The sequence below is a fragment of the Sphingomonas degradans genome (assembly GCF_053502645.1).
Genome location: NZ_CP177172.1, coordinates 4,015,001 through 4,072,671, shown reverse-complemented (window position 1 = coordinate 4,072,671; position 57,671 = coordinate 4,015,001). Strand labels below are relative to the sequence as shown.

Below are 57,671 nucleotides of genomic sequence, written 5' to 3'. Positions count from 1 at the left end.
GGTGATCTTGACCGGATAGGGGGCAAAGGTGGGCGAGCGATCGTCGAGATATTTGGCGTGGACGCGGATATAGCCATTGGCGAACTGGCGCGTGACGTTGAAGCGGACCTGTCCGCCCTTGTACCCGGTAAAGCCGATGTCGCGCGGGCCTTCGCCCGAATGATAATAGCCGCCGACATGGAACCGCCAGCCGCCGCCCAGGCTGTTGCCGTAATCGAAGTCGACGCGCTTGTCGCCGTAATCAAGGCCCGTGCTGACCTGCACCGCGCCGCCCGGCGTGTCGCCGGTCTTGGACAACAGGTTGATGACGCCGCCGGGTGCGTTGGACGAGAAGGTCGAGCCCGATCCGCCGCGGATCGATTCGATCTGGGCGACATTGAAATCGGCGCGCATGAAGACGTCGGCGGCGACGTTGAAGATGTCGCCGAATTCGAGCACGGGGAGCCCGTCTTCCTGCATCTGCATATATTTGGAGCCACCGGCAGCCAGCGGCAGGCCGCGCACGGTGTAATTGGCGTTGCCGTCGCCGATCCCGGATTCGACGCGCAGGCCCGGCATGGTGCGCAGGATGTCGCCCAGCGGGCGCGGCCCCAGCTTCTCGAACTCGCTCGCGCGATAGGCGCTGGTCGAGGTGGCGCTGTCCAGCCGGTCGCGCCCCTTGGCGACGCCGGTGGAAAATACTTCCTTTTCGGGGGCTGCTTTATGGGGGGCGGGCTTTTCGGGCGCCGGCTTCGCGGTCGCGTGCGGCGGGCTTTCTGCCGATTGCGCCCATGCCGGGTGGCTGACGACACTCGCGGTGAACGCGAGCAAAAGATGACGAGCCTTCACAAAGCCTACTCCAATACGCCCTCTCCCTCAATTCGGGATTATAGAAGGCCACGGAGCGGGGCGTTCCCTCAAGAAGTCAGAATCTGCTGCGGTACGTGTTTCGCCGTATCGCGGGCATGTTTCAGGAACGGGCCCTTCGGCGGGGGATATACTGGAGAAGATTGGCGGCTGTTCATCCCGGTGCCTATGTTATATTGCGGTGCGGCAAATTGCGCCCGGCAAAGCGGGCATTTGCCGCCGGGGCTGCGAAGGAGTAGCCAGCGAGCGATGAATGTCGCGCTTGCCCTCGCCCTTGCCGCACTTGCGATGACGCTGATCGTCGGCGTGCGCTATCTGCTCGCCTCGGCGGCGTTCGCGCTCGCCACGCGCGTGCGGCATCCCGGCCTGTATGCGGGGCTCGACAAGCAGATCGGGCGCGAAATCTGGTGGAGCCTCGTCTCCGCCGCGATCTATGGCGTGCCCGCAGGGCTGGTGGCGTGGAGTTGGCAGCATCTGGGGTGGACGCGGATCTACGCGGACGTCCACGCCTGGCCGCTCTGGTATCTGCCGGTGTCGGTGCTGCTCTATCTCTTTGCGCACGACACCTGGTTCTATTGGACGCACCGGCTGATGCACCGCCCGCGCTGGTTCCGCGTCGCGCATGCGGTCCATCACGCCAGCCGCCCGCCCACGGCATGGGCGGCGATGAGCTTTCATCCGATCGAGGCGATCAGCGGCGCTGTGGTAATTCCGCTACTGGTCTTCGTGATTCCCATTCATGTCGGCGCACTTGGGCTGGTCCTCACCGTCATGACGGTTATGGGAGTGACCAATCACATGGGTTGGGAAATGTTCCCCGACTTCGTCACGCGGGGGCGATTGGGGGCATGGCTCATCACGGCGAGCCATCACCAGCGCCACCACGATTTCTATGGATGCAATTATGGCCTCTATTTCCGCGTCTGGGATCGGCTTTGCGGCACGGACAAGGGGCTCGGCGACTTTACGCGCAGCCGCCGCGCTGGGGTGCCTGACGGCGCTGGGCGGGTTCACGCCCGTAGGCAGCCTTGAGGTAGAGATCGTCCGGCTGCGGTCGGACAAGGGGATGCTGCGGCTGTGCCTGACGGCAACGCCGGGCAATTTCCCGACGTGCAAGGATGGCGCCGACGGCATCACCCGCAGCGTGCCCGCCCGTGCGGGACACATCACGCTCGATGGGCTGCCGCTCGGCAGCTATGCGATCGCGATCATCCATGACGAGAATGGCAACGGCAAGCTCGATACGGTGATGGGCATCCCGCGCGAAGGCTTCGGCTTTTCGCGCAATCCGGCGATCGGCTTCGGCCCCCCGCGCTTCTCCGCCGCGCAGTTCGGGCTGAGCACTGGTGCCGAAAGGCAACAGGTCAGGATTCGCTACCTGCTGTGAGGGAACCGGGGGCCGCAGGCTGAGTTTCGCACCTGCAACATTCCCCGGAGACTTCCCATGGCCTCGCGCCCCGTATTGCTTCTCGCCGCGCTGGTCGCGGCATCCCCTGCGCTCGCGCAGGAAACGACCCAGGCTCCTGCCGACACCACCATCGATACCAGCGGCGATTTCGCCATGGTCGGTGCAGGCGCCGCGATCATGCCGGATTATGAAGGGTCGAACGACTATCGCTTCTCGCCGATCCCCGCCGCCGTGGGTCGGGTGGGCGGCTTCAACTTCCAGGTGCTGGGCAACCGCGCCAGCGTCGACCTGATCGACGACGGCAACGGCCCCGGGTGGGATATCCAGGCCGGCCCGGTCGGCGTGGTCAACTTCAACCGCACCCGGATGAAGAGCATCGAGGACACGCGCATCAAGGCGCTGGGCAAGATCGACACGGCCTATGAGGCCGGCGCCTATTTCGGCATCGGCCGCGTCGGCGTGATCACCAGCGAATATGACCGCCTGTCGGTATCGGTCAGCTATCGCCACGATGTCGGCAGCGTGCATGACGCGGGCATCCTTCAGCCCTCGATCACCTATATGACGCCGCTCAGCCGCAAGGCGATGGTAACGGTGTTCGGCTCGGCCGAGCGCGTCGAACAGGGCTATGCCCGCACCTATTTCGGCGTCACGCCCCAGGGCTCGGCGGCGAGCGGCCTCGCAGTCTATGACCCGCGCGGCGGCTGGAAGAGCTGGACCGCTGGCGTGGGCGGCGCGCTGTCGCTGACCGGTGACTTGACCGGCGGGCTCCAGCTTGTCGGTGGCGCCACCTATAGCCGCCTGCTCGGCGACTTCGCCGACTCGCCGATCGTCAGCGATGCCGGCGCCAAGGGCCAGTGGATCGGCGTCGCCGGGCTCGCGCTCTCCTTCTGACGCAACGTGGCGGCAAGGGGGTTCCTTGCCGCCGCCAAGCTGCTACAACACCGTCATCCCCGGGGGAGCGCCGATCCGCGCTTGAGAGGGGGGCAGGAGCCCCCGACCCGCTGAACCTGATCCGGTTGACACCGGCGTAGGGAGGGAGCGGTTCTTACCCAAGGTCCGTCTCTCCCCGTCACAAGGAGTAGACGAGCATGGCCGACATTCCCGCAAAGCCTGTCCTGAGCGTCGCCGCAGGCGGCGTCGAAGGGACCGAAATCGGTGTCACCACCGGCCCGATCCGCGGCTCGCGCAAGATCTATGTCGGCGAGCGCCGCGTCGCGATGCGCGAAATCCATCTCGAGCCCGGCAGCGGCGAGCCGCCGGTGCGCGTCTATGACACGTCGGGCCCCTATACCGATCCCGACGCCCGCATCGACATTCAGGCGGGCCTTGCCCCGATCCGCCGCGACTGGATTCTGGCGCGCGGCGATGTCGAGCAGGTCACGCCGCGCGAGGTCCGCCCCGAGGATAACGGCCAGCTCGGCCCCGACCGCAGCGGCGGCGTCGAGCCCTTCCCGACGACCGGCAAGCTGCCGCTGCGCGCCAAGCCGGGGATGAACGTCAGCCAGATGCACTATGCCCGGCGCGGCATCATCACGCCCGAGATGGAATATGTCGCCGAGCGCGAGAATCTGGGCCGGGCGCGACTGGCCGAATATGTCCGCGACGGCGAGAGCTTCGGCGCGTCGATCCCGGACTATGTCACCCCCGAATTCGTCCGCGACGAAGTGGCGCGCGGCCGCGCGATCATCCCGTCGAACATCAACCACCCCGAATCCGAACCGATGGCGATCGGCCGCAATTTCCTGGTCAAGATCAACGCCAATATCGGCAACAGCGCGGTCGCATCGAACGTCGCGGCGGAAGTCGACAAGCTCGTCTGGTCGATCCGCTGGGGCGCGGACACGGTGATGGACCTGTCGACGGGGCGCAACATCCACGACACCCGCGAATGGATCCTGCGCAACAGCCCCGTGCCGATCGGCACCGTCCCCATCTATCAGGCGCTGGAAAAGGTCGGCGGCGTCGCCGAGGAGCTGACCTGGGAAATCTTCCGCGACACGCTGATCGAACAGGCCGAACAGGGCGTGGACTACTTCACGATCCATGCCGGCGTGCGGCTCGGCTATATCCCGATGGCGGCGCGGCGCGTCACCGGCATCGTCTCGCGCGGCGGCTCGATCATGGCGAAATGGTGCCTGGCGCACCACAAGGAGAGCTTCCTCTACGAGCGCTTCGACGAGATCACCGAGATCATGAAGGCGTATGACATCGCCTATTCGCTCGGCGACGGCCTGCGCCCCGGCAGCATCGCCGACGCCAATGACGAGGCCCAGTTCAGCGAGCTGTACACGCTCGGCGAACTCACCCACCGCGCGTGGAAGAGCGACGTCCAGGTCATGATCGAGGGCCCCGGCCATGTGCCGATGCACAAGATCAAGGAAAACATGGAAAAGCAGCTGGAGGTGTGCGGCGAAGCGCCCTTCTACACGCTCGGGCCGCTCACCACCGATATCGCGCCCGGCTATGACCATATCACCAGCGGCATCGGCGCGGCGCAGATCGGCTGGTACGGCACGGCGATGCTCTGTTACGTCACCCCCAAGGAGCATCTGGGCCTGCCCGACCGCGACGATGTGAAGGTCGGCGTAGTCACCTACAAACTCGCCGCCCACGCCGCCGACCTCGCCAAGGGGCACCCGGCAGCCCAGGTCCGCGACAACGCGCTGTCAAAGGCACGCTTCGAGTTCCGCTGGCGCGACCAGTTCAACCTGTCTTTGGACCCGGACACCGCCGAGCAGTATCACGACCAGACCCTGCCTGCGGAGGGCGCCAAGACCGCGCATTTCTGTTCGATGTGCGGCCCGAAATTCTGCTCGATGCAGATTTCGCAGGAAGTGCGGGCGTTTGCGGCAAAGCAGAACCAGGGCGTCGAGGGCTTCATCGCCACCGGGCCGACGGGCGCGGAATCCGCAGCGGCTAGCAAGGCGGCGGCGCTGAAGGGGATGGAAGAGATGAGCCGCGTGTTCAAGGAAACCGGCAGCGAACTGTATATGGGGAGCGGGGGACGGGAGCGGGATTGAATTTGGGGACCACTGCCTCGCTCTATGCTAAGGGCGGGGCAGTGTTCTTTGGGCGCTAGACGCGGCGGTCAGGCACACCATGCATTTAATCGAAATCTCCCCGGCGGGCTCTTTCTAGGCGCCATTCCGCCGCTTGGACGTCGTGCTTTAGCCTAGGCTGTGTTGACAAAGTGGATTCCCAAACGGCCTGATCTCTGATTCAAGGCTGCTTTTTGCGGGGAGCAGCAATGGCGCGGGGCGATCTCACGGACGAAGAATGGGCGGTGCTCGAAGGCCTGCTGCCATCCGAGCGCGGCCGAAAGGCGCGCCCTGCCCATGACAACCGGCGATTTCTGAACGGCATGCTGCATGTGCTGCGGGTCGGCTGCCCCTGGCGCGACATGCACGAGCGCTACGGCAAGTGGAACTCGGTCTATGTGCGGTTCCGGCGTTGGGCGGAACAAGGCGTCTGGGATGCGATGCTGGCCACGCTGGTCGATTTCGGGCTGACCGACGACTGGCAGCACATGATCGACAGCACCACGGTTCGCGGCCATGTTTCGGCAGCGGGCGCTAAAGGGGGACTCATAAGGAGGCTTTTGGTCGATCACGCGGCGGCTTTACGTGCAAAGTCCACGCCCGCTGTGACAATCAGGGACGCCCTCTCGGCTTCGTCCTGACCGGCGGCGAAGCGTCGGATTACGGCACTGTCGATGACCTCATGGCGCTGCCGGTCAACAAGCCCAAGGCGCTGCTGGCCGACAAAGGCTATGACGGCGATGCGGTCCGGGAGAACCTGTTGATCCGCGGCATCCTGCCGATCATCCCGCCAAAGGCCAACCGGCGCGAACCCATCGCTTGCGACTTCCGTCGATACCGGGACCGGAACCGCATCGAGCGCATGTTCGGGCACCTCAAGCATCAACGCCGCATTGCCACCCGCTACGACAAGACCGCGCTGTCCTTCGCCAGTTTCCTCAATCTCGCCGCCATCCGCAGATGGTTGCCCAACTTTGTCAACAGGGCCTAGGGTGATCCTTGTGCCGCACCACGATGGACTCAAAGCTGAGGTCAAGCCTGTCGGCCTTAGCAAGAGCTTTTAGGCCTTGCTGAATTTTGGAGTCTCTTACCAACCTTGAAAGTAACTCGACGGGATCGTAACGCACCATCATAGCGCGTGTAGCCGTTGCCGGTCGACCGATCAGTCGCTCATATTCATTTACGGCTTCCGAGATCTCCTCGCCGATTTGCCAATCTCCCAACTCTTTCTCCTTCATGCTCGACGCGCGGCGCTATGCCCAATCTTCAAGCCGGCTGAATGCCGCGTGGGTGTTCGCGATAGGTTACGGCACCCGCAGGGGCGCGTTATTCCCCCTCCTCCAACGCCCAAACCGGCGCATCCAGCGCCGCCGCCAGCTTGCGCCGCGTCTCGCGCGAGCCATAGCCGCCGCCGGATTCGATCCGCCCGACCCACGCCTGGCTCAGCCCTGCCTGCTTCGCCAGCGCCGCCTGGCTCAGCCCGCGATACCGCCGCCATGCGCCCAGCGGCGACAGGCCGTCGATCACCATCAGGTGCACGACCTCGCCGGGCACCGTCTCTTCGCCCGCATCGATCCGCGCCTTGATCGCCTGCGCATCGGCTAGATCCTCGCCCTCCTCGGCCAGCGCGCGCAGCCGCTCGTAATCCTGCGCGGTCAGCACCACCATCTCGGTGCCGTCGGGTGCGGTGAAGCGCTGGGGCTGGTAGGTCATGGCTCGCTTCCTTCAGTCATAGGCCGATCCACGCGGCGCCACCCGGAGGATCTGGAGCACGACGCCGTCGTGATAGACCACCCGCCAGTCGCCTATCCGCAGCCGCATCAAACCCTCGCCGCCTTTCAGCGCGGTTACATTGTTCGCCAGCGCTTCGGGTTCCGCCGCGAGTTGCTCGATCTTGGCGACGATCCGCGCCGCCGTCCGGCGATCCAGCCGCGACAGGACCTTCAGCGCGTCCCGGCTATAAGCGATCGCCTTGGGCATGCGCGCGTTCTAATATGATTCGCTTTTAAAATCGATAACAAATCCGCATGGCGGAGCCGGGCGACCGAGGTTCCCGGAGCTGCATAGCCGACCCGCCCTCCGACACGGGCACCGGTGCACAAGGGCTAAAGATGCCGCACCGGGTCCATCGCCTTGTGCAGCACGCGCGCAATCAACACGTTTTCCGCCCGCACAAAATAGAAGATCCGATGTTCGCCCGCCGGAAGGCTGCGCAGGTCCGGCGAGAGGTCGGGTCGGGCAATGCCCAGTTCGGGGAAATCCGAAAGCCGGTCGAACGCGGCATGGATCATCCGCAGATAGGCTTCGGCAACGGCCCGACCATGCTGCGCGATGCCATAGTCGAGGATTCCGTCGAGGTCGGAATCGGCGCCACGACTGAGCGTGACGGGGATCAATCCACGCCGTCCCGCTTCCGGCGATCGGCGATGATGTCCTCGATCGTGCGCTCGCTAACCCCCGACGCCAGCCCCGCGTCGATCGCAGCCTTCAGCGCGGCCAGCTTCTCGGCATGTTCTGCATCCCGCCGGATCAAATCGCGCACATAGTCGCTGGTGCTGCTGTAGCGCCCCTCGGCGACGCGCTGCTCGGCCCAGCTCTTGAGCTTGTCGGGGATCGAGATGTTCATCTGTGCCATGCGGCTCTTATACGATTTTGCGCTAAAATCGCCAAGCGCCCGCCGCGCGGATCAATAGTGATAGCGGCACTGCGCGACTTCCAGCGCCCGCCCGTCGCCCTTGCCGCTGACCCGGTACACCAGCCGCTCGTCCCACCCGATCCGCCGCGACCACCAGCCGCCCAGGTTCCCGCCCAGCGGCTCTGGCTTGCCGATCCCGAGAAACGGGTCGCGCGTGCATTCCTTCAGGATCGCGTTGAGCCGCGCCAGCCCCTTGGGGTCTTCCGCCTGCCAGGCGAGATAGTCTTCCCACGCGCTCGGCCAGAAGACGAGCTTCACGGCTCGATCAGTTCGTGTTCTTCACCTTCGCCGGCTTCCAGCCCGGCGATCGCCTCCAGCAGCCGTTTGGCATTGGCGGGCGAGCGCAGCAGGTACAGCGTCTCTTCGATCGACTCCCACTCGCTGGCCGAGATCATCACCACGCCTTCGCCCTTCTGGCGCGTGATCGCGACCGGCGCCTTGTCGTCGACGGCGCGGTCCATCACGGCCTTGAGATTGGCGCGGGCATCGGAGAAGCTGAGCGAGTACATGGCCTATATGTACAATATTCGGTACAAGCATCAAGCCGCCCATCACAAGGACCCCGCCATGGACCCCGAACCCCATCCCCTCGCCACGCCCCAGGCCGCCCGCGCCGCGATTCGCTTCGGCGAGCGTGTCGTGATGGAGGCGGAGGTGCGAGTCACGCCGCTCGGGCTGCTTGCGCTGGGCGGGCTGGCCGCGGCGGTGCTGTTGTCGGTTCCGCCGATCGTACGGGCGGCGCGGACGCGGGGACTTCCAATGTAGGATCTGGTCTGCTTCATAGGCGGAATGGAACAAACAAAGAACGCCGACTCGCCCGCCCGCCGCGCGCACTGGACGCCTGCGCGCCAGCGTATCTTCCTCGTCGCGCTGCTGGAGAGCGGCAGCGTCGCGCAGGCCGCGCGCGCGGCGGGGATGTCGCGGTCCAGCGCGCATCGGCTGCGGCTACGGCTGGCGGGCACCCCGTTCGATCGCGCCTGGGACCAGGTGCTGGCCAGCCACGCCCGCCGCATGGCCGATCCCTTCGCGCGCGACGCACCGCCGCCCGCTGCGCCGCCCGGCCCTCCCGGCGGCGCGACGGTGGCGCGCTAGTGGCGCGTCCGGGGCGCGCGGGTGGCGCGGCGGTGTCGCGTCGGTGTCGCCTCGCCGGCGCCTGCCCGGCGCGTCGCGGGCGCTTCGGGCGAAACCGGCTTCCGCAGCCTAAACTTCGACAACGAATGCCCCCGCCGCCCTCAATAGGCGCCGGGCACTTCGCGCTGCACCGGGCTGGGCCGCGCCGGGGTGAGCAGCCGCGTTTCGGGCGTGCCCAGCGCCACGCGCTCGGCGCTCGCGGTCGCCAGGCTGGCGCTGATCGGGGTACAGCTGCGGCCCGCCAGATAGTCCATCGCCGCGCGGGTCGATGCCTCCGCCGGATCGCCCAGCGGGTGGGCGATGTCGTCCACCGCGCGGCAACTCGCCTCCATCGTGCTCGCCAGGCCGTTGTAATAATTGCCCTGCCGCGCGCTGTTCTGCACCGCCAGCGCGATCACGCGCAGCCGGTCGTCGCACTGGGTGCGGTCCAGCGCGATCTGTCCCACCGGCTTGCCATAGGTGTTGGTGCCGATCAGCCCGGCATTGGTGTGGAGATAGGGGACGAAGGCGTTGATCACCATCTCGCTCGCCGACGCCGTGCCGCCGGTGCCGATGAACGCGATCCGGGTCGGCGCCACCGATTCGGCCTGGGGCCGGAAATAGCGCACGCTGTTTTCCGCCGATTTTTCGGGGCGGAAGGTGACGTAATCGAACACGTCCGACGCCGCGCGATTGGCCCCCATCAGGTCGCCCATCAGCTCGGCGATCGAAATCAGCCCGCCGCCATTGTAGCGCAGGTCGACGATCAGCTTGGTCACCCCCGCCGCGCGAAACTGGGCAAAGGCGGTGCGAAGCGCCGGGTCGGCGGTCTCGATGAAGGTGCGCAGGTTGAGATAGCCGATCTTGGTGCCGCCATCGTCCAGGATGCGCGCGCCGTACCGGCTCGACACCGGCGGCAGCGCGTAATCGGCCTTGGCGACGGTCAGGTCGCGGGTGCCGCTCGCATCGGCGATGCGCAGCACGCGGGTGGTGCCCACGGTCGACGGGCCGAGCGCGTTGTTGACGCCGTCGGGCCCCTCCGTCGCCAGGATCGCGGAGACAGTGCGCAGACTGCCCGCGCTGGTGCCGATCGCGACGATCTCTGCCCCCCGGTCGATGCCCGCGGTCAGCGCGGGGCCGCCTTCGAACGATTCGGCGATGAAGATGCGGCGGTTGACCGAATCATAGCCCAGCCGAAAGCCGAACCCGGCGCTGGAGCCCGATGCGTAATAGGCATTTTCTTCGGCGATCGACGTCAGATAGGTGAAGTACCGGTCCTTGTTCTGCGCCCGCGCGTTGGCGGTGAGCGCGTCGATATAGTCGTCGACACTGGTATAGGCGGCGGGGTTCAACCCGGTGGGCAGCGTCTCGGGAAACAGATACCATTCGCGCAGCTGCGCCGCCGCCCAGTCCTGTCGCTCGCGCAGGGTACAGCCATTGGCGGCGGATGTCGGCGTGGGGGTGGGGGTCACCGTGCCGGTCCCGCCCGGCACCGATACGCTGCCCCCGCCGCCGCCGCCGCCCCCACAGGATGCGAGCAACGACACGGCACTGACCAGACCCAGCAGACGCGACGGCTTCATCTTGGCTACCCCCTTGTCGGCCAAGGCTAGAACGCGATCGCGCCCCTGTCAGCCGCCAATGTTGCTGGGGCGTAAGCTACGGTGACCCTGTGCTTTTTCGGGAACAACCCACGGTGCCCGCCCATTATCCCCGTATCCGATAACAAACAGGAGACGATGCCATGGCCTATGAAGCCGCCACCCAGACCCGCGCTGCCCAGGAAGGCCGCGCGCTGATTTCGTCCGAACGTGTCGACGGCACTTCGGTCTATGACCGCGAGGGCGAAAAGCTCGGCGCGATCCACCACCTGATGATCGACAAGCGCAGCGGCAAGGTCGAATATGCGGTGATGAGCTTTGGCGGCCTGTTCGGGCTGGGCGAGGATTATTACCCGCTGCCATGGCACGTCCTGTCCTATGACAGCGAGCGCGGCGGCTATGCCGTCAATCTCGACAAGGACGTGCTGAACATCGATGCCCCGCATTATGGCGCGGAGCGCGAGCCCGGCTGGGACGACGACTTCGCCACGCAGCTGGATACGCATTACGAGCGCGTCCGGCTCTGATGCCCTGAAGGCGCGCTCCCGACGGGCGCGCGCCGTCAGGCTGGAAGCAGCGCGCCTAGCGAGGCGCGCCGGTCCACGCGCTTCCACGCCTGTTCGTGGAAGAAGAAGGCGACGGCGTTGATGCACGGCTCGATCAGCGCGATCCCGCCCGCCAGGCTCAGCGAGCCGGTAAAGGCGTACGCGACCGTGAAGCCCACAGTGAGGTGGATCGACAGATAGGTCAGCGTCTTGGCGAGATCGCGGGGCATAGGGAGTCTCCACTGGGTGTGGAGCCGATATATTGCGAATGGTTCGCAACTACCAACGCAGTGCCACGCCCTGTGTGATCGAGCCGCTCGATCAATCAGCGCTTGCGGACGAACTCCGCGCGCAGCACGAGCCCCTTTATCCCATCATATTTGCAGTCGATTTCCTGCTCATCGCCGGTCAACCGAATCGACTTGATCAGCGTGCCGCGCTTCAGCGTCTGGCCCGCACCCTTGACGGTCAGATCCTTGATCAGCGTCACCTGGTCGCCATCGGCGAGAAGGTTGCCCACCGAATCGCGGACCTCGACCGTGTCGGCGCTCTCCGCCTTGGCCTTTGCGTCGGCGGCGCTGATCCACTCGCCGGTTGCTTCGTCATAGACGAATGCATCGTCGTCATCGGCCATGTATTCAATTCTCCGTTGGAATGGGCGGCAATGCCCAGTCGATGGGCATTCGCCCGTGGCTCGTCAGGAAGCTATTCGCCTGCGAGAAATGGCGGCATCCGAAAAAGCCCGAATGCGCCGAAAGCGGGGAGGGGTGCGGCGCCTTCAGCACCAGATGGCGGCCGCCGCGATCGACTGAGTCGACGAACGCGGCCTTTTTCTGGGCATGGCTGCCCCAGAGCAGGAACACCACCGGCTCCGGGCTGGCGTTCACCAGCCGGATGACGGCATCGGTGAACTGCTCCCACCCGCGCTTCTGGTGCGACGCGGCCATGCCCTGTTCGACGGTGAGCACCGCGTTGAGCAGCAATACGCCCTGCCGTGCCCAATGTTCGAGGAAGCCGTGGGGCGCGCGCGGGATGCCGAGGTCCGCCTCCATCTCCTTGTAGATATTCACAAGGCTGGGCGGGGTCCGCACGCCCGGCTGGACCGAGAAGCACAGCCCGTGCGCCTGCCCTTCGCCATGATAGGGGTCCTGCCCCAGGATGACGACGCGAACCTGGTCGAGCGGGGTGAGGTCCAGCGCGCGGAACCAGTTGGCGGAGGGCGGGAAGATGCGCTTGCCCGCCGCTTTTTCCGCGACCAGGAACGCGCGCAGCGCCGCCATATACGGGCTCGCAAATTCCGTGCGCAGCGGCGCCAGCCAGCTTGGGTGCAGTTTCGGTTCGCCCATGCCGCGCGCTGTCCGCAATGCGGCGGGCCCTGTCAACCAAGCGCGCCCCGCGATATGCTGTGCCAATGCACGTCACCCACGATCCCGCCGCCGTCCCTGCCGACACGATCGGCTTCGACCAGTTCCTGGCGGTCGACATCCGCGTCGGCACGGTGGTGGAGGCCGCGCCCTATCCCGAGGCGCGCAAGCCTTCGTACAAACTGCTGATCGATTTCGGCCCGGTGATCGGCCGCAAGCGCTCGTCGGCGCAGATCACCGAACATTATACGCCAGAGGCACTGGTCGGCACCCAGGTCGCCGCCGTCGTCAACTTCCCGCCGCGCCAGATCGGCAAGTTCCTGTCCGAAGTGCTGACGCTGGGCTTCCCGGATGCCGAGGGCAAGGTGGTGCTGGTGCGGCCGAGCGTGGCGGTGCCCGATGGCGGGCGGTTGTTTTAGCAATCCCGTCACCCCGGGCTTGACCCGGGGCCCCGCTTCTTCCGGTCTCAGCCAATCGTGTTCGGGGCTCCGAAAGTCGCACCCGATGGGTCGTCACCATGGTTAGCTGGGCCCCGGGTCAAGCCCGGGGTGACGAGAGGGGGGGGGGACGTTCAGCCCCGTACCGCCGTCACCAGATAGTTCAGCGTCTCGTCCGTGCCCGTCACGAACCCCCGCGCGGGTGAGAAGCCCAGCCCGGCGCGGTTGACTACCCGCATCCCCGCCGCCTCAAGCAAGCCGATCAGTTCGTCGGGCTTCAGGAACTGGCTCCAGTCGTGCGTGCCCCTGGGGATCGCGCCGGTGCCTTCGCCCAGCGTAATCATCGCCAGCCGCGACAGCGCGGTGCGATTGGGGGTGGACAGGATCAGCAGCCCGCCCGGCGCGACCACCCCGGCCAGCGTCGCGACGAAGGCGGCGGGATCGGTGACATGCTCGACGACTTCCATCGACGTCACCAGATCGAATTGGCGCCCGGCCAGCTGCTCGACCTCGCCGGCGATATACTCGATCGCGAGCCCCCCGGCCTCGGCATGGGCGCGCGCCGCGCCGATATTCTCGGGCGCCGCATCCACGCCGGTCACCTGCGCGCCCATCCGTGCCAGCGGTTCGGCCAGCAGCCCGGCGCCGCACCCGGCGTCCAGCGCGGTGCGCCCGGCAAGGGGGGCGAATCCGCTCGCATCGCCGCCCCACTGCGCGTCCACCGCTTCGCGGATATAGCCCAGCCGCGCAGGATTCAGCCTGTGCAACATGGCCGAGGAGCCCTTTGGATTCCACCAATCGGCCGCCAGACGACCGAAATGTTCAGCTTCGCGGGGGTCAATCGTTGCTTTGGTTGCGTTTGCCATGCCGCCCTCCTATCAGCCTCGCCCATCTCTCCCAAGGGCAGGAAACAAGCAACCAGCCATGGCGCGCATCGTAATGAAGTTTGGCGGCACCTCGATGGCCGGCATCGAGCGTATCCGCAACGTCGCCGCCCGCGTGAAGCGCGAGTGGGAAGCCGGCAACCAGATTGCCGTCGTCGTCTCCGCCATGGCGGGGGAGACCGACCGGCTGGTCGGCTTCTGCCGCGAGGCATCGTCGCTGTACGACACCCGCGAATATGACGTCGTCGTATCGGCGGGCGAGCAGGTCACCAGCGGGCTGCTCGCGATCGCGCTCCAGGCGATCGGCGTGCCCGCGCGCTCGTGGCTCGGCTGGCAACTGCCGATCCACACCAGCAGCGCACATGCCTCCGCCCGGATCGATTCGATCGACACGGTCGCGCTCGACGCCAGCCTGGCCAAGGGCGAAGTCGCCGTCATCCCGGGCTTCCAGGGCGTGGCCGAGGGCGACCGCGTCACCACGCTGGGCCGGGGCGGATCGGACACGTCGGCAGTGGCGATGGCGGCGGCGATGCAGGCCGATCGCTGCGACATCTACACCGATGTCGACGGCGTCTATACCACCGATCCGCGCATCGTGCCGCGCGCGCGCAAGCTCAAGCGGGTCACCTATGAGGAAATGCTCGAGCTCGCCAGCGTCGGGGCCAAGGTGCTCCAGACCCGCTCGGTAGGGCTCGCCATGAAGGAAGGCGTCCGCGTCCAGGTGCTGTCTTCGTTCGTCGACGCCGATGGCGCGAGCGAACCCGGCACGCTGATCGTGGGCGAAGAGGAGATCGACGATATGGAACGCCAGCTCATCACCGGCATCGCGCACGACAAGAACGAAGCCAAGATCACGCTTACCGAAGTCCCCGATCGTCCGGGCGCGGTCGCATCGATCTTCACCCCGCTGGCCGATGCCTCGATCAACGTGGACATGATCGTCCAGAACATCGCGCATTCGGCGGGGTCCACCGACGTGACCTTCACCGTGCCGACCGCCGAACTCGCCCGCGCGCTCGACGTGCTGGAGCGGCAGAAGGACGAGATCGGTTATGTGAAGCTGGTCCACGACACGCGCGTGTCGAAGATCTCGATCGTCGGCGTGGGGATGCGCAGCCATGCGGGCGTCGCGGCCACCATGTTCAAGACGCTGGGCGATCGCGGGATCAATATCCAGGCGATCACCACGTCGGAAATCAAGGTGTCGGTGCTGATCGAGGAGGATTACACCGAACTGGCGGTGCGCGTGCTGCACACCGCCTATGGCCTCGACAGCGAAGACGCGGCGTAAGGGGAGGGGGCGTGCCGCGCCGCCGGTCCGCCCTTTCCTGACATTTTTCGGTCGCGTTGGCGCCGTATCCATGGTGTTGGTCGCGGATCGTGAGGGCGTCTCCCCTCGTCCGCCGTCGTTCGAGGTTCAGACCTAAGCCCCATGGAAGCGCCGCCGCGGACCCTGCTGCCCGAATGGCTGCGCACGGTGCTGGGGCGTCGCGGCGCGGCGTTCGTGCTGGCGCTGATCGTAGAGCTGCTGCTGGCGCTGTTGCTGCTGTTTTTCCTGTCGCCAAAGCTGACCGGCACCGACAAGGGCAAGACCCCGGCGATCTTCGGCTTCGACGTGTCCGGCGAGAAGGCGGCGGACAAGGCAGAGGCTGCCAAGGCGAAGCCCAAGCCCAAGAGCGACGCCAAGGCCGAAGTGAAGCCGGTGACGCCCCCGCCGCCTCCGCCCGAAACGCCCCCGCCGCCGCCGCCGGTGAGCACCCCCAATTCGACGCTGCCGTTCATCCGCATGACCCGGCGCGACTATGCCGCGTCCGACATCGCCAAGGCCCCGGCCAGCGCGCCGTCTTCGTCCGATTCCTCGGCCGACGTGGCGGAGGCGGGCGGCGGCGGTTCGATGCCGGGCGACAGCGAACAGGTGGGCACCGCGCCCAATGGCGAGCCTCTCTACGCCGCGGAATGGTATCGCCGGCCGACCGATGCGCAGCTCAGTCCGTATCTCTCGCCGCGTGCGCGCGGACCCGGCTGGGGGCTGATCGCGTGCCGGACGATCGCGCGCTATCAGGTCACCGATTGCCAGGAGCTGGGCGAGGGGCCGCGCGGATCGGGCTATGCCGGATCGGTGCGCCAGGCGGCGTTCCAGTTCCTCGTCCGCCCGCCGCGCAAGGGCGGCAAGCCGATGATCGGCAGCTGGGTCTCGATCCGCATCGATTATACCCAGCGGCCCAAATAGCCGCCCGTGCGCAAGCGGGCTTGCAGGGGCGCTGCCCGCGCGGCTAGGCCGGTGCCATGACAACGAACACGATCGGCGCCGAGCGCCTTGCCCGGCGCATGGCGCGCGGATGCGAATTTCTGGGCAGCGAGGTCGCGATCCTGTGCGGCGCGATGTCGTGGGTGAGCGAGCGTAACCTGGTTTCCGCCATGTCGAACGCGGGCGGCTTCGGCCTGATCGCATGCGGCGCGATGACGCCCGAGCTGCTCGACGCTGAAATCACCGCGACCAAGGCGCTGACCGACAAGCCCTTTGGCGTGAACCTCATCACCATGCACCCGAAGCTGATGGAGCTGATCGAGGTGTGCACCCGCCACGGCGTCACGCATGTCGTGCTGGCCGGCGGGCTGCCGCCTGCGGGCAGCATCGACGCGATCAAGGCGGGTGGGGCCAAGCTGATCTGCTTTGCTCCGGCGCTCAGCCTGGCGAAGAAGCTGATCCGCTCCGGCGTCGACGCGCTGGTGGTCGAGGGGATGGAGGCCGGCGGCCATATCGGCCCGGTATCGACCAGCGTGCTGGCGCAGGAAATCCTGCCTGAAGTCTCCGAACAGGTGCCCGTGTTCGTCGCGGGCGGCATCGGCCGGGGCGAGGCGATTGCCGGCTATCTCGATATGGGCGCGGCCGGCGTTCAGCTCGGCACGCGCTTCGTCTGCGCGACCGAGAGCATCGCGCACCCCAATTTCAAGAAAGCGTTCCTGCGCGCCTCGGCCCGCGATGCGATCGCCAGCGTCCAGATCGACCCGCGCCTGCCGGTGATCCCGGTGCGCGCGCTCAAGAATGCGGGGGCCGAGCTGTTCACTGCCAAGCAGCGCGAAGTCGCCCAGCTGCTCGACGAGGGCAAGGTCGAGATGATGGAGGCCCAGCTTCAGATCGAGCATTATTGGGCAGGCGCGCTGCGCCGCGCGGTGATCGACGGCGATGTCGAGCATGGCTCGGTGATGGCCGGCCAGTCGGTCGGCATGGTGACCAGGGAAGAGCCGGTCGCCGTAATCCTCGCGACGCTGATGGCCGAAGCGGCGCACGCGCTGGAGAAGCGCGCGGCCTGAGGAAGGGGGCGGCAGTCGCGTCGCCCCGAGCCCTTTACCGCGCGCGGCGCACCGGCGCCTCGGCGTTGCAGATCTCGACGCCGCCGGCGGGCACCTTGAAGAAATCATTCTTGCGGTTCTCGCGGCCCAGAACCCATGCCGCAAAGCGCGGATTGTCGGTCGCGCGATACTGGAAATGCGGGCGTTCGTCCTCGGGCAACTGGCTGGCGAGCCGCACCGACAGGATCGGAAGGCGCTCCGCCTCGGTCTCATAGACCCCCAGATTGGCCGTGCCGCGCGGCAGGCTGGACAGCCATTTCATTCCCTCGATCACCTTGCCCACTACCGCGATGTTGCGGTCCAGGTGGCGCGGCGCGTGGCCGATCACGGTGTAGAGCTCTGATCCGCTGCCGGTGCTGGGCGCCAGATCGCGCGCCACGCCGACCATGCCATAGCAATGCGTCAGCCAGCTCGTCTTGCCATCGGTCGCCAGCGGCCAGCCATCGGCGCTGTGCCCGGTGCGCAGCGCATAGGGGTCGGCACGGGTAAAGCTGGTCACCCCCGCGAAGGGCCCGCCCCATTCATATTCCGGCGCGGGATTGGGGATGACGAGCGGCGGCAGCGGCTTCTGCTCGGTCGCGTCGCCCCATTGCGTCACATAATTGTCCTGCACCCGGTACACGCTGGTCCCGTCCCACCAGCGCGCCTCGGCGAGCTTGCGGATATTGGCGACATGCGCCGGGGCGAAACGCGGGGCGAGGCGGATGAACACCTGGTGCCCACCCTGCAGCGTCATCACCAGGATCTCGCTGTCGGGGATCAGGTGCCAGTCCGAATCGATGGCATCCGCAGGGGTGGGGGCAGGCGCGGTCTGCGCCGTGGCGGCGACCGGAGTGGCGAGCGCGAGGAGCGCGAGGCAGTGCTTGAGCATAGCCGGAAACTGGCACGCGCAGCCCCGCTTGCCTAGCCCGCCCACACCGGCTAGTGCACGCGCCTTCCAGTGCAATGCGGAGCGGTGGCCGAGTGGTCGAAGGCGCTCGCCTGGAAAGTGAGTATACGCCAAAAGCGTATCGAGGGTTCGAATCCCTCCCGCTCCGCCAAAACTCATTGAAATCATTGGATAATTTTCGGGATGCCAGGCTCGCGCCCGGGTCCGCGCCCGGGTTTTTTCGCCGGATTGATACGAACCGCTGCGGCCAACCGTTTGGCAATTGAGCCAGAAGGAGTTCCACTGCGGTCGCGGAGGTCTGAAAATGGCAGACGCATGATCGGGCAGCGTCAATCGACAGCCTCAAATGCAGCGCAAGATGGGCGCGCCACCGGCGACGGGCGACGCCAGCACCTATTGGCGTCCCTATTCGCTGGCGCTCAACGCAGAGCATATCGATACGCCGCTGCTCATGCAGCTCGCCGACGAGGAATATCTGCTCGGCCTGGAGACGTTCACTGCGCTGCGCGAGAAGGACAAGCCCGTCGAGATGCACATCTTTCCCGGCGAGCATCACATGAAATGGCAGCCCGCACATCGCCGGGCGATCTACGAGCGCAATCTCGACTGGTTCGCCTTCTGGCTGCAGCGACACGAAAATTCTGACCCCGCCAAGGCCGCGCAATATCGGCGATGGGAAGCGATGCGCGCAAAGCTGATCGCCCGCGCAGTGCCCTGACCCGAATGGCTATTGCTTCACGCTGCACTTCGGCTCGACCAGCTCCGCGCCCAAGCCTCGACGTCGGCGAGCCGCAGCAGGCGTCCGAAGTCGGCGGGCGCCATCGGCCCCGCCGCGTCCAACGCCTGCTCGACGGCGGCGGTATCGATGATTCCCTGCTGTGCGAGCAGGCCGCCGAGCAGCATTTCGCGCAACGCCGCGCCGTGCCGTTCGCAGATCTCGCCCAGAAACCCATCGGGCGAGCCCTTCGAGCGGCGGCCAGTGATCTCCTCGGGCAGCACCGACGCGAAGGCCCGACGCGCGACGGCGCGGTTGCGGCCGTCCTCGAACCAGCACCAGCTCGGGACGCGCAGGCAGGTCTCCACGAGCGGCTGCCCGAGCAGGGGCACAACCGTCGGAAGATCGGCCTGCGAGTCGGTCCCCTGAAGAAAGCTGTCGGCATAGGCGAGCAGCTTGATATGCGCCGGCCTTGCCGGGGAGCGCTCCTCGCGGCGCCGCCAGCCAGGCATGCGGTGCTGCGGACCCAGCCGCAGCACGCGCAATCCCATTGAGAAAGAGATGGTCGGGTGCGGTCGGGCTGCTGCGTCGCCAAGACCAGGTCCTGCCGACGGCCGCTGCCGCGTGATCTTGGTTGCGGATTTGGTGCCCGTCCATTGGGGCGAAGAAGCGGAGCCTGCCATTGTTTATGCCACGGACACTCTTCCTATTCGTCGATAGATCAGGCATCTGTCATCTGTGTTTGCGACGTTGGGGGAAAGCAAACGATGGTGCCGTGCATTGGGGCGGTGCTACGGGGGGATTGATGCGGAGTGTTAAGAGGGGGGCGGTGCTGGCCGGTTTGCTGGCGCTCGTGGTACTGTTTTTTCCCGATACTGGGGAGGCGCATTCCTATTTGTCCTTGCGCCAGCGCGTGGCGGTCGGTGACTGGAAACTGACAGTTGTCGTCGACCGGTTTTCCGGCGAGCGGCGTTGTCGCCTTGCGACCCGCGGCGGCAATGCACTCTACCGCCACGGCACCATTGCTATCCGCCTTCCGAGGCGCTCCGATCACTCGCAGGCAGTCATCCGCGTGAACGGCGGCGCGCCGACCCGTTGGCGCGATCTGGTTCCCGATCTGGCTAGGGTTGATCCCGGATTCGCTGGCGATCGCGACCCAGGGATGCTGCCGATTCCGCCCGAACTGCTGAAAGCTGCGCAGTCGATTTACGTGTCGCCGGGCTTTGGCAAGCGGGCGCGCGCCTATCGAATTGCGGTTTTCCATGCCGCGCTGGATCGGGCGGTGACGCTTGGCTGCCACCGCACTGCGGCCTTCGTCCGTTGATGGCCAGTTTCACGCGGACATCGGCGCTACTTGCGGCGCTTTCTGGTCTAACCTTCTGCGTGTCTGCCTTCGCCCAATCGCGCGATCAGGCGCTCAACCCTGTCCATTCCCGCTACCCCGGTCCGAAGATCGAAGACGAGGTCGTCGTCGATCCATTGCCGCCGACCGAGGATCTCGCATCCGCCATCGCCGAAGCCTATGAATCCAACCCCGCACTCGGCGCGAGCCGCTATGATCTGCGCGCGACGGACGACAATCTCGGGTTGGCACTGTCCCAAACGCGCGCGACGGTCCAGCTACAGGCCTCCGCAGGATATGACTATACCGATCCGGGGGCGATCACCCAGGCCGGGCGCCCGCTGGTGGACCGGCTCAACAGTCCCGACATTCAGCGCAATGACGTGACGACGCAGCTTGTCGTGGACCAGCCGCTATGGACCGGGGGGCGTGCGCGTGCAGAAGTGCGTGCCGCCCGCGCCGAGAGTAGCGCCGGCCGGGAGTCTCTTCGCGGCGTCGAGGGGGATTTGCTGGTCAACCTGATCGCAACCTATGCCGATGTGCGGAGGGACACTCAGGCGCTGCGGATCCGCGAGCGCAATGTGCGCGTGCTGAAGGCAACCCTCGACGAAGTAGTCGCGCGCCGCGAGGCGGGCGAGCTTACGCGCACCGACATCGCGCAGGCCGAGACCCAGCTCAAAGCGGCCGAAGTACAGCGCACCGCTGCGCAGGCGCAGCTTGAGGCGAGCCGGTCGAGTTTCGCGGCCATCGTCGGGCGGACGCCAGGGCGCCTCGCACCCGAGCCGCCTCTGCCGTTGCTGCCCGCCTCGATCGACGAGGCGTTGGCGACTGCGGCGCGCGCCAATCCGGACCTCGCCGCGGCAATCGCAACCGAGCGCGCGTCGCGCGCGCGGATCGCGGGCGCGCGGGCCGAGGGCAGTCCGACAATCGCACTGCGCGGTACCGCCGGGAGCAATGGCCCGGTTTCGCCGCTCGATAGCCGCGATCAGGATTTCAGTCTCGCAGCCCGCGTGACCTTGACGATTCCGCTGGCGAATGGCGGTCGGGTGCAGGCGCTGATTGCGCAGGCGAAGAACCGCAATACTGCCGACTTCCTGCGGATAGAGGCGACGCGTCGCCAGGTGACCGATGCGGTGCTCGGCGCTTGGAACGCCTGGGCATCGGCCAGCCGCAACGCCGAGGCGCAGCAGGTGCAGCTTCAGGCGGCGCGCATCTATTATGAAGGGACGTTCGAGGAATATCGCGAAGGGCTGCGATCGACCTTCGATGTCCTTTACGCGCAGAACCAGCTGCGCGAAACCGAGATCGGGCTGATCTCCAGCCGGCGAGATGCCTATGTCGCCCAAGCCGCGCTCCTGCGCAGGATCGGTCAACTCGACGCGGGGCGGCTGATGACGGGCACCGGTCTCTACGACCCTGCCGCCTATACCCGAAAGGTCGAAACACGAGCGGCGCTACCCTGGGATGCTGCGTTCCGCTTGTTCGATGACGCCAGTCACACCAGCGATCGGCCACAGCGCACCGAACGGATGCCCCCCGCCTTTGGGACGCCCGAGGTAGCGCCATCGGAGCCGAATACATCGCCGGAGATCGCACCCGCGACAGGCCCGGCGGCTTTGCAGCGTGAAGCGCCCTCTTCGGCGGGCGAGCGTCTGCCATGAGCGAGGGGGACATGCCGGAGACTGCAACCGCGCGGGATGGCGTTGACGATAGCGGGCTTGTCGCATTCGCAACGGTGCTCGCGGTACACCGGATCGCGGTGGATGTCGGTCAGCTTCGGCACAGCCTTGGCCATCACCGCCCGGTCGATGCAGACGACCTGAAGCGTTTGGCCCGGCGGCAGGCTGATGCGCGCGCGCGGGGTGTCTGGACGCGCTACGAAAAGCTTGCGCGCACCCCGTTGCCTGCGCTCGCCAATGGTCCGGCTGGCTGGTTCGTGATTGCGCAGGTCAGCGGGGACGAAGCGATTATCCAGCCGCCATGCCCGAGCCTCGATGGCGTGCAGCCGCAAATACTCAAGGTCACGTGCGACGCGCTGCAGGCGATGTGGTCCGGCGAGTTGGTGCTGATCGCGACGCGCGAGGGCGTGGGAGGCGTCAGCCGGGCGTTCGACGTTTCGTGGTTCATCCCGCAGATCGTCAAGTACAAGCGGCTGATCGGTGAGGTATTGCTGGTAACCCTCGCCATCAACCTGCTCGGGCTCGCCTCGCCGCTGTTCTTCCAGAACGTGATAGACAAGGTGCTCGTCCACAACACGCTGGACACGCTGACGATCCTTGTCCTCGGATTTGGCGTTGTCTCCGTGTGGGAGACGCTGTTCGGATGGCTGCGGACGCGCCTCTACTCGCGCACCAGCCAGAAGATCGACGTCGAGCTTGGCACCAAGCTGTTCCGGCACCTGCTCGGGCTCAACCTCTCCTATTTCGAGGCGCGGCGAGTCGGCGACATTGCGATGCGGGTGCGCCAGCTCGAGACAATCCGCGAGTTCCTGACCAATGCGTCGCTGACCGTGCTCGTCGATCCCTTCTTCACGATCCTCTTCCTGATCGTGATGTGGGTGTATTCGCCGACCTTGTTCCTGATCGCCGTGCTCGCCATACCCTGCTACGCGGCAGTCGCGTTCTTCATCACCGGGCCGCTGCGCGCCCGTATTGAGGAGAAATTCGAGCGCTCGGCCGCCAACAACGCGCTGCTGGTCGAGAGCATCGGCGGCATCCAGACGGTGAAGGCCGGTGCGGTCGAGCCGCAATGGCAGGATCGCTGGGATCGCCAACTCGCGGGCTACAGCCAGGTTAATCAGAAGGTCATCGACCTCGGTAATACGGGATCGCAGCTCATCCAGTTGATCTCGAAGATCAATATGGTGCTGATCCTCTATTTCGGTGCCCAGGCGGTGATCGAGAAGGACCTGACAGTCGGCGGGCTTGTGGCGTTCAACATGTTCGCCCAGCGCGTCTCCGGGCCGGTGATCCGCATCGCGCAATTGTGGCAGGACTTCCAGCAGGTCCGGATCGCCGTCGAGCGGCTGGGCGACGTGCTCAACCAGCCCGTCGAGCCCGGTTCGGGCAGCCGCATCGCGCTTCCCGCGGTGAAGGGCCATGTGGCATTCGAGGGCGTGAAGTTTCGCTACGGGCTGGAGGGCGCCTGGACGCTCGAGGATGTTGATCTGACCGTTCCTGCGGGCGCGACCCTGGGCATTGTGGGTTCGTCGGGGTCGGGCAAGTCGACGCTGACCAAGCTTCTCCAGCGGCTGTACGTGCCTGCCTCGGGCCGCGTGTTGATCGACGGCGTCGATATCGCACAGATCGACCCCGCATGGCTGCGCCGCCAGATCGGCGTTGTCCTCCAGGAGAATCTGCTCTTCAACCGGTCGATTCGAGAGAATATCGCGCTTGCCAATCCCGCGATGCCGCTCGAGCGCGTGATGCAGGCGGCGAACCTCGCCGGGGCGCATGAGTTCATCGTCCGGCTGCCGCAGGGTTATGACACGCCGGTCGAGGAGCGCGGCACAAACCTGTCCGGCGGCCAGCGCCAGCGCCTCGCCATTGCGCGGGCGCTCGTAACCCGACCGCGCATCCTGATCCTCGACGAGGCGACCTCTGCGCTCGACGCCGAAAGCGAGGAGATCGTGCAGAAGAATCTCAAGGCGATCGCCGAAGGGCGCACCGTCATCATCATCGCGCACCGGCTGTCGGCGGTACGGCAGTGCGACATGCTCATCACGCTGGAAGCGGGTCAGATCGTCGAGCGCGGCAGCCACGCCGAATTGCTCGCCGCCAACGGTCGCTACGCCGATCTCCATCGCCGCCAGAGCGGAGTGTCAGCATGAGCGGCTGGCGGCATCACTGGGAGGTGCTGAAACAGGCGCTGCGCGACGACCGCGAACGCCGCAAGCGCTTCGTCCCCTCGGCGGACACCGAGTTTCTGCCCGCGGCGCTCGAAGTTATCGAGCAGCCGGTATCCCCGACCGCACGCATGGTGACCTGGGCAGCGCTTGTCTTTCTGGCGATTACGATTGCCTGGACAGTCTTCGGACGTGTCGATGTGGTGGCGTCAGCGCCGGGCATGATCATCCCGGCAGGCAATGTTAAGCTGGTGCAGTCGCCTGATGCGGGGGTCGTGCGTGCCATCCACGTCCGCAATGGCGACCAGGTGCGCAAGGGGCAGGCGCTGCTCGATCTCGACCCCACTCTCGTCGGCGCCGATCTCGCGCAGGCCGAGAAGGCATTGGCTGCGGCTGAACTGGAGATTGCCCGCAACCTGGCGATCGCCGATGCGCTATCGGGTAAGGGGCTGCGGTTCGTAGCGCCGTTCGGTACGCCGCCCGATATTGCCGATACACAGCATCGACTGATCGCGGCACAACTCGCCGAAATCGAAGCCACGACGGCCAGCCTGAATGCCGCGCGGATGTCGGCGATTTCGGAGGCGGACGCGGCGCGCGCGCAGGTTGCGAAGCTTTCGGATACCGTGCCGCTTCTCGACCGGCAGATCGCCAGCATGAACCGGCTTGATGCGAAGGGATATGCGCCAGGCGCGCGGCTCATCGAGCTGCAACGGCAGCGTCGGCTGGAGTCGGGCGAGCGCGACGTGGCACGGACCCAGATCACCCGCGGAGAGGCTGAAGCGCGCAAGCTCGAAAGCCAGGTCCGAGAAACCCGCGAACAGGCGCGGCGCACCGCCCTCACCGATCTCGCCAAGGCCGAGGCAGAGGCGATCCTGCGGCGCGAGGAGGTAACGAAGGCGCGGCAGAAAAGCCGGTTCCAGCGTCTCGTGTCTTCGGTCGACGGAACCGTACAGCAACTCGAAGCGCACACGATCGGCGGTGTGGTCGAGCCCGCCAAGCCGCTAATGGTGATCGTCCCCCGCGATGCCGGGCTGGAGGTCGAGGCGCGGCTCCTCAACAAGGATGTCGGCTTTGTCCGCGTCGGTCAGGAAGCGTCAGTCAAGCTCGAGGCCTTTCCGTTCACGCGGTACGGCGCGGTGCCCGGCCGCGTCCGCGCGATCAGCCGCGATGCCGTGCAGGATAAGGAGCTCGGGCTCGTCTATGTTGCGACGATCGCGCTGGAACGTTCCTGGGTTGACGCGGATGGACGGCGCTATTCACTTTCGCCGGGGCTCGCGGCTACGGTGGACGTCCGTACCGGCACGCGAAGCATTATCAGCTATTTGTTGAGCCCGTTGCAGTCGACCGTGTCGCAGGCTGGGCGGGAACGTTGAGAATCTGTTCGGAAGTCTTTGTCTATGATTGACCCTTGTGAGGCGAATTTGACAATATCGATTTCAATTCATCTTGCCCGTGGAGTCATGAAGTGTAGATTGGCGCTGCGGAGGGTGGACACGTTGCTACGGATTTGGGATAAAACGCACTTGCGGCCACGCGTCGAGCACGTGGTGACGTTTCGTCGCAATCAAGCTTCGCGGGCGGGATTGGCGCATCAGAGATCTTGGAATTCACGTCGGCCCACATGCAGGACTGTCCGAGTCTCGCCGTCCCTTCTTCCGCTGCCTGTCGCGGGGTTCGCGTCCACACTTGACGTCGAAGACTCTGTGGTAGTCTGTTTGCTGACGTCGGCGCTTTGTCTGCCTCGGGCGCAAACATGAGGCGAGCAGGTTCGCTGCCGGCTTCATCGCTGGCGACTTCTATTTGTGCTGGATTTCTTCTATCCGGTTGCGCGGCCGGGGCCTCATATCAGGACGTCAGTCTGCGCCCCGGTGGAGCGCCGGCTGATGTTCAGGCTCTCGCCGTGAGAGCTAGGACCGGGGACAAGCTAGCGCAACTGGAACTCGGCCGGCGTTTCGAGAGAGGAGACGGCGTTCCGCGTAACTTGGCGCGGGCAGAGGGACTCTATCAGCGTGCTGCGAACGACGATGACGGCAAGGTGCAGGTTTATTCGCCTCCCGTGTCGCACTCAGATACCGGGCGCGTGATGACTCTTGACTTCGGTTTCCGAGCACCCGGGCTCCAGGAGGCGAAAGAGCAACTGGCTGCGCTTCGAGCCGCGTCGGAGCATCAAGATCCCGTGCAGGAACGAGGCGGTCAATGGCAAGTGGTGCCGTGGGGTCCGAGCCAGGTCTACACGGCGATCCTCGCGAACCTAGATCACGATGTCCGGTTGGATCCTGAGAGCATCGGGAGGCGGCTCAGTACCGAAGCAAAGGTTGCCGACGCTTCGGTCGGGCGGACCACGCGCTATAAGTTTACACCCTATTCCTGTGGGTCCAATTTGGCGCGAATCCCCACCGTCTTTATTGGCAGGGTGTGCGCGGGCGGGACGATGATTACGGAGCAGGTATACGCATCTGGCATGGAGCTAAGTCGCGGCGTTGCGGAGCCAGGGTTGTTTATCGGCGCCTTCCTGCGTTCTGCGGCCGCGCGGAATCTCCAGCTCGTAGATCTCAACCTCTATCCAGAGTTCAGAGAGGCGCACTCGGCGAGGAATAGGTCGCTCCGGCTCTCAGCGACGCTCGTACTTTCTCTCACCAACTCTCGTCTCGTGGTGATCTATACCGCAACGGACGATCAGGTGGCTGGCGACCGGGTCATGTTCATCGTCATCTATGGGAGAGGCTGATCGCATGCCGCCAAGCTCGTGCATCGTATTCTGGCCGACCAGCTCGAGGAGGCGTACGCACTTAACTCTGCCACGCTGCGCCGCTCGACGATCTGCGTGGCGCTGTTTCGCCGGCGCGGTCGGAGTCGTCCGTTCCCAATCCCGAGCGCTGCCCAATGTCCAGGCGCGTCAGGAGATCCTTCCATGACTTGGAATAGTGGCGAGAGGCGGCGTTTTTACCTCGTCGATAATGACACAGACTACAATGCCAGCGACTTCTCCTTTGTCAACAAACACGAGGCATTGATCGGCGGACGCTGGGGCGGTACCCACGAGTTCCCACGCAAAGGGAGGCCAATACCGGCCATGTTCGGCATTCCTCCACTACGGACTTCTCCCGCGCTGGTGGTGGGCGTGGACGATGATCGGCTGCTGGACATGTATGGTCTCGGAAAGCGCTACGTTTCGACACGTGCGAAAGCACTGCTTTCTGCCATCGATCCGGACGCATTCGAATTCGCCGAATGCATTACCGTCGACGGTACAGGAGGGCCGGTCGAGCCCTATTGGATGATGGACGTAATCCGCGTGATCGAGAAATTCGACGAGGAAAAGTCTAATGTCGTTCGGTACAATGAACGATTTCCGACCGCTCGGGACGCTCCGACCAATAACGGGATACTGATGTTGAACGACATGCATTTCCTGAAATTGCCTTGGGACGTTCATGCTTTTTACCTTATCGATTTCACGAGAAACTTTATTTTTGATGAATTAATGAAGGTGGCATGGCATGACGCGGGGCTGACCGGCGTCAGATTTACGCCGCTGCAACCGCCCACTGCCTCAGAACTGGAGCAGCGAGATCGCTTCACGAACTATCCCTATTGGTCTGAGAACCGGAAGTAGGCATGCCTGGAACTCCCCACGTCGTCGAGACGCACCATGTGTTGCAGCAAGGCTTGGTCGATCATCCGGTCATCGATCTGATCGGGGGCCGCACTTGGATTGAGCTTGACACGAACAAACTCAATCTCACGAACATGTTGGATGTGGCGTCGGCTACCGCCACGCCGCTCCACCAATCCAACCACCCTTGGATGGAAGCCGTACAACGAGCTCGGCTGGACGATTTCCTGGGGCGCACTTTTGCAGGCGGTGCCACTGCTGCGGACCTGATTGAAGCGGGCCGCGAGAGCAGCCCCGCTGCCTATGACGAAATGGTGGCGGCGGCTAAGACTTTTGCTGCGGATTTGCGTGACGCCACTTACAAGGGCCTTTTGGACGGCGATCTCTTTCTTACTGCGCAGGACCCTCGTGCCATTGGCATCGATGTCAGTGCGCAAGCCAACACCTATCTGTCTGCGGACAAGTTCAACGCAAGCACCGCTGCGGAAGACGCCCTTCATGCCGATCTGCTGAGCCTGCGCAACGAACGCGCTGCTTTGGTTGCCGCAGGCGTTGACCCGAAATGGATCGCGTTCGACGCGCCACCCAAGATGATCGCCTATCTACGCGAAACCATCGCCGAGATGGAGGCGAATCCCTTCAACAGGAGTGCTGCGCGGCAAACAGGGCTGGCCGGGTTCATCAGCCATATCGATGATGGGAGCATCGCAAGTTACCTAAACAATACGCCTGCTGCCCGCGCAATGCCGAAGCAGTTCTTGAAGAAAATCGGAATCCCGGGGCTGTTGGGAGTGGTGTTCACCCTCGCTCTTGCCGCGCCGGATGTCGCGCGGGCGAGCAATGCAAACTCGGTACAGGAGCGCAATACCATCTTGCGCGACGCCAGCGTCGCGGTAGGGCTTGAGCTTTCTACGATGGCATTGGGCCTCGGATTGCTGCCCGAGACCCTCATCGCCGCGGTCGGCTATGGACTATATAAATACGCATCCGACGACGAAACGCGCGCAGTCGTCAATGACTTCATCGGCAGCACGACGTCGGTTCTTTCGCAGATCACGACGCGCCTGATCAACGGTCAGTCGATCGACCTCGGTCCGGTTGGCACCGAGATGGTCGCCGCACCGGGCGCCACGCAAGTGCCCTATGTCTTCGGTTCCGGACCCGTGCCGCTACCAGCCAGCCCGCTGACCGATTCGGCGATTGCCAGTTTCCAGACCTATGTCAGCGCGCTCGACTCATCTTGGGGCGCGTTTACTCTAGACAACTCTACCATCTGGTTCGACGACGCGCCTGGCGTGACGTACAATGTCCAGCGTATCGCGGCGGGGCCAATCCCGCTCGCCTATATTGTTAAAGAGGCGGGTACGCCGGCCCGCTTCGTCAACCCAGACGCGACGGGCGATTTGCCGATCGGCACCATGCTCGTGATACGCCCTGGTCCTGCAGAAGAAGATGGACATTTCCATTTCGACATAGTCGCAAGTCCAGGTTTGGTGCAGCAAAGCCAGCTTACCGGCGACAATCTCCAGCTTTTTGGGCAGGGTATTGTCAACAGTTTAAGGCGGGCGAGCGATGCCGCAGGCGTTCAGCCGAATGTCGAGGTCCGACGCTCAACTCGGGGCGAACTCTCGATTACATCAGCTTTGGTGGTGGGGCTCGGCCCTTCGGACTATGTCCTGGTCCGCGTCGCCAAGAATGGCTACGATCTTGAGACGAAGGTAATCGTTGCGGACGTGATCCAGTCAGGGGCCGACGGCGTCGCGATCACGAGGACTGTCTCCGACGCCATCGACCCTACGATTACCAATCACACCTACAAGGTCGTTCGCCAGGCCGGTGGCACTACGCGCTATTCGGTCGATGGCAAAGAGGTCGTGTCGCCCAACGCTGAGCAGCGTGTTGTCTTCCAGGAAATGGAGGCTAATGCGAAGACCGGCATCGCGGTCGCCAGCGAACAGAGGGACGGTGCAGAGGTCACCGTGGTGGGTGAGACGCCGCGCGACATAGCGGCCGCGCAGGATCGGGACGCTCGGCCCGGCGCGATGGTGATCTCGGTTCGCGAGATCGAGGGCAATGTCGCCGACCAGTTCCGCGGAGACCGGATCGTCTCCGTGTCGGCCCGGCTGGTCGCGGCACGGTTGGCTGCACAATATCGGGAAAACGGAAAGGAGTTCGTCGACCCCAAGGAATTCCAGGGAAGCTTCGAGCAGCAGGTCAAGGCGCAGGTGCGCGAGATCGGCGTCGCAGGCCAGATCGGTAGCATCTTCGGTTCAACTCTCGGCCGCGCGCTGGCCGGAGACGACAAGCTTGCAGGGGTGGTTCTGAGCGGCGTTATGGGCTCGCTCGCCAGAAGCGTGGGCCAAGCGATCGCGACCGGAGCCACCGCCGATTCACTCGCGCAGGGAGTCGATACAGGACTTGCCGAGCTCCCGAGCAACCTCCAGGATGCGGCGCTTGGCGCCATTTCGTCGTTCATTACGGCCGAGTTGATCAACGCGATCGGACTCGACGGGCTCGCCGGGGAGTTTGCCAATGTCGCGCTCGGGTCGGCGATTGGCCAGATTGCCGTCAATCTGGCCGAGGGCGGCAAGACGCTGAAGGATATCTTCGATATCAGCGGCGCGCAGGTCCTGAACGCAGTCGGATCGTTTGTCGGCAGCAAGCTGGCGTCGGAGATCATCACCTTCGACACGATAGGCGGACAACTCGGATCGTCGCTCGGCTCGGCGCTTGGCTCGCTGGCCGTGACCGAACTGGCCAAGGCTGGGACGCTTCTGGCGGGGCCGTTGGGCGCGGTTGTCGGCGCGTTTGCAGGTTTCCTGCTGGGAGGACTGATCGGTTCACTGTTCGGAGGAACTCCCCGGTCCGGGGCTGACGCGCAATGGAGCGAGGCACAAGGCAAATTCGTCGTGGCCAATGTCTGGTCGCGAAAATCGGGGTCAAAAGATGCCGCCTTCAGTTTGGCCACATCGGCGGCCGAGACCCTCAACGGGATTATCGCTGCGACCGGCGGTGTATTGCTGAATCCGACCGCCGTCCAGGCGGGCAATTATGGGATGCGCAAATCCGAGTTCGTGTATCGACCGTACTCAACCCAGGATACCGATGCGATCACCAGGGTGTTCAAGGGTAAAGATGCCACGCAGCGCCTGATCAACTACGGAGTCGCGCAGGCCCTGTCCGATCCGGATTTCAAACTCATCGGCGGCGATGTGTTCGTCAAGCGTGCGCTGTACGGCTCACCGACCCGGCACGGCACCAGCGACGGAACCGTCGACACCCAGGCACTGTTTGGCGACCTTAGCATAGCGCGCGACTGGAGCTTTTACCGGAATAGTCCCGGCGCGATCGAGGCGATCAGCGCCGGACTTACGGGCGGCGAAAGGGACGCTTATCTCGCCGGTTGGATAGTCGTCACAACGCGCGCCAAGGAACTTGGTCTGGACCGGCGGAGCGCGTCGGATTGGTATGGTGGATTCAAATCCGCGCTTGCTGAAGTGGACACGACAGCCGCGTTCGGTAGATTCCATTTTGACTACGATGCGCAGAATGACAAATATTCACGCGTCGTACAGTTTGGTCGTTACGCGATGTACGACTCGATCGATGTCGCGGGCCAGACGATGATCGACGCGACGGCAGGCTCCGACGTTGTCGACTTGCGCAGCGGCGGATTGTTCGATCAGCGCGGCTTTACAATAAACGGCCATTTCAACGACGACATCGCTTCGTCGGGCAGTGATTACAATGCGAAGATCAATCAGTCCGTGAACATCGCCGCCGGAGCCTACAGGGCTAATCTTGCCTTATCTGTTGCGACAAACGTTCCAGGAGAGGCCGACGAGAATTTTTGGGTAGCTCTCGCGCCCACAGCCACTGCCATGCCAGTCGGCCCGGACGCCCGAGTAAAGATTGTCGATGCTGCGGATCGCGCCTATTTGAGCGTGGGCCGCTCCTATGCCGGGGAGCAAGACGGTCATGCGATCTTTCGCATCGCACTTTCAAAGGCTGCCGGGTCTGCGGTGACGCTAGCCTTATCGCTAGCGGATGGTTCGGCGGTGGCAGGACTTGATTACGGCACCACCCTCCAAGTGTCGGCCGACGGCCGCACTGACTGGCGCGATGCATCAGCGGTTACGCTCTCGACCGGCGCTATCGAATATTTCGTCCGCGTCGCGTTGATGGCTGACAATAACGCCACCACTGGCGGCCTCGAGCAGGACGAGAGCTTCACGCTGGGTGTGAAGGCCGTTGAAGGTGCCGATGTGCTCTCCAACGGAAGCACGCTGTTGACCGGTAAGGGCACGATTGTCGCAGGAGAGAGCGAATGGGCGCTGGCTTGGGCTGACGACACAGTCGTCCACGCTGGCACCGCCGCTGCGATTAGTCTTGGAATATCTCGGCCGGCGGCTTCTATGGTCTCGGTGGCTGCCAGCACCACCGATCGGGTGAGGCTCACAATTCCTATTGCCGCGACGGTGGACGCGGGCACGGGCGACGACACTATCTATGCATCCGACCTTGGTGACAATCTGTTGGGCGGCGCAGGCAATGACGTGCTCTTTGGCGGCCGTCTCGACGACTGGCTTCTCGGAGGTGATGGCGATGACTTGCTCGACGTCGGCACGGCCGATCAGGGTGCATTGGGCGGCGACGGCAACTATCTCGACGGCGGCGCTGGCAACGACACGCTCAAAGGTCGCGAAGGCTCCGACTGGCTAGAAGGCGGCGACGGCACCGACTTGCTAACCGGCGGCGCGGGCGACGACATCCTCGCCGGCGGCACGGGTGGCGGTGACAATCTCAAAGGCGGGCTCGGCGACGACCAGTATGTGGTTCGTGCCGGCGACGGCGCCGACATCATTGATGACGAAGCTGAAGGCGCGCTAGCGGCGTCGGCGGGCAGTGGCGACTATGTCAGCCAGCGCATGGCGGGACTGCTTGCGGGTACGATCAAGAAGAATTGGGTCGGCGATGCGCCGGGCGTGAGCAGCCAGGCTATCGCTGGCGGCGAGGATGCGATCGTTTTCGGCACCGGAATCGAGATGGGCGACATCGTGCTCGCGCGATCAGGTGCCGATTCCGACGACCTCATCATCCGGGTGATGAAGACCGAGAACGACGCCCAGGTCTTCTCAGGCACGCAGCTCACGGTGAAGGACTGGTTCACGAACAGCTTCAAGCGAGTCGAGTGGCTTAAGTTCACCGACGGTACCGAGATCCGGATCGGTGACATCACCAGCTTCATCATCGGCGGCGCCGGCAACGACGTGCTGATCGGTACCGAAGGCAACGACTTCGTCTATGGCGGCGCGGGCAACGACGCCATCCTGCTGTTCGGCGGCGACGATATCGGCAATGGCGGTGCCGGCAACGACTTGGTCGCGGGGCATGAGGGCAAGGACCTTCTCATCGGTGGGCTCGGCATCGACCAGTTGATCGGCGGCAAGGATAAGGATGTGCTGTCCGGCGACGGCGGCGGCGACGATCTTTATGGTGGCGATGCCGACGACATCCTGTCGGGCGGGCGCGGTGACGGCGACGTCGTGGTCGGTGGCGCCGGCAACGACACGTTCAAATTTGCACGCGGCGACGGGCGTGACGTCATGCTCGATGAGTACGCCAATTATTGGCAGACGGTTTGGACGGCGGGCAATTGGAACGAAGCGGCTGGATACCATTATAACGGCGCGACCGGCGAGGTAACCGGCCCAGGCGGTGTCTATCTCCGCAAGAATGTCGGGACGGCGGAAAAGGTCGATCTCCAGTGGCTGGGCCGCTTCGATTTCGATCGCACGGCCAATATTCTCCGCTACTTCAATCCGCCGGCGGGCGCTGCCATCTCTGCCAATAGCGGGGTCGATACGATCGAGATGGCGCTGGGGATCAACGTTCAGGACGTGGTGCTGTCGCGGTCGGCGGACGGCAAGGACCTGGTGCTGGGTATTACGCAGGAGAATGCCGAGTTCGCCTCGGCAGCATCGCTGACCGACAGCATCACGCTGAAGGACTGGTACGCCGCACCCGGCCAGATCGAGAAGCTGGCATTCTATCAGACCGGCATCCTGGATATCTCGGCGACCAACCTGGTTGCGGGCACCGATCTTGCGGACGGCACTGCCGCCGCGCCGCTTGCCGGCACGTCCATCGCCGATTGGATGACCGGCGGCGCCGGTGACGACGTGCTCGCCGGGGGCCTCGGCAACGATATCCTTGCAGGCAACAGCGGTTCCGATGTGCTGAAGGGCGAGATCGGCGACGACGTGCTGTATGGCGGTGCCGGCAACGATATACTCGATGGCGGCGCTGGCACGGACGTGCTGATCGGCGGCAACGGCCTGGATACAGCATCCTATTCCTCTGCCGGCGCGGGGGTTCGCGCGCATCTGTCGCTTGCCTCGACCAACAGCGGCGACGCCGCTGGCGACACGTATAGCGGGATCGAGAACCTGCTCGGCGGAAGCGGAGCCGATCTGCTCGGTGGGGATGACGGCGACAACGAACTTGCCGGCGGCCAAGGCAACGACACGCTGCTCGGAGGGGAGGGCAACGACACCTATATCTGGAACGTTGCTGATGGTGCCGATGTCATCGACGACAGCAGCTTCATCGTAGAAGATGCGGTTACTGCGGCTGGCGCACTTGCCAGTGGCTTCACCGCCACCTGGGCGTCGACGGGGCAACTCCAGCCCGGCTTCACCAACCGCTATTATTGGCGCTTGAGGATCACCGACCCGTCGGGCAGTCTCGTTTACGACAGCGCGCTGTATGCCCCGACCGTTGCAGCTCCAGCGCAGCCGGCGCCGGCTGCTTATATCCAGTCGGGGTGGCTCGGCGGCTATGCCCGCGTCAACGGGCAGCAGGTCGCCCGTGAGCGTTTCGATCCCGCGGTCGATGCGGGCGATGACGTTCTCGAAATGGGAGCCGGAATAAGCCTCAGCGATCTCAGTTTCATCATCAGCGGCAACGACCTGATCATCCGCTATGGCGGATCGGCCTTGAGCCAGGTCACGATTCGCAATCATTTCATGGTAAACAGTCGGATTGAAACGCTGCAGTTCCAAGACGGACTGGCGGTTTCGCTTGCCAGCATCCTGACTGCGGGCAGCGGCGCGGTGCTGATGGGGACTACGAACGACGATTTGTTGGTCGGCCAGGAAGGTGCCTTGTCAGACCAACTAGACGGCGGAGCGGGCCATGATGTGCTGAGCGGAGGGGCAGGCAATGATAGGCTATCGGGTGGAGCAGGGGACGACGTCATCGAGGGGGGCGCGGGCGCGGACCTGATCGATGGCGGTAGCCATTCCGCCGCGACCATAGCCGGCTGGGGTGATACCGCACGATATGTGCGTTCGACAGCGGCGGTTCAGATCAATCTGCGCAATACCGCGACAGGGCAAATCGGTGGAGATGCTGCTGGTGATATCCTGGCCGGCATAGAAAATCTCACCGGCTCAACCTTTGGTGACACGCTCGACGGCGACGACAGCGGCAATCGCATTGATGGCCTCGATGGTGACAATATCATCCATGGGAACGGCGGGGACGATGTCCTGATCTCTGGTGCTGGTTCGGACACACTCTACGGGGATGACGGCGATGACGCGATCGCGGGCGGTGCTGGGAATGACTTCGCTTCTGGTGGTGCCGGCAATGATCGTATCGACGGGGGCGAAGGCGGGGATAACCTCAATGGGGGCGCCGGCAACGACACATTGACGGGAGGTACTGGCGACGACACCCTCAACGGGGACGATGGTAACGACACTCTCATCGGTGACGACGGCATCGATACGATCTTTGGAGGCATTGGCAACGATACCATCACCGGCGGCGCTGGCAACGATCGGCTCGATGGTGGAGCCGGGGACGACATATATATATTTGGCACTGGGTTCGGCAGCGATGTGCTCTTCGACTCCGGCGGCAAGAACAGAATTGTGATCGACAAGGCGATCACATTCGATCAGATCTGGTTCGGTCGACTGGGAATCAACCTGCAGATCGGCATTATCGGGACTTCGGACCGGGTCACCCTTCGAGGTTATTTCTCGTCACCCTCCCTTGCTCCGATGTATTCGGTGTCGACGGCGACCCACACCCTGTTCCTCGCGCATGCCGAACCGCTCATCGACGCCATGACCGCGATACAATTGGCAGCGCCCAACGCATTGCCCGAGACGATAAAAGCGCAGTTGGCGAACTACTGGCATGCTGGAGACAAGGCGAAGCCGAGCGCGAACCCCATCGCGCTCAGCATTAACGAGGACAATCCGACGGGGCTGATCGCAGCGGGTGTCGTCGACCACGACGACAATATCGTCGGGTACGCGCTCCAGTCGCAGGCGGCGCATGGGACGGTATCGCTCGATACGGCGACCGGGAAGTTCGTCTACACGCCGACCGCGAACTTCAACGGCGGCGACGCGTTCACGGTCGTTGCCACTGACGCCGACGGTCAGGCCGTCGCGGTTGAGGTGAAGGTGGCTGTCGCGTCGGTCGCCGACGCGCCGGTCGGCCTGACGTCCGGGCCGCTCGCGGTCGACGAGCTTGCGGCCGACGGCACGGAGGTCGGCATCTTCTCGGCCACCGACGTTGACGATCCCCAAGGGGCGCTGCTCTTCGATCTGCTGGATAACGCCGGCGGCAGGTTCCGTATCACCAATGATGGGCGCTTGCTGGTCAATCGAACGCCACAGCAGGTCGCATCGGGACAGGTGCTCAATTTCGACGGCGCGCAAAGTCATTCGATCCGCGTTCGGGTGTCCGACCCCTCAGGACTCTCGACTGATCGCCTGTTCACCGTGGCGGTCGCGGATCACAACGAGGCGCCGACGGACATCGTGGCGCCTGTCTTGAGCATCGCCGAGAATGTTACGGGCAGCGCGCGAGTCGCCTTCCTCACGGGAGTCGATCCTGACGGCGCAGTCGATCCGCTGGTCTTCTCGCTGGACAGCAACGCTGGCGGACGGTTCGAGATTACCCAGGCGGGCGAGCTGCGCCTCGCGGCGGGCGTCGTGCTGGATTACGAAGCGGCGACGAGCCACGCGATCGTGGTACGCGCCACGGATAGAGGGGGGCTGTCGGTCACCCGGAGCTTCACGGTCAACGTCGCGAACGTCAATGAAGTGCCCACGGACATTTGGGCGGAGGCGCCGCTCGCGTTCCAGGAAAATCTGGCGGCAGGCACCAGCCTCGCCCAGTTCCGGGGCGCGGACCCCGAGAACAACATCACGAGCCTGGTCCTGCTGGACAATGCGGGCGGGCGGTTTGCGCTGCAGGCCAATGGCCTGCTGACGGTCGGCACGGCAGGCCTCGACTATGAGGCTGGGGCTACGCAGACGATCTGGGTACGCGCCACGGATGCCGGTGGCCTGACCCGCGATGAGGCGTTCACGATAAGCCTCATCAACGTCAATGAGGCGCCGATCGACATCGTCGCCCCCGCGCTCGTGGTGAACGAGAATGCCGCCAGCGGCACGCTGATCGCAACGCTCACAGCGATTGATCCCGACACGCCCGCTACGGGGCTGACCTTCAGGCTCGATAATAATGCGGGGGGACGCTTCGCCCTCTCTGCCGATGGCAAGCTGACCGTCGCCTCGGGCGCGGTGCTCAACTACGAGACTGCTGCCAGCCATGCGATCAAGGTTCGCGTGACGGACGCCGGTGGACTGAAGCGGGTTGAAAACTTCGTTGTCAACGTGGTCAATGTGAACGAAGCGCCAACCAGTCTCACGCTGACGGCGACTGGCGCCACGGTGACGGAGCGTGACCGGATCGGCGACGATCCGGCGCCACCCGCGATTCTGCTCGGCACGCTCGCCGCCATCGATCCCGATTCGCCGTCGAGCGGAACCGATGCGGTGCTGGCCTATTCCGTCAGCGATACGCGCTTCGAGATTCGGAACGGAAACGAGCTGTGGCTGAAGGCTGGAGCGATGGCCGGTCTGGACTATGAGACCAGCCCAAGCGTGTTTGTGGATGTGACGGTGAAGGACCGTGCGGGTGGTGCCGGCGCACTGTCGCTCACGCGCAGGTCCACTTTCGCCCTTGTCGACCGCGACGATATCCTGATCGGCACCTCCGCGACGGATACGCTCACCGGCCAGAGCGGGCGGGACATATTGCGCGGTCTGGGGGGAGACGACGCGCTGATCGGGGCCGCGGGGAACGATGATCTCTATGGCGGCGATGGTGGCGACACGCTCAACGGTGGGGACGGCGATGATCGCCTTTATGGTGAGCTTGGCAACGACAATATTGCGGGCGGCGTTGGCACCGACCTCATCGACGGCAGCGATGGCAACGATACCCTGGCCGGGGGCGACGGCGTCGACACGTTACAGGGTGGCGTGGGCCTCGATACGCTGGACGGCGGCACGGGGAACGACCTGCTCTACGGCGGCGGCGATGCGGACTCGCTCACCGGCGGCGCGGGCGCGGACCGCCTCGAGGGCGGCAGCGGCGACGATACGCTTTCGGGCGGTACCGATGCCGATCGGTTCCTCGGCGGAGAGGGTGTCGATACCGTTACCTATGCCTCCGCAGGTGCTGCGATCGCGGTCAATCTGACGACGGGATCCGGTTCGCTCGGTGAGGCGCAGGGCGATGTTTTCGAGGATGCGCCTGAGATCCTGATCGGATCGGCCTATGCCGACCAGATCACCGGCACTGCCCAGCGCGACATTGTGTATGGCGGCGCTGGAGACGACACCATCTATGGCGGCGGGGGGGACGACCAGATTTTCGGCGGCGACGGCAACGACACGATCGATGCGCAGGCCGGCGGAGACACGCTGGACGGCGGCGCGGGCATGGATGTGCTCATTGGCGGCACCGGAAATGACACCTACCTGATGAATGTATCGTCGGGTGTCGACGAGATCCGCAATTTCGACCCGAGCGGCACCGACATCGATGTGATCGGATATCAAGACATCAATCGCGACCGATTGTGGTTCGCACGATCGGGCAACAATCTGGTCATCAGCGTGGTCGGGACGAGCACCACCACTACCGTGAAGGACTATTTCGTCACCGCGACACCGGGCGACCTTGCCAATTTCAAGATCGACTTCGTCATCGCCGGCCAGCACTACACCAAAGAGATCAATATCGACGGCCTGGTCGCGCTGATGGCGGCCCATTCGAAGCCGGCCGATATGACCGCTTATGCCGCGTTGCACGCGAATCTCGCCTTCGAGAATCAATGGAAGAACTATTGGGATCAAAACGGCGCTCCCGTGCTGAGCGACGTGAGCACCCAAACAATCGCCGAGGACGCCTATAGCGCCACTCCGCTTGCAGTCACGATCCGCGTGACCGACGATGTCACGCCGGTGACGGGCATCAGCGTAACCGCGGTCGTCGTCAATCCGAACAACCCGGCGGTTATCGACAACAGCGTCATCCAGAGCGTGACCGTGGGCGGCGCCAATGCCGCGGGGGATCGCGTCCTCAGCATCCGGACCAAACCAAATGCCAGCGGTTCGGCGATGATCAAGGTGACTGCAATCGATCCAGGCGGTCTGTCGACCCAGAAGTTTTTCCTGGTCAACGTCACCCCCGGCGCGGATGCCCCAGTCATAACGAGCGCAACGGCGGCCACACCCGTCGCACCGCTCACCAAGCCGACCCTCGATTCCGGAAGCTGGGCTCTCAATGTCCAGGCGGCACTCACCGACCAGGACGGCTCCGAGACCCTCGGTGTCCGCATTTCCGGCCTCCCGACAGGCCTTAGTTTCGATCGTGGGACAAATGTCGGCAGCGGGACATGGAGCTTCGCACCGGCCGAGCTATCCGGCCTTCGCCTGCTGGGTCCGGCGTCGTGGACGCAGGATCTTGCGCTGACCGTGACGGCAACATCGCGCGAGACCTCGACCGGACAGACCGCGTCGACTTCGGCAGCGCTCAACATCGTGCTGAATGCGCGACCGACCGATCTGGTACCCGACCGCGCGATCGAGGTGAACGAGAACGCTGGTGCGGGCACGCTGGTCGCGAACTTCGCCACCACGGATGGGGACGCCGGAGACAGTCGCGTCTACAGCCTGCTCAACAATGCCGGAGGACGATTCCAGATCGGCGCCAGCACTGGAGCTATCACCGTCGTGACAGGCGCGCTGCTCGACTATGAGGCGACGGGCGGCACAGCGCACACCATCCGCATTCAGGTCCAGGATTCGGGCGGTCTCACCTATGTGGAAGATGCCACGGTCTCGGTGAAGAACGTCAACGAAGTTCCGACCGATATATGGGCCGACCGGACGCTGGCGTTCAACGAAAACATCCCGATTGGCGCCGGCATCGCCTGGTTTGTCGCCTCGGACCCTGACAGCAACATCAGCAGCTATTCGCTTCTGGATAGCGCGGGCGGGAGCTTCGCCTTGCGGTCGGACGGCTTGCTGATGGTTGGCTCGGCTGGGCTGAACTACGAGGCCGGAGCGAGCCGGTCGATCCTGGTACGCGCGAGCGATGCCGGCGGTCTCGTGCGCGACGAGTGGTTCACGGTCGCGATCGGCAATGTCAACGAAAGCCCGACCGACATCTCTGCGAGCAAGGGGCTGACATTCAACGAAAACATCGCAATAGGCACGGTTCTCGCCTCTTTCGCGGGGACTGACCCCGACAGCAATATCAGCAGCTACGCGCTCGTTAACGATGCGGGGGGGCGCTTCGCTATGGCGCCCAGCGGTCAGTTGATGGTCGGTGCAGCCGGCCTCAACTATGAGGCGGGGGCCAGCCAGACGATCGTGGTTCGGGCGACCGACGCGGGCGGGCTCACATATGACAAGTCGTTCGCGATCACGATCGGCAATCTGAACGAAAATCCTAGCGATATCTGGGAAGACCGAACGCTGGCGTTCAACGAAAATATCAGCGTTGGAACCGCCCTTGCTTGGTTCGGCGGTGCCGATCCAGACGGCAATATTGCGAGTTACTCGCTACTCAATGACGCAGGTGGCCGTTTCGCGCTCGATGCCAATGGACGGCTCAAGGTGGGTTCGGCGGGGCTCAACTATGAGGCGGGCGCGAGCCCGTCGATATTGATCCGGGCGACGGATGCTGGCGGCCTTGTACGCGACGAATGGTTCACCGTTACGATCCTCGATCTCCCAGAAGCCCCGACCGATATCTGGGCAGATCGCCCACTCTCCTTCAACGAGAACATTGCCGTCGGGACAATTATCGCCGGGTTCGCCGGGTTCGATCCCGATGGCAATCTAGCGAGCTATTCGTTGCTAAATGACGCGGGTGGCCGGTTCTCGATGTTGCCAACCGGCGTGCTGATGGTGGGCTCGGCCGGTCTGAACTACGAAGCGGGCGCGACGCAATCTATCCTGGTCCGGGCGACCGACGCGGTCGGGCTCTTCCGGGACGAGTGGTTCACCGTTGCAATCGGGGACGTGAATGAAGCCCCAAGCGACATATGGGCAAATGTACCGCTTTCGTTTGACGAAAACATCCCCGTGGGTACCGGGATAGCTTGGTTCGGGGGTGCCGACCCTGAGGGTAACATAACAAATTACTCGTTGCTCAATAGTGCTGGCGACCGATTTGCGATCCGCTACGATGGTCTGTTGATGGTGGGTTCAACGGGGCTTGATTATGACGTTCCCGAGACAACTCACTCCATCCTGGTCCGTGCAACCGACGCGGGTGGTTTTGTACGAGACGAGTGGTTCTCGGTCTCGGTCGCGGATGTTAATGAGCAGCATACACTGGCCCCGGATGCTTTTGACATTCCGGAAAATTATTCCGTCGGCCCCATGGTCGCGGTGCGCGATCTCATTCCGAAGTTGAGCGATCCGGAAAAAGCTAACATGCGATGGAGCTTCGCCGACGGCTCGTCCAGCCAGGGGAATTTTACGATTGAAGCGATGACGGGCCAGATCATTCTAAACGTGCCTTTCGACTATGAAGCGCTGACGTCTGTATACGAATGGCAGGACGTGTGGGTCCAGGACCCGTATGACCCTTATGGGAGCGGGTATTACGAACAGCAGTATGTCTACTTGGGCCGTGATGCTTCGCGGGCGACATTCAACTTGAATGTGATGGCTACCGACCTTGGTGGCCCGGTTGTAAACGTTGCTACCGCTCCCGTGACGATCACTGTGACCGACGACGACGAAGGGCCTGTTCTCGGATATACGCCCAGGTTCATCGTCCGCGATGATCAGTCGAACGGTTTCCTCGGTCAGCTATACGGCTATGATCCCGATACCGGTGGCGCGGCAGTGAGCTACAGCATCAGCCTGGTCAGCTCCGAGGAGCAGTTTGCGTCACCTGGTGGAAGTTCCGACGTGGACAATTATGCCAACCCCACAGTGTCGGTTGCGTGGAATAACGGTCGATTGTCCTTCAATACCCCCGGGGACGGCGAATGGGAGGGCGGGATCCGCAACCATCCCGTGTATGGAGGTCGCTGGAGCTACCAGCTCGTCTATCGGATGGACGTGACGATGACGGATGCTTCCGGAAAGGTTGGCGAACCGCAGCGGTTCGAAATCATCTTCCTCAAGCACGGACAGTCGGGCATTTTGCCGATCATCCTCGATCTCGATGGCGATGGCGTGGAAATGGCCGAGGCGGACACCTCTGGTGTGCGCTTCGACATGAACGGCGATGGCCTGGCCGAACAGACCGGCTGGGTGGGAGCGGACGACGGCCTGCTGGTGCTCGATCGCAACGGTAACGGCATCATCGACGACGCGCGCGAATTGTCCTTCGCCAAGGACGATGATCAGGCGGTGACCGATCTTGAAGGGCTCCGGGCCTGGGATTCGAACCGCAACGGTTTCCTCGAGGCGGGCGACGTGGATTTTGCGCGCTTCCAGATCTGGCGCGATATTAATCAGAACGGGGTCAGTGAAGCGGGCGAGCTGTTCTCGCTGTCGTCGCTCGGGATCCGGAGTCTGAACCTCACCCTGAATCTCACGAACCAGGAGCTTGTCAGCGATCGCAATGTGCTTTTCGCGACGTCCGAGTTTCAGCGGACCGACGGAACGACCGGACTGATCGGCGACGTGAGCTTCGCTTTCGATCCGGAAGAGCCAGCAGATGAAGAGCCCGTTGCGGAAGTAGCCCCTCCCATCGTCCTGGATCTCGATGGAGATAATGCAGGGCTGGTTTCTCTGGCCGACAGCAAGACGCGCTTCGACATGAATGGCGACGGCATTGCGGACAAGACCGGTTGGATCGAAGCCGGCGACGCGCTGCTTGCGCTCGACCGCAACGGAAACGGTGCGATCGACGGCATCGACGAAATCTCGTTCGTCAAGGACAAGGCCGGCGCAACGACCGACCTGGAGGGCCTGGCAGCGTTCGACACGAATACCGATGGCGTGCTCGATGGGGCTGATACCCGGTTCGTGGAATTCCGCGCGTGGCGGGATGCGAATGCCAACGGCCTGACCGACGCGGGCGAGTTGCAAAGCCTCGCTGAGGCTGGCGTCGTGTCGATCTCGCTGACGGGTACGCCCACCGGTGAGGCGACGAGCGCAGGTAGCAATGTCATCTATAACAAAGGCAGTTTCACCCGCGCCACTGGCGCGAGCGGCACGCTGCTCGATGTCGGCCTGGCGTTCAAGGCGATGTCAAAGCTGCCCGAAATCGAATTCCAGAACAGCGATTGGAAGGGCAAAGCGCGCAGCTATTCCGTGACGGGCGGCAGCGCTGCGGCTCGCGTGGCGCCGCGCTATGCCAAGGGGGTGCTGAGCGCCGATGCCGGCCAGATCGCGCCAGCGGCGATCATGGCGTTCGATGACCGGATCGTGGGTCTGCTGTCCACAATCCTGGTCGATCTAGATGGGGATGGCCTGGAGGCCAAACGCTCGAACCGATCACGCGCCGCGTTCGATATGAATGGAGATGGCGTTGCCGATAACACCGGCTGGATGTCGGGGGGCGATGGAATGCTGGTTATCGACCGCGACGGCAGCGGTTCGATCACGCACGCGTCGGAGCTGTCGTTCCTTGCCGAGAAGGACGGCGCAACCAGCGCATGGGATGGCCTGTCGGTGCTCGACAGCACGCGGGATGGGAAGATCGACGCGAAGGATACCCGGTTTGGTGAGCTCAAAGTCTGGGCTGATCGCAATGGCGATGGCGTGTCGCAGACGGACGAGATCAAGTCGCTGGCCGAACTAGGGATCACCGAAATCGGTCTTCGCTCGGTATCGAGCGGGGAGAGCGGCAAGGTCGGCGATAATGTGCCGCTATCCACCGCAACCTTCAAATGGGCCAATGGCGTTACGGCCACCATCGGCAATGTTGCCCTGGCCTTTGATCCGGGCGCGGCAAGGCTTGGCGCGGACGAAACGCCGACGCCCGCTCCTGAAATAGCGCCCCAGGAGGCCGCAGCAGCGCTTGCCGCCTCCCGCCTTGTTCAGGCAATGAATGGCTTCGGGGTCGGGATGAGCGAAGGCAGCCTGTCCGCGCGCTGGACCGAACACCAATCCGGCATTGATGTGCTGGCGGCTCGCGCGGCATAAGGATTGTAATGACCAACAATAAACACGGCAACGGCGCAGCCCCTTTGCAAGCGCCCACCGTCAGCCACCTTCTGGGCGAGATGGCCTGGCTGCTAACGCAATCGCCGCTGCACCGCGCACTGGCGATCGGCGACCTGGAATGGCTGGTAATGCCGGCGCTGATTCATCAGCAATTCTACATGTTTCGTGATGGCGAGCGGCCCGTCGGCCTGGCACTCTGGGCAAAATGCTCGCCCGAAGCTGCCAAAAAGCTGGATGCTGGCATGATCGAACCTGAGAACCGATTGACGCTGGAGGAGTGGAATGGCGGCGATCAGATTTGGCTCGTCGATCTGATCGCTCCCTTCGCGAATGCGGAAAATCGCCATCGCGAACTGATGATTGCGGACCTCGTCTCCAAGCCGCTGGCGGGCAAGGAATTCCGGTTCCACCAGACCGATCCCTCCACGGGGAAGCGTACGGTACAGGTCGTCAGCGCAGACGCAGGGGAGAAACTGAAACACGCACTGGTCGCTGCGTCCAGTCAACTCCCCTGAACTATGTCGAGGGCCTCGCATATTTGAGATCCTCGCGCTTGAACGCACTGACGTGGTGCTGGATTTTCGGACAAGAGGCCCAGCTATCCCGAGCGTCACGGATGGATGGCGATGGAGATGACGCGAAAGCGCTATGCGGTTGATTTTCAAGACGAAGTTTGCGTGGGAGGTTATCCGAGGGACCTGACGCTTGCGGAACTGGCTGCGATGGACGGGTCGTACCCGACGGAATAGACGGCGGCAGCGCGCTGGCCGCCTGCCGTCGAGCCTGCGAACAGCCAGCTCTTGCGGTCGATCGCGATCAAGCAGGTCAGTGTCCGCTGACCTGATGGAGCGGCGCTGAGGACCCACACTGCCGACGCAGGCTTTCGGCAGGGTGCGGCGCCTGATGGCGGCCCCGCGGGCACTCCGGCCTCTCGGTCGGGCGGTGCGCCCGGTTTCGCGAGGCCGGCGACACATGCCGCCCTGGCCTTGCGAAGCCCGACCCTGCACCGCTGATCCGCCCGCGCCGGCCGGGGTGCCATCCCTTTGCTGGCGGCGGCTTCGCCGCCGGGAAGTTCTACGGTCGCCGCTCGCGCGGCGGTGCTGTTGGTGGCCTCTCCCGGTGGCGCGGGAGTGGACGGCGCTCCCTGCTAGAGCAATTTCACATTGACCGTTGATATCCAGCGGCCTGGAAGAAGTTGGCACATTCGCAGGGCGGGAAGCGATCAAGGAGTTCGCCGATGCGCTCGACAAGAGCATCGACGGTTCGGGCTGGCTGCTGGCGCAGGAGTGCCTTGAGCTTGGCGAAGGCCATCTCGATCGGGTTCATGTCGGGGCTGTAGGGAGGCAGGTAGAAGAGCTGGGCGCGCCGGGCGGTGATCGCCTCGCGGATGCCGGCCACCTTGTGGGCGGGCAGATTGTCGAGCACCACGACATCGCCGCGCCGGAGCGTGGGGGCCAGGACGTCGCGGACATAGACCCGGAAGGCATCGCCATCCATCGGCCCATCGAGCACCCAGGGCGCGGTCATGCCGGTCAGGCGCAGGCCGGCGATGAACGTCATCGTCTTCCAGTGTCCGAACGGCACGCGATCGCGGCAGCGCTCGCCGACCGGCGCCCAGCCATAGAGCCGCGCCATCTTGGTGTTCACCCCTGTCTCGTCGAGGAAGACGAGGCTTTCAGGGTCGATGAACGGCTGGGCTGCCCGCCACAGCGTGCGCCGCGCCGCCACGTCCGGCCGCTCCTGCTCGGCTGCGTGCAGGGCTTTTTTTAAACGACAGGCCGAGCCGCCGCACCCCATTCCACATCGCGCCGGTGCTGAGCCCGATTCCGTGTTCGGCCAACAGCCAGGCTTGTGCCTGCGGCAGCGTGATCCCTGGTTGCGAGCGGATGTGCGCCGCCAGCGCCAGTTCCTGCGCCGGGGAGAGCTTGCGCGGCGGGCGGCCGCGGTTCGGGTTGATCCCGGCATCGCCGGTCAGCCGCCGCCGGATCCGAGCCTTGTAGATATAGGCCACGCTGACCTTGAAGAGCACTGCTGCCTCGCGGACCGGCATCCCGCCGTCCACCGCCGCCAGCACCCGATCGCGCAAATCCTGCGAGTAACTCTGCCCAGATCGCCAACCCATCGCCGCCTCCTTCGTGACGGCTGCCTATGAATCACACGATCAGCGAAAAGGGAATCCCCCGTGATTCCACCCGTCGTGAACCCGCTCTAGGCCCGCTCGCGTCCCCGGCAAGCCGGGCTGCGCCCGGCTCCTTCACCTTCGTTGCGGCCCTTCGGGTGCCGGAGCCGCTTGGCGCGGGCCTTTCCGGTCGCATCTTGCCGCCCACCCCCGCTTCCGGGGGAGGCTATGGTGGTTTTGGGGCGGTGCAGGAGGTGAACGATGCCTGTCTCCCCGAACGTCCGCGCGCGCGGCAAGGGCCGGAAACCCAAAGCGTCCAGCGCGGGAACCCCAAACCCGGCCAACGCGCGAACGGAACCCCACAACACCCGCGCCAGCCTCTACGACGAGGTGACGGGGCGGATCATCGCCGAACTGGAGGCGGGCCGCTTTCCGTGGGTGCAGCCTTGGGGGGGGCCCGAAGCTGGCGGCGGCACGGCTGGCGCTGGCCTGCCGCGCAATGCGCTCACCGCACGCCCTTACGCGTCGATACCGGCAGTGAGCGTGTTCGCGATCCCGCCGACATCGAAGCGCAGCGTCGACTGGAGCGCGCCGCCGGTGGTGCGCGTCAGGCCGTTGCTGCCCGTCAGCGCCGGCGTGGTATCCGGGTTGTCATAGGTGATGACGCGAAGCGCGGTGCGATACAGGGTGGCCTTCAGGCTCCATTTGCCCGCGGCTTCGCCGCCGGTCAGGTTGACCACGCTTTCGTCCTGGGTCGAACGATGGGCCTGCATATACGGGAAGGCGGCGTTGGCCTGCGGGTTGTTCGGTCCGAAATCGTCGAGCGCGAAGTAGTGCTGCGATCCCTGGAGCCGGAAGCCGCCGCCGAGATCGACCCCGACCTTGGCGAGCCAGGTCTTGCTGTTGCTGTCTTCGGGGCGCAGTTCGACGCCGCCGCCCTGGCGGATCGGGCCGCTGTCACGCGAGGCGACGGCAAACAGCGCATCGATCGCGCCGGCACGGCCATAGACCTGCCCCGCATAGCGCTGGGCACCGGCGCCGCTGGCATATTCGGCGAGCGCGCGTGCGCCGACCGTCTGCCCCGCCGTCAACTGGCTCTCTGCCGAGATCGTCTCCAGCGCGAGCACTCCGCCCAGGCCGCCGGCACCATGCACCGCCGAACTCGCGCCGCGCAGCGTTTCGATCTGGCGAACGAAGCTGGGGTCGATGAACAGCGGCGTGCGCAGGGTCTCTGTCGTGTTGCGGCGCGCGCCATCGACCGTGATGATGATCTGCCGACCGGTGAAGCCGCGGATCGAGGGCGTCTCGCCCTGCTGGCGCGGACCGCCGCCGACGTTGAGTCCCGGCTGAAGCCGAAGGGCGTCGAACACGCTCAGCGCCTGCCGGTCCTCGAGCTGTTCCGCCGCTACCACCGAGACCGGTGCTGCGGTATCCGCCAGCTTTTCCGGCACGCGCGTCGCGACGACGACGATGTCATCCGGTGCAGGCGTCGTTTGCGCCAGCGCCGATGTCGAGGCCAACAGGGCCGCGACGGGCAGCAAGGTTGTCTTTAACAAGCTGAAATTCCCCTATTTGATTGAATGGCTATCGGTAGGAGGCTCAAGGTCGCGCGGCGGCGAAGAGCGAGGGGATGGCATACATGCGTTCGTCTCCTGGAAAGCGCGTCAGAATTTGCGGGTGAACGACAGCTCGACGCTGCGCGGCGCGCCGATGAAGACGAGGCCGGAGGCGTAGCCGGACCAGTCCGCATAGAATTTGTCGGTGAGGTTGCGTCCGCGCAGCGTCAGCGTGCCGAAGGATGCGTTCCACGACACCGCAGCGTCGAACGTCGTGAAGGCGTTGACCTTGGTGACGTTCGCCGTCTCGGTGTAGAAATCGCCATTGTGGCGCATGCTGCCGACCAGCGTGATCGGGAGCGCCTTGGGCGACCAGGTGACGACGAGATCGGCCAGCTGCTCGGGGACATTCTGCGGCCGGTTGCCCGCGCGGTTGACGCCGCCCGCCTCGATCAGTTCCAGATATTCGGCATCAAGCAGCGTCCCGCTTGCGGTCACGTTCAGCTCCGGCGTGACCGGCAGGTTGAGCGAGATTTCCGCCCCGCGCGAGCGCTGCGCACCGCCCTGGAACACTACCGCCGGGTTGGTCGGATCGCGCGTGAGGATGTCGTCCTGCCGGATATAGAAGGCCGACGCGGTCAGTTCGACTCCGGTTCCGCTGAGCGAGGTCTTGATGCCCCCTTCATAGGAATAGCCGGTGGTCAGCTCGAACTTCGCGTTCGCGGCGCTGAGGAACAGCAGGCCGCTGACCGGGGTGACCGCGCGGGTATATTGCGCGAACAACTGGGTGCGAGGCGTGACGCTGTAGACCGTGCCCGCGCGCCACGAGATCGGATGATAGGTCTGGCCATAGGTCTGGACCGCGCCGCTGGTGGCGTTGCGCACGCTGCGGTCGAGCTTCACATCGTCATAGCGGATGCCGCCGACGACCAGCCACTGGTCGGTCAGATTGAGCGCATCCTCGGCGAAGATCGCAAGCGCATCGACCTTTGCGGTGACGTCCTGGCGCGTCGAGAAATTGGCGGGGGTGTCGGCCGGGAAGGTGCCCCGCACCGGATTGAACGGATCGACGGACGAGGCGCCGAAGCGCCGCACCGTGAAGAAATCGGTATGGCCGAATTCGGCGCCGATCGTGAAGCGATTGCGCAAGCCGGCGATCCGGCCGTCAAAGGCGAGGTGCAGGCGCTGGTTCCAATATTGGTGATCGTGGCTGATATAGGTGGCGCCGCGATCGATCCGCCCGGTCGTGGCGTTGAAGCTATATTCGTCGGCGTCCTTATAGTCGCGGAAGCTGTCATAATAGCTGGTGTCGCTGACGATCGTCAGCGTGTCGCTCAGCGCATAGTCGGCGCGGGCGCGCAGCCAGGTCGTGTTCGATCCGTCGTTGCCGTCGGTATAGTCGAAGTTGGTCCGGCGCATCGCCTTGTCGAGCACCAGCCCGGAACTGCCCGACACCGCCGATGACGGGTCGCGCGCCACCGACCGCGCGACGACGGGTGTGCCGTAATAGGCGGTCTCGAACCGATCCTCGAAATGGTCGACCGAGACGACCAGCGAGAAGCGGTCGCTGGGCTTGAGCAGGAGCGAGCCGGTAGCCGCGAAGGTCCGGCTGTCGGCATCGTCGATCCAGCCGGACGAGCGCGAGAAGGACACGTCGCCGCGCACCGCCACTGTCTTGCCCAGCGGCAGGTTCACATCGGCGGCGAGGCGCGCGGTATCGAAGCTGCCATAGCTCGCCAGCATCTCGCCGCTCGCCCCGTCAAGAGTGGGGCGGCGCGGCACGAAGTTGATCGCGCCGGCAAGCGCGCCTTCCCCTGACGTGACCGAGGCCGGTCCCTTGATGACTTCGATCCGCTCGAACGACCAGGCATCCCAGTTGCGCACGCCGACGTCCGAATTGGCCATGCGCACGCCGTCATAGAGATAGTTCACCGCCCCCTTGAAACCGCGCATCGACACCGATCCGATCGATCCCGGCAGGTTGCCGGAGGCGACGCCGGGCGCGGCGTTCATCGCCTCGATCGCGTTGCGAACGCCCTGGAGCTGGAAATCCTGCTGCGTGACGATGTCGACCACCGCCGGCGTCTCGCGGATGGAGAGGCCGAGACGGCCGGACACCTCGGTTCGCCGCTCGAGTTGCTGGCCGGTGACGAGGATCGCGTCGCGGTCGGCGGACTCGTCCGCGACCTGGGCCAGCGCCGGAGACGCGACGAGGCACGCCGCGATGGCGAGGAACGATGATTTCACGAGAAACTCCCTGTTGCATGTGCGTGGGCGCGGGCCGCGAGGCGGCGGCGCCAGTGAAGGAACCCGGTCACGAACAGACCGAGCGGAACGAGGCCGAGGATCACGGCGAGGATGCGGGTCGACAGGCCCACGATCGATCCGTCGTGCAGGACGCGGATCCATTTGATGGTGGTTGTCGCGGTGTTGCCGCGCCGCACGTCATGGACGGCGAGCACGGCGCCGGAATATTGGTCGATAAAGACGAAGCTGCCGGGGAAGCGCCGGTGCGGATCGCCGGGCATCTGCACCCGGATGCGAAACGGCGTCGGTCCCGTGCCCGGCACGTCGATAAAGGCGAGCCGGGCCGCCGGAACAGCGCGATGCGCTGCGGCGAGCGCCCGTGCGATCGGGATCTGCCGTCCGATAGACGCGCTCGATTGCGGATCGGGTATCGCATCGGGCGCAGCGATCGTCGCGGTCAGCAACTGCGCCTTGACCGTGGGCAGCGCCAGCAACGCGCCGGTGCCGACCAGGATGAAGAGCAGGCCCATGCTCCACACGCCCGCCAGCTTGTGGAGGTCGCGCAGCCGCCGGATCGGCACGGCGTGGCGCTTGAACGCGAGCGCCTTGCGCCACGACCCGCGCGGCCACCAGACCACGATGCCGCTGACCAGCAGCACCAGCATCGCGAAGCCCGACCAGCCGACGATCTGACTGCCGATCTCGCCGGCCAGCAGGTGCATGTGCAGTTCGTAGAGCCAGCTCATCAGATAGCCGCCCCACGGCTCGGCGCGCAGCACCCGGCTGCCATCGGGCGAGAACCACACCATCTCGCGCGGCGCGTGGTGGCCATGCTCTTCCGATGGGTAGTAGCGCGCGGGGATGGCACCAGGCTCGCCGGTCGCCTCGAAAGACCAGTTGCCGTGGGGATCGGGCCAGTGCGTCCGGGCGGTCGCCAGTGCGCGGTCCCAGGTCGGCGAGGCCCAGTCCAGCGCCGGTGCGGACACCGTCGGTTGGATCGTCGGATGCAGTGCCTGGTCGATCTGGATATAGAAGACCAGCGCCGAGCCGGTCGCGCCGAGCAGCGCGAACAGCCCGCCGAGCCCGAGGCCGAGCCAGAGATGGAGCTGGCGCAGAAGGATACGGGTGCGTGCGGTCACGCGGCGCCCCGCGCGTTTTGCAGCAGCGCCCGGATTCGCGGCTCGAGCGCGCGCCGCTCGGCGGCCGACACGCATTGGCCGATCGGGTATCGCTCGCGGCGGAAGACGAGCCACAGCGCATGGTCGAGTTCGGTACGGCCGCTTGCCTCGATCCGCGTCCAATAGGCCGGCAGGGCGATCCGCGACCGCCGCCCGCGCCCGTCGAGGCGGACGAGTTCGATAACCCCGTCGACGACGCGGAGCCGTTCCTCGGGGACCGGCCCCTTGTTGAACAGGTGCAGTGCGACCGCGAGGCCGCCGATGTCGAGCACCGAGAAGAGCAGCACCGGCCAGGCGCCGATCAGCACGAAGCGCAGCGACACCAGCGCGGCGGCAACGCCGGCGGCCCAGAGCAGATACTTCCCCTGAACCGGCAGCGCCGACCGCGGCGCGATCATGCGGATTTCGTTCTCGGTGGCGCGTGCCGCCTGCCACGGACCGATCGCGTCCGGGGGCGTGCGCCCGGAAAGGGCCTCGGCGCTCATTGGGCCATTGCCGCCATGGCGGGCGTGCCCGCATCGGCGGCGGGGCTCTCGCCAACGACCGCATCACCGACGCGAAAAACCAGGCACAGGCCGATCAACAGCCAGGCCGAGCGGCGCGTCCGGCGCAGCCAGGCGATGAACGGCGTGGGTGCCGTTGCAATATTCGACATTTTGGGACCTCATCAGCTCTTCCAGCCCCCTGGAGGGGCCTGCGCATGGGCCAGCCATGCGCCGTCAGCGGCGACCGAGATCGATGCGCCGCGCCTGCCTCAGCCGCGCGAGGGAGGCCCCTGGGCGGGCGGCGGCGGCGCCGCGAGGCTGTGGACGGTCATATCCGCCATGGTGCGCGGGCGCGGCGGATCGAAGCTTTGCGGCACCGTGACGCGCAATGCCGAGTCTATCGGGTCGAGCAACGGGCCGCCTAGCCCGGCGGCAAAGGCGCAGGGCGCCGCCGGGCCATGAGGGTCATGGCCGTCCTCGTGCTGCGGAATCGGCAGGAACGCCTTCACCGCGCCCTGGCCCGTGCAGACGGAGATCGTGATGCCGTGCGCGCCGGCGACCGGCATGAACCCGGTTGGGACCGCGATCCGGATCGCCAGCACGCACAACAGCAGCAGCGCGAAAACGCGCCGTGCGTGCGTGGCGTGGCGGATCCGGGTGGTCAGCGGCATCGGCTTAGCCCTGCCGCCTTGGGGTCAGCGCGCCGAACAGCGCCATCAGAACCCTCCCTTGAGCGTGAGGAAGGCCGAGCGCGGCTGGGTGGGGATTACATAGGGGCCGCCGAAATACTGGTACGGCTCCAGCCCGTCATTGCCGAGCAGGTTGGTCACCGACAGGCTGAGCGAGACAGGACCGAGATCGTAGGAGGCCTGCGCGTCCACCAGCGCTATTCCCTTGACCGACACCGTGTTGGGGAAGGTAAGCTCGCGCCGCGATACGGCGGTGACGCCGCTTCCCAGCGAAAAGCCCCGCAACACGCCGTCGCGGAACCGGTAGCGCGCCGCCAGCCGCCCGCTATGCGCCGGCACCGCGCGCAGCCGGTCGCCGACCGGCAGGCTGTTGTCCTTGGTGACCTTGGCGTCGGTATAGGCATAGTTGAACAGCAGCGACACCGAGGGGACCGGCTCATAAATCAGGTCGAGTTCGGCGCCGCGCGCGCGCTGCTCGCCGGTCTGGATGTTCGCGAACGGCACCACCGGATCGGCGGTCACCACATTCTGGCGGGTGATCTGGTAGAGCGAGGCGGTGCCGGTCAGCCCCTTGATCGGCGCTGCGAACTTGATTCCGCCTTCCCAGGCCTGCGACGTCTCGGGCTTGGGGGTGATGGTATAGAAGCCGCCGCCGACCACGCCCTGGAACCCCTCGGCATAGCCGCCGAACAGCGAGATGCCGTCGACGATGCGGAAGGTCGCGCCGATCCGCGGCGTGACCTTCTCCGCGGTATCCTCGGTCGCCACGCCCACATTGCTGGTGACCTTGATATGCGTCCAGCGCAGGCCGAGCGTCACGTCCAGCCGGTCGCCAATGCCAATCTGGTCCTGCGCGAAGAGGGCGAAGCTCTCCATCCGGTCGTGCTGGTCGAAATAGAAGGGCGGGTCGCCGCCAAAGTTCGGCGCCGGCAGCGGACGGGCATAATCGATCGCCGCCCAGGCCGGATTGAAATACATCGCCCCGAAATAGCGGGTATGGTCATAATCGGCGCCGATCAGGATCGTCTGGCGCAGGCCACCATCCCCGAATCGGGCGGTAACCGTGCCGGTCGCATAGGTCTTCTTGCTATCGGACGGCAGAAAGGCGGTGCCGAAATTATAGACCGTCCCGCTGATCTGGCCGTAGGGGAAGCTACCCCGTTCCTCGAAGCTGGTGATGGTGCGCGCGACGGTCAGATTCGCCTCCACCCGGTCCGAGAAGCGGTGGGTGAGCGATCCGGTCAGTCCCTTGTTGGCGATCCAGGTGCGCGGCATGTCGCGCGATCCCGAATAGGTGGCGCGGTCGATCACTGCGACGGGGGCGAGCAGCGACACCGGCAGCCCGGCATATTCGGTCTGCTCGATCCTGCTGTAGCGCCCGCGCACCACGAGGCTGGTATCGGTGCCGAGGCCGATCGCCAGCGTCGGGAAGATCGCGCGGCGATCGCGGCTGACGAAGTCGATATAGCTGTCGGCGCTGTCGATCATGCCGGTCACGCGCAGGGCGACGCCGGCCATCAGCGGCAGATTGACGTCGCCTTCCGCCCCAACCGTGCCGAACGAGCCCGCCCGCGCGGTGATCGTCATGCCCAGCCGGTCATAGGGATCGCGCGAGACGAGGTTGATGACTCCCGACAGCGGCGCGCCGGTGCCCCCGCCATAGAGCGTGGCGGTCGGCCCCTTGGCGACGTCGATGCGCTCGACATTGACCAGCGTGCCGGGATCGCCGACGCCAGCCGGGAGCTGATAGGTCGGCACGCCGTCGATGTAATAATTGACTGCGAAGCCGCGGACGAGCGTCGGCTGGAGCACGGTCTGCTCGATGCTGGTGGGCACCACGCCCGAGACGTTGACCAGCGCGTCGGGCAGTGTCTGGAGATCCTGCTCCTCGATCAGCACGCGGGTGATCGTCTGGATCGACTGGGGGGTTTTCTCGACCGGGGTGGCGGTGCGCGTCGCGGTGGTGGTCTGCGGCGTGGCATAGGTTTCGCGCTGACCGGTCACGACGATGGTGTCTGCGGTCCAGCCCTGGGTGGGCTTGTCCTGCGCATGGGCGGCAACGGGCGCTACGGTGCAGGCGAGCGTCGCCAGCATTCGGGTCTTGAGCATGGAATTCTCCGGCAGGGCTGGGAATGCGCGACAGGCGCGCAGCACACCGGAGAACAGGGAAACAAGCCGCGCGGCGCGCGACGGGATCAATCCACTCCGGCGCTTAAGCGCGCGCGGGCGGCCCTCGAAGCGGCGGGGTCAGGAAATCGGCGTCGGCGAGGCGAAAGTCCGAGGGCGGCGGCAACGCGAATTCGCCCAGCACCATCGCCGGCAACGCCATGGCGAGCGCAGGATCGGCGCCGAGTACAGGTGCCGAGAGCCCCGCAAACGCGCACGGCGCGGTCGGCTTGTCCTGCTCGGGGTGGTGCTCGCCCGGGTCCGGGACCCCGATGTCGAGGACCATCGTCGTGCCGCTGGCCATGCCGCCGCACATCCGCACGACGATGCCGTGCGCCGTCTGGGCGGGCATGAAGCCGGTGGGGATGGCAATTCGCAGCAACAGGGCGAACGCAAAGAACACAGCTACAAGGCTGCGCGCGCTCTTCCTGCTCCGAATTGCCCCCAACATAGGAAAAGCCTTACCGACGCCGTGTCATCTTGTCATCTGAAACGGTCGGCTGCCGCCTCAAGTCGGCGCCAACGGAAAATACTGCCCGAGGCGCCGCAGATGCGGTCGCTACCTCCAGGGCCGAACAATGGCGATAGGACAGTTTGTCACATGCTTCTTCGATGGGAGCGTCGGTCCCGCCAAGGGCGTAGAGCCGGAATCGATGGTCGAAAAGCCCGATCTTGTGCCGGGCAAGCCACACCCGCTCCGGAAGAATCCCGCGCATCGCCCGGCGAAAGGGTTGCCGGGCCTGGCCATCGGCCAGGAACAGATGGGGTGGCAGCGACAGCATGAAATCGACGACGCGCCGGTCGAGCAGCGGGAAGGTGGCCGCCAGCAGCGGCGCGGCGAGATAGTGATAGGCGGTGCGGGGGAACGACGCGCCGAATAGGCCAGCGCGATCCTGCGGCGATCCATGCCCGTCTTGGGCGCGGCCGTCCGCGATGCGCGGGTTCGTCAGGGGATGAGCGAAGCCGCGCGCAGGCTTTCGAACAGCGCGAAGAAGGCGTCATCGGTCGGCTGATAGGCTGTGAACCCCATCCGCCGGCTTTTCGACATGTCGGTGACAACCTCGATCGGGCGGCCGAGATCGGCGTCGGTGTGCCAGGGCGAGGCGAGCCGCGTGAGATCGGGCTCGGCAAGCCCCTGGCGTTCGGCCAGCGCGCGCCAGACCGGGGCGTCTTGTGCCATCTGCACTTCCAGCGGCAGAACCGCGCCGTCGAACGGCGCCGCTTCCAGCCCGAACCAGGCGGCGATCCGCGCCCACATCCAGCGCCAGCGAAACACGTCGCCATTCACGACATTGAACGCTTCATTGGCAGCCGCCGGCGTGGTCGCGGCCCACAGGAGGTGCCGGGCCAGCAGCCCCGCATCGGTCATGTCTGTGAGCCCGCTCCACTGCGCCGACGAGCCGGGAAAGCGGAACGGTCGCCCGGTTTCGCGGCACAGCGTCGCATATACGGCAAGCGTGGTGCCCATGTTCATGGCGTTGCCCACCGCCTTGCCGATCACGGTGTGCGGGCGGTGCACGCTCCACGAAAACCCGTCGCGCGCGGCCGCGGCGAATACCGCATCCTCCTGCGCATAATAGAAATTCTCGACGTCGAGCCGCCCCTGTTCCTCGCGGAACGGCGTCTGTGGCAGCACGCCCCGGCCATAGGCCTCGAAGGGCCCGAGATAATGTTTGAGCCCGGTCACCAGCGCGACGTGGCGCGGCGCTTCGGCGGCGGGGAGGGCGTCTAGGAGGTTGCGGACCATCGCTGCGTTGACGCGGATATTCTCCGCTTCGCTGTCCTGCCGCGCCCAGGTGGTGAGGAACACCGCATCGGGGCGGATATCGCGGAGCGCGGCGGCGGTGGTGGCCGCGTCGTGCAGATCTGCTGCCAGTGGCGCAACGCCGGGTTGCGCGGTCGGGCTGCGTGCCAGCCCGTGGACCGTCCATCCCTCTTGCGCCAGCAACGCGGCGGTCGCGCTGCCCACGATGCCGCTCGCGCCGACGACCAGTGCGGTTTTGCCCATGTCGTACTCCTTCTCTCGTTCCTGATGGAGCTAGGCGCGGCGTGCCACCCGTTCTAGACGGCACCGTTTGGGGACATAGGCACCCGGAGGTACCCAGCATGAAGCCCGGCAGCGACGACAGCGAATGGCGCGAGGACTGCGCCCCCCGGCGGGTGCTGGAACTGTTCGCCACCAAATGGACCAGCATGATCCTCCACACGCTGCACGCGCGCCATGCAGGCGCGGTGCGCACGGGGGTGCTGCTGCGCAGCCTGCCGGGGATATCCAAGAAGATGCTGACCCAGACGCTGCGCGACATGGAAGCCAGCGGGCTGGTCACGCGTCACGTCCAGGGCACGGTGCCGCCGGCGGTGGAGTATCGGCTTACGCCGCTCGGCGCGCGCTTCGTCGCGCCGGTCGAGCTGTTGTACCAATGGGGCCGCGACAACGCCGATGCGCTCGATGCACTGAAGCCCCGCGCAACCTCGCGCAGGAGTGGGGCCGACTGATCGATGCGGGCGGCGCGCGGGATACGCACGCCGCCCGGCACGGTTATACCAGCGTCGCGAGCGCCGAGGCGTCGAAGCCCTTGAGGCCCGCGGCATCCCCCGCGCGCACCTTGGCGGCCCAGTTCGGATCGCTGATAAGCGCCCGCCCGACTGCGATCATGTCGAATTCGTCGCGCTCCATCCGCTCGACCAGCTGGTCGATGCCGACGCTGGTCGAGGCCTCCCCGCCGAACGCCGCGATGAATTCGCCCGACAGCCCGACCGACCCGACGCTGATCGTCGTCGCCCCGGTGAGCTTCTTGGCCCAGCCGGCGAAGTTCAGGCCCTGTTCGCCATCGACTTCGGGGAATTCGGGTTCCCAGAACCGACGCTGCGAACAATGCAGCACATTGGCGCCGGCATCGACGAGCGGCTGGAGCCAGTCGGCCATCGCATCGGGCGTGGTCGCAAGCCGTGCGGCGAAGTCCTGCTGCTTCCACTGGCTGACGCGCAGGATCACCGGATAGTCGGGGCCCACCGCC

General features: G+C 65.1%; 47 protein-coding genes, 1 tRNA gene, 2 pseudogenes and 1 riboswitch (2 of these 51 running past the window's edge). Of the genes and pseudogenes, 24 read left to right on the top strand and 26 right to left on the bottom strand.

The features are described 5' to 3' along the window. Window positions 1-828 carry the 5' end (the start) of a TonB-dependent receptor domain-containing protein gene (locus ACG3SL_RS18735; RefSeq protein ID WP_448662670.1) on the bottom strand. 1,671 nt of this gene lie to the left of the window's left edge, so 828 of the gene's 2,499 nt are visible here — the first part of the coding sequence; its start codon is at window positions 826-828; the stop codon falls past the left edge of the window. A gap of 267 nt (window positions 829-1,095) precedes the next feature. Between ACG3SL_RS18735 and ACG3SL_RS18730 the strand changes: the two genes are divergently transcribed. From ACG3SL_RS18730 to ACG3SL_RS18710, 5 genes and pseudogenes are all read left to right on the top strand, one after another. Beyond that, window positions 1,096-1,878, top strand: coding sequence for a sterol desaturase family protein (locus tag ACG3SL_RS18730; protein WP_448662669.1), 783 nt, complete (start codon window positions 1,096-1,098; stop codon window positions 1,876-1,878). Further along, the gene (locus ACG3SL_RS18725) at window positions 1,760-2,233 is read left to right on the top strand and encodes a DUF2141 domain-containing protein (RefSeq protein WP_448665169.1); all 474 of its coding nucleotides are present in this window, start codon (window positions 1,760-1,762) and stop codon (window positions 2,231-2,233) included. Before ACG3SL_RS18730 ends, ACG3SL_RS18725 begins: the two co-directional genes overlap by 119 nt. Window positions 2,234-2,290: 57 nt before the next feature. After that, a complete protein-coding gene (locus tag ACG3SL_RS18720; RefSeq protein WP_448662668.1) occupies window positions 2,291-3,148 on the top strand; it encodes a MipA/OmpV family protein in 858 nt (285 codons plus the stop codon). 50 nt (window positions 3,149-3,198) lie between these two features. Then, window positions 3,199-3,308, top strand: a riboswitch (TPP riboswitch). Between the two features lie 37 nt (window positions 3,309-3,345). Further along, the gene (gene thiC / locus ACG3SL_RS18715; protein ID WP_448662667.1) at window positions 3,346-5,277 is read left to right on the top strand and encodes a phosphomethylpyrimidine synthase ThiC; all 1,932 of its coding nucleotides are present in this window, start codon (window positions 3,346-3,348) and stop codon (window positions 5,275-5,277) included. A 227-nt stretch (window positions 5,278-5,504) separates the two neighbouring features. Beyond that, window positions 5,505-6,286, top strand: a pseudogene (locus tag ACG3SL_RS18710) (IS5 family transposase). A 335-nt stretch (window positions 6,287-6,621) separates the two neighbouring features. Here the strand turns inward: ACG3SL_RS18710 and ACG3SL_RS18705 are convergent. The 6 genes from ACG3SL_RS18705 to ACG3SL_RS18680 all read right to left on the bottom strand — a co-directional run bounded on the left by ACG3SL_RS18705 (window position 6,622) and on the right by ACG3SL_RS18680 (window position 8,499). Next, window positions 6,622-7,008 (bottom strand): helix-turn-helix domain-containing protein, encoded by a 387-nt coding sequence (locus ACG3SL_RS18705; RefSeq protein WP_448662666.1) that lies wholly within the window; start codon window positions 7,006-7,008, stop codon window positions 6,622-6,624. Between the two features lie 12 nt (window positions 7,009-7,020). Then, window positions 7,021-7,275 carry a type II toxin-antitoxin system RelE family toxin gene (locus ACG3SL_RS18700; RefSeq protein WP_448662665.1) on the bottom strand — a complete coding sequence of 85 codons (255 nt, stop codon included), beginning with the start codon at window positions 7,273-7,275 and terminating at the stop codon, window positions 7,021-7,023. A gap of 125 nt (window positions 7,276-7,400) precedes the next feature. Further along, window positions 7,401-7,691, bottom strand: coding sequence for a type II toxin-antitoxin system RelE/ParE family toxin (locus tag ACG3SL_RS18695; RefSeq protein ID WP_448662664.1), 291 nt, complete (start codon window positions 7,689-7,691; stop codon window positions 7,401-7,403). Further along, entirely contained in the window at window positions 7,688-7,930 is a 243-nt protein-coding gene (locus ACG3SL_RS18690; protein ID WP_448662663.1) for a type II toxin-antitoxin system ParD family antitoxin, read from the bottom strand. Before ACG3SL_RS18690 ends, ACG3SL_RS18695 begins: the two co-directional genes overlap by 4 nt. 51 nt (window positions 7,931-7,981) lie before the next feature. Then, window positions 7,982-8,248, bottom strand: coding sequence for a Txe/YoeB family addiction module toxin (locus ACG3SL_RS18685; RefSeq protein ID WP_448662662.1), 267 nt, complete (start codon window positions 8,246-8,248; stop codon window positions 7,982-7,984). Next, window positions 8,245-8,499, bottom strand: coding sequence for a type II toxin-antitoxin system Phd/YefM family antitoxin (locus ACG3SL_RS18680; RefSeq protein WP_448662661.1), 255 nt, complete (start codon window positions 8,497-8,499; stop codon window positions 8,245-8,247). Before ACG3SL_RS18680 ends, ACG3SL_RS18685 begins: the two co-directional genes overlap by 4 nt. Window positions 8,500-8,557: 58 nt before the next feature. Between ACG3SL_RS18680 and ACG3SL_RS18675 the strand changes: the two genes are divergently transcribed. Then, window positions 8,558-8,755, top strand: a complete 198-nt coding sequence (locus ACG3SL_RS18675; protein WP_448662660.1) for a hypothetical protein — start codon at window positions 8,558-8,560, stop codon at window positions 8,753-8,755. 24 nt (window positions 8,756-8,779) lie between these two features. Continuing rightward, window positions 8,780-9,082: a LysR family transcriptional regulator gene (locus ACG3SL_RS18670; RefSeq protein WP_448662659.1), complete on the top strand. Its 303-nt coding sequence runs from the start codon at window positions 8,780-8,782 to the stop codon at window positions 9,080-9,082. 140 nt (window positions 9,083-9,222) lie between these two features. On the opposite strand, the gene ACG3SL_RS18665 is transcribed toward ACG3SL_RS18670, so the two are convergent. Beyond that, window positions 9,223-10,683 carry a S41 family peptidase gene (locus tag ACG3SL_RS18665; RefSeq protein WP_448662658.1) on the bottom strand — a complete coding sequence of 487 codons (1,461 nt, stop codon included), beginning with the start codon at window positions 10,681-10,683 and terminating at the stop codon, window positions 9,223-9,225. Window positions 10,684-10,844: 161 nt separating this feature from the next. Between ACG3SL_RS18665 and ACG3SL_RS18660 the strand changes: the two genes are divergently transcribed. Continuing rightward, on the top strand, window positions 10,845-11,228 hold the full coding sequence (locus ACG3SL_RS18660; protein ID WP_448662657.1) for a PRC-barrel domain-containing protein: 384 nt from the start codon (window positions 10,845-10,847) through the stop codon (window positions 11,226-11,228). A gap of 35 nt (window positions 11,229-11,263) precedes the next feature. On the opposite strand, the gene ACG3SL_RS18655 is transcribed toward ACG3SL_RS18660, so the two are convergent. The 3 genes from ACG3SL_RS18655 to ung form a co-directional block, all read right to left on the bottom strand. Further along, window positions 11,264-11,476, bottom strand: a complete 213-nt coding sequence (locus tag ACG3SL_RS18655) for a DUF2061 domain-containing protein (RefSeq protein WP_448662656.1) — start codon at window positions 11,474-11,476, stop codon at window positions 11,264-11,266. Window positions 11,477-11,571: 95 nt separating this feature from the next. Further along, complete coding sequence (locus tag ACG3SL_RS18650) at window positions 11,572-11,880, bottom strand: alkylphosphonate utilization protein (protein ID WP_448662655.1); 309 nt, start codon at window positions 11,878-11,880, stop codon at window positions 11,572-11,574. A 4-nt stretch (window positions 11,881-11,884) separates the two neighbouring features. Then, window positions 11,885-12,592 carry a uracil-DNA glycosylase gene (gene ung / locus ACG3SL_RS18645; RefSeq protein WP_448662654.1) on the bottom strand — a complete coding sequence of 236 codons (708 nt, stop codon included), beginning with the start codon at window positions 12,590-12,592 and terminating at the stop codon, window positions 11,885-11,887. A 65-nt stretch (window positions 12,593-12,657) separates the two neighbouring features. Here ung and ACG3SL_RS18640 point away from each other — a divergent pair, with 65 nt between their 5' ends. After that, on the top strand, window positions 12,658-13,029 hold the full coding sequence (locus tag ACG3SL_RS18640; RefSeq protein WP_448662653.1) for a tRNA-binding protein: 372 nt from the start codon (window positions 12,658-12,660) through the stop codon (window positions 13,027-13,029). Between the two features lie 152 nt (window positions 13,030-13,181). On the opposite strand, the gene ubiG is transcribed toward ACG3SL_RS18640, so the two are convergent. After that, entirely contained in the window at window positions 13,182-13,913 is a 732-nt protein-coding gene (gene ubiG, locus ACG3SL_RS18635) for a bifunctional 2-polyprenyl-6-hydroxyphenol methylase/3-demethylubiquinol 3-O-methyltransferase UbiG (protein WP_448662652.1), read from the bottom strand. Between the two features lie 58 nt (window positions 13,914-13,971). Here ubiG and ACG3SL_RS18630 point away from each other — a divergent pair, with 58 nt between their 5' ends. The 3 genes from ACG3SL_RS18630 to ACG3SL_RS18620 all read left to right on the top strand — a co-directional run bounded on the left by ACG3SL_RS18630 (window position 13,972) and on the right by ACG3SL_RS18620 (window position 17,246). Next, a complete protein-coding gene (locus ACG3SL_RS18630; RefSeq protein ID WP_448662651.1) occupies window positions 13,972-15,222 on the top strand; it encodes an aspartate kinase in 1,251 nt (416 codons plus the stop codon). A gap of 141 nt (window positions 15,223-15,363) precedes the next feature. Then, the gene (locus ACG3SL_RS18625; protein WP_448662650.1) at window positions 15,364-16,161 is read left to right on the top strand and encodes a hypothetical protein; all 798 of its coding nucleotides are present in this window, start codon (window positions 15,364-15,366) and stop codon (window positions 16,159-16,161) included. Between the two features lie 98 nt (window positions 16,162-16,259). Continuing rightward, window positions 16,260-17,246, top strand: coding sequence for an NAD(P)H-dependent flavin oxidoreductase (locus ACG3SL_RS18620; RefSeq protein ID WP_448665168.1), 987 nt, complete (start codon window positions 16,260-16,262; stop codon window positions 17,244-17,246). 34 nt (window positions 17,247-17,280) lie between these two features. Here the strand turns inward: ACG3SL_RS18620 and ACG3SL_RS18615 are convergent, their stop codons facing one another. Next, window positions 17,281-18,156, bottom strand: a complete 876-nt coding sequence (locus ACG3SL_RS18615) for a peptidylprolyl isomerase (protein WP_448662649.1) — start codon at window positions 18,154-18,156, stop codon at window positions 17,281-17,283. Window positions 18,157-18,234: 78 nt separating this feature from the next. Between ACG3SL_RS18615 and ACG3SL_RS18610 the strand changes: the two genes are divergently transcribed. Continuing rightward, window positions 18,235-18,325 (top strand) — tRNA-Ser (locus tag ACG3SL_RS18610). A gap of 195 nt (window positions 18,326-18,520) precedes the next feature. Next, on the top strand, window positions 18,521-18,892 hold the full coding sequence (locus ACG3SL_RS18605) for a prolyl oligopeptidase family serine peptidase (protein WP_448662648.1): 372 nt from the start codon (window positions 18,521-18,523) through the stop codon (window positions 18,890-18,892). 17 nt (window positions 18,893-18,909) lie between these two features. Here the strand turns inward: ACG3SL_RS18605 and ACG3SL_RS18600 are convergent, their stop codons facing one another. Further along, window positions 18,910-19,428 (bottom strand): asparagine synthase-related protein, encoded by a 519-nt coding sequence (locus ACG3SL_RS18600; protein ID WP_448662647.1) that lies wholly within the window; start codon window positions 19,426-19,428, stop codon window positions 18,910-18,912. Window positions 19,429-19,718: 290 nt separating this feature from the next. On the opposite strand from ACG3SL_RS18600, the gene ACG3SL_RS18595 reads away from it, so the two are divergent. From ACG3SL_RS18595 to ACG3SL_RS18560, 8 genes are all read left to right on the top strand, one after another. Continuing rightward, the gene (locus ACG3SL_RS18595; RefSeq protein ID WP_448662646.1) at window positions 19,719-20,213 is read left to right on the top strand and encodes a hypothetical protein; all 495 of its coding nucleotides are present in this window, start codon (window positions 19,719-19,721) and stop codon (window positions 20,211-20,213) included. 59 nt (window positions 20,214-20,272) lie between these two features. Further along, window positions 20,273-21,892, top strand: coding sequence for a TolC family outer membrane protein (locus tag ACG3SL_RS18590; protein WP_448662645.1), 1,620 nt, complete (start codon window positions 20,273-20,275; stop codon window positions 21,890-21,892). A gap of 11 nt (window positions 21,893-21,903) precedes the next feature. After that, window positions 21,904-24,060: a type I secretion system permease/ATPase gene (locus tag ACG3SL_RS18585; RefSeq protein WP_448662644.1), complete on the top strand. Its 2,157-nt coding sequence runs from the start codon at window positions 21,904-21,906 to the stop codon at window positions 24,058-24,060. Then, entirely contained in the window at window positions 24,057-25,451 is a 1,395-nt protein-coding gene (locus ACG3SL_RS18580) for an HlyD family type I secretion periplasmic adaptor subunit (protein WP_448662643.1), read from the top strand. The genes ACG3SL_RS18585 and ACG3SL_RS18580 overlap by 4 nt, the downstream gene beginning before the upstream one ends. 710 nt (window positions 25,452-26,161) lie before the next feature. After that, entirely contained in the window at window positions 26,162-26,806 is a 645-nt protein-coding gene (locus tag ACG3SL_RS18575) for a hypothetical protein (protein WP_448662642.1), read from the top strand. Window positions 26,807-26,989: 183 nt separating this feature from the next. After that, window positions 26,990-27,694 carry an imm11 family protein gene (locus ACG3SL_RS18570; protein ID WP_448662641.1) on the top strand — a complete coding sequence of 235 codons (705 nt, stop codon included), beginning with the start codon at window positions 26,990-26,992 and terminating at the stop codon, window positions 27,692-27,694. A gap of 2 nt (window positions 27,695-27,696) precedes the next feature. Further along, on the top strand, window positions 27,697-44,193 hold the full coding sequence (locus ACG3SL_RS18565) for a cadherin domain-containing protein (protein ID WP_448662640.1): 16,497 nt from the start codon (window positions 27,697-27,699) through the stop codon (window positions 44,191-44,193). An 8-nt stretch (window positions 44,194-44,201) separates the two neighbouring features. After that, window positions 44,202-44,729 carry a toxin-activating lysine-acyltransferase gene (locus tag ACG3SL_RS18560; protein WP_448662639.1) on the top strand — a complete coding sequence of 176 codons (528 nt, stop codon included), beginning with the start codon at window positions 44,202-44,204 and terminating at the stop codon, window positions 44,727-44,729. A gap of 643 nt (window positions 44,730-45,372) precedes the next feature. On the opposite strand, the gene ACG3SL_RS18555 is transcribed toward ACG3SL_RS18560, so the two are convergent. Further along, window positions 45,373-46,336, bottom strand: a protein-coding gene (locus tag ACG3SL_RS18555; protein ID WP_448662638.1) for an IS630 family transposase whose coding sequence is annotated in 2 segments (ribosomal slippage) — window positions 45,373-45,984 and window positions 45,986-46,336 — 963 coding nt in all. Because the reading frame shifts where the segments join, the coding sequence is not laid out codon by codon here. 258 nt (window positions 46,337-46,594) lie between these two features. Here ACG3SL_RS18555 and ACG3SL_RS18550 point away from each other — a divergent pair. Further along, window positions 46,595-46,804: pseudogene (locus ACG3SL_RS18550) on the top strand (ArdC-like ssDNA-binding domain-containing protein); the annotation flags it as partial. Window positions 46,805-46,851: 47 nt separating this feature from the next. Here the strand turns inward: ACG3SL_RS18550 and ACG3SL_RS18545 are convergent. The 10 genes from ACG3SL_RS18545 to ACG3SL_RS18500 all read right to left on the bottom strand — a co-directional run bounded on the left by ACG3SL_RS18545 (window position 46,852) and on the right by ACG3SL_RS18500 (window position 56,662). Beyond that, window positions 46,852-47,889, bottom strand: a complete 1,038-nt coding sequence (locus ACG3SL_RS18545; protein ID WP_448662637.1) for a TonB-dependent receptor plug domain-containing protein — start codon at window positions 47,887-47,889, stop codon at window positions 46,852-46,854. Between the two features lie 108 nt (window positions 47,890-47,997). Next, entirely contained in the window at window positions 47,998-50,136 is a 2,139-nt protein-coding gene (locus ACG3SL_RS18540; RefSeq protein ID WP_448662636.1) for a TonB-dependent receptor, read from the bottom strand. Then, window positions 50,133-51,275 (bottom strand): PepSY-associated TM helix domain-containing protein, encoded by a 1,143-nt coding sequence (locus tag ACG3SL_RS18535; RefSeq protein WP_448662635.1) that lies wholly within the window; start codon window positions 51,273-51,275, stop codon window positions 50,133-50,135. Before ACG3SL_RS18535 ends, ACG3SL_RS18540 begins: the two co-directional genes overlap by 4 nt. Further along, window positions 51,272-51,799 carry a DUF2244 domain-containing protein gene (locus ACG3SL_RS18530; RefSeq protein WP_448662634.1) on the bottom strand — a complete coding sequence of 176 codons (528 nt, stop codon included), beginning with the start codon at window positions 51,797-51,799 and terminating at the stop codon, window positions 51,272-51,274. The genes ACG3SL_RS18535 and ACG3SL_RS18530 overlap by 4 nt, the downstream gene beginning before the upstream one ends. Then, the gene (locus ACG3SL_RS18525; RefSeq protein ID WP_448662633.1) at window positions 51,796-51,969 is read right to left on the bottom strand and encodes a hypothetical protein; all 174 of its coding nucleotides are present in this window, start codon (window positions 51,967-51,969) and stop codon (window positions 51,796-51,798) included. Before ACG3SL_RS18525 ends, ACG3SL_RS18530 begins: the two co-directional genes overlap by 4 nt. A 99-nt stretch (window positions 51,970-52,068) precedes the next feature. Then, entirely contained in the window at window positions 52,069-52,470 is a 402-nt protein-coding gene (locus ACG3SL_RS18520) for a hypothetical protein (protein WP_448662632.1), read from the bottom strand. 45 nt (window positions 52,471-52,515) lie between these two features. After that, entirely contained in the window at window positions 52,516-54,597 is a 2,082-nt protein-coding gene (locus ACG3SL_RS18515; RefSeq protein ID WP_448662631.1) for a TonB-dependent siderophore receptor, read from the bottom strand. A 103-nt stretch (window positions 54,598-54,700) separates the two neighbouring features. Beyond that, a complete protein-coding gene (locus ACG3SL_RS18510; protein ID WP_448662630.1) occupies window positions 54,701-55,057 on the bottom strand; it encodes a hypothetical protein in 357 nt (118 codons plus the stop codon). 58 nt (window positions 55,058-55,115) lie between these two features. Then, the gene (locus tag ACG3SL_RS18505) at window positions 55,116-55,436 is read right to left on the bottom strand and encodes an asparagine synthase-related protein (protein WP_448662629.1); all 321 of its coding nucleotides are present in this window, start codon (window positions 55,434-55,436) and stop codon (window positions 55,116-55,118) included. A gap of 164 nt (window positions 55,437-55,600) precedes the next feature. Further along, window positions 55,601-56,662, bottom strand: coding sequence for an SDR family oxidoreductase (locus ACG3SL_RS18500; protein WP_448662628.1), 1,062 nt, complete (start codon window positions 56,660-56,662; stop codon window positions 55,601-55,603). A 98-nt stretch (window positions 56,663-56,760) separates the two neighbouring features. Here ACG3SL_RS18500 and ACG3SL_RS18495 point away from each other — a divergent pair, with 98 nt between their 5' ends. Continuing rightward, window positions 56,761-57,150 carry a winged helix-turn-helix transcriptional regulator gene (locus tag ACG3SL_RS18495; protein ID WP_448662627.1) on the top strand — a complete coding sequence of 130 codons (390 nt, stop codon included), beginning with the start codon at window positions 56,761-56,763 and terminating at the stop codon, window positions 57,148-57,150. A gap of 43 nt (window positions 57,151-57,193) precedes the next feature. On the opposite strand, the gene ACG3SL_RS18490 is transcribed toward ACG3SL_RS18495, so the two are convergent. Then, a protein-coding gene (locus tag ACG3SL_RS18490) for an NADH:flavin oxidoreductase (protein WP_448662626.1) crosses the window boundary here: on the bottom strand, window positions 57,194-57,671 show its 3' end. 641 nt of this gene lie beyond the right edge of the window; the window shows 478 of its 1,119 coding nt (coding positions 642-1,119); its start codon lies beyond the right edge, outside the window — the gene reads right to left on this strand; it ends in the stop codon at window positions 57,194-57,196.

Bases quoted from the DNA above. Each gene is read 5' to 3' on its own strand.
- ACG3SL_RS18730 (WP_448662669.1), top strand. From the start codon at position 1,096: ATGAATGTCGCGCTTGCCCTCGCCCTTGCCGCACTTGCGATGACGCTG.
- ACG3SL_RS18720 (WP_448662668.1), top strand. From the start codon at position 2,291: ATGGCCTCGCGCCCCGTATTGCTTCTCGCCGCGCTGGTCGCGGCATCC.
- thiC (WP_448662667.1), top strand. From the start codon at position 3,346: ATGGCCGACATTCCCGCAAAGCCTGTCCTGAGCGTCGCCGCAGGCGGC.
- ACG3SL_RS18705 (WP_448662666.1), bottom strand. From the start codon at position 7,008: ATGACCTACCAGCCCCAGCGCTTCACCGCACCCGACGGCACCGAGATG.
- ACG3SL_RS18700 (WP_448662665.1), bottom strand. From the start codon at position 7,275: ATGCCCAAGGCGATCGCTTATAGCCGGGACGCGCTGAAGGTCCTGTCG.
- ACG3SL_RS18690 (WP_448662663.1), bottom strand. From the start codon at position 7,930: ATGGCACAGATGAACATCTCGATCCCCGACAAGCTCAAGAGCTGGGCC.
- ACG3SL_RS18680 (WP_448662661.1), bottom strand. From the start codon at position 8,499: ATGTACTCGCTCAGCTTCTCCGATGCCCGCGCCAATCTCAAGGCCGTG.
- ACG3SL_RS18675 (WP_448662660.1), top strand. From the start codon at position 8,558: ATGGACCCCGAACCCCATCCCCTCGCCACGCCCCAGGCCGCCCGCGCC.
- ACG3SL_RS18670 (WP_448662659.1), top strand. From the start codon at position 8,780: ATGGAACAAACAAAGAACGCCGACTCGCCCGCCCGCCGCGCGCACTGG.
- ACG3SL_RS18665 (WP_448662658.1), bottom strand. From the start codon at position 10,683: ATGAAGCCGTCGCGTCTGCTGGGTCTGGTCAGTGCCGTGTCGTTGCTC.
- ACG3SL_RS18660 (WP_448662657.1), top strand. From the start codon at position 10,845: ATGGCCTATGAAGCCGCCACCCAGACCCGCGCTGCCCAGGAAGGCCGC.
- ACG3SL_RS18655 (WP_448662656.1), bottom strand. From the start codon at position 11,476: ATGCCCCGCGATCTCGCCAAGACGCTGACCTATCTGTCGATCCACCTC.
- ACG3SL_RS18650 (WP_448662655.1), bottom strand. From the start codon at position 11,880: ATGGCCGATGACGACGATGCATTCGTCTATGACGAAGCAACCGGCGAG.
- ung (WP_448662654.1), bottom strand. From the start codon at position 12,592: ATGGGCGAACCGAAACTGCACCCAAGCTGGCTGGCGCCGCTGCGCACG.
- ACG3SL_RS18640 (WP_448662653.1), top strand. From the start codon at position 12,658: ATGCACGTCACCCACGATCCCGCCGCCGTCCCTGCCGACACGATCGGC.
- ubiG (WP_448662652.1), bottom strand. From the start codon at position 13,913: ATGGCAAACGCAACCAAAGCAACGATTGACCCCCGCGAAGCTGAACAT.
- ACG3SL_RS18630 (WP_448662651.1), top strand. From the start codon at position 13,972: ATGGCGCGCATCGTAATGAAGTTTGGCGGCACCTCGATGGCCGGCATC.
- ACG3SL_RS18625 (WP_448662650.1), top strand. From the start codon at position 15,364: ATGGAAGCGCCGCCGCGGACCCTGCTGCCCGAATGGCTGCGCACGGTG.
- ACG3SL_RS18620 (WP_448665168.1), top strand. From the start codon at position 16,260: ATGGCGCGCGGATGCGAATTTCTGGGCAGCGAGGTCGCGATCCTGTGC.
- ACG3SL_RS18615 (WP_448662649.1), bottom strand. From the start codon at position 18,156: ATGCTCAAGCACTGCCTCGCGCTCCTCGCGCTCGCCACTCCGGTCGCC.
- ACG3SL_RS18605 (WP_448662648.1), top strand. From the start codon at position 18,521: ATGCAGCGCAAGATGGGCGCGCCACCGGCGACGGGCGACGCCAGCACC.
- ACG3SL_RS18585 (WP_448662644.1), top strand. From the start codon at position 21,904: ATGCCGGAGACTGCAACCGCGCGGGATGGCGTTGACGATAGCGGGCTT.
- ACG3SL_RS18580 (WP_448662643.1), top strand. From the start codon at position 24,057: ATGAGCGGCTGGCGGCATCACTGGGAGGTGCTGAAACAGGCGCTGCGC.
- ACG3SL_RS18575 (WP_448662642.1), top strand. From the start codon at position 26,162: ATGACTCTTGACTTCGGTTTCCGAGCACCCGGGCTCCAGGAGGCGAAA.
- ACG3SL_RS18570 (WP_448662641.1), top strand. From the start codon at position 26,990: ATGACTTGGAATAGTGGCGAGAGGCGGCGTTTTTACCTCGTCGATAAT.
- ACG3SL_RS18565 (WP_448662640.1), top strand. From the start codon at position 27,697: ATGCCTGGAACTCCCCACGTCGTCGAGACGCACCATGTGTTGCAGCAA.
- ACG3SL_RS18560 (WP_448662639.1), top strand. From the start codon at position 44,202: ATGACCAACAATAAACACGGCAACGGCGCAGCCCCTTTGCAAGCGCCC.
- ACG3SL_RS18530 (WP_448662634.1), bottom strand. From the start codon at position 51,799: ATGAGCGCCGAGGCCCTTTCCGGGCGCACGCCCCCGGACGCGATCGGT.
- ACG3SL_RS18525 (WP_448662633.1), bottom strand. From the start codon at position 51,969: ATGTCGAATATTGCAACGGCACCCACGCCGTTCATCGCCTGGCTGCGC.
- ACG3SL_RS18520 (WP_448662632.1), bottom strand. From the start codon at position 52,470: ATGCCGCTGACCACCCGGATCCGCCACGCCACGCACGCACGGCGCGTT.
- ACG3SL_RS18515 (WP_448662631.1), bottom strand. From the start codon at position 54,597: ATGCTCAAGACCCGAATGCTGGCGACGCTCGCCTGCACCGTAGCGCCC.
- ACG3SL_RS18505 (WP_448662629.1), bottom strand. From the start codon at position 55,436: ATGCTGTCGCTGCCACCCCATCTGTTCCTGGCCGATGGCCAGGCCCGG.
- ACG3SL_RS18500 (WP_448662628.1), bottom strand. From the start codon at position 56,662: ATGGGCAAAACCGCACTGGTCGTCGGCGCGAGCGGCATCGTGGGCAGC.
- ACG3SL_RS18495 (WP_448662627.1), top strand. From the start codon at position 56,761: ATGAAGCCCGGCAGCGACGACAGCGAATGGCGCGAGGACTGCGCCCCC.